The 42,652-nt window shown below is 68.1% G+C and carries 40 protein-coding genes, 2 tRNA genes and 3 pseudogenes (1 of these 45 only partly in view); 27 read left to right on the top strand and 18 right to left on the bottom strand.

What is annotated here, in order from left to right; translation table 11 throughout:
- The 5 genes and pseudogenes from E2L08_RS13210 to E2L08_RS13190 all read right to left on the bottom strand — a co-directional run.
- Positions 1 to 78 (bottom strand): annotated as a pseudogene (locus tag E2L08_RS13210) (IS5/IS1182 family transposase); the annotation flags it as partial.
- A 232-nt stretch (positions 79 to 310) separates the two neighbouring features.
- Complete coding sequence (locus tag E2L08_RS13205; protein ID WP_133397559.1) at positions 311 to 490, bottom strand: hypothetical protein; 180 nt, start codon at positions 488 to 490, stop codon at positions 311 to 313.
- Positions 491 to 645: 155 nt separating this feature from the next.
- The gene (locus E2L08_RS13200; protein ID WP_168771151.1) at positions 646 to 1,608 is read right to left on the bottom strand and encodes a site-specific integrase; all 963 of its coding nucleotides are present in this window, start codon (positions 1,606 to 1,608) and stop codon (positions 646 to 648) included.
- A 42-nt stretch (positions 1,609 to 1,650) separates the two neighbouring features.
- Positions 1,651 to 2,268, bottom strand: a complete 618-nt coding sequence (locus E2L08_RS13195; RefSeq protein ID WP_133397557.1) for a DUF6538 domain-containing protein — start codon at positions 2,266 to 2,268, stop codon at positions 1,651 to 1,653.
- Positions 2,269 to 2,347: 79 nt separating this feature from the next.
- Positions 2,348 to 2,422: transfer RNA gene (locus E2L08_RS13190), tRNA-Thr, on the bottom strand.
- A gap of 132 nt (positions 2,423 to 2,554) precedes the next feature.
- On the opposite strand from E2L08_RS13190, the gene E2L08_RS17290 reads away from it, so the two are divergent.
- From E2L08_RS17290 to curA, 11 genes are all read left to right on the top strand, one after another.
- Entirely contained in the window at positions 2,555 to 2,749 is a 195-nt protein-coding gene (locus tag E2L08_RS17290) for a hypothetical protein (RefSeq protein ID WP_133397556.1), read from the top strand.
- A 4-nt stretch (positions 2,750 to 2,753) separates the two neighbouring features.
- Positions 2,754 to 4,025, top strand: coding sequence for a UDP-N-acetylglucosamine 1-carboxyvinyltransferase (gene murA, locus E2L08_RS13180; RefSeq protein ID WP_133397555.1), 1,272 nt, complete (start codon positions 2,754 to 2,756; stop codon positions 4,023 to 4,025).
- Positions 4,022 to 4,504, top strand: a complete 483-nt coding sequence (locus E2L08_RS13175) for a DUF2948 family protein (RefSeq protein ID WP_133397554.1) — start codon at positions 4,022 to 4,024, stop codon at positions 4,502 to 4,504. The genes murA and E2L08_RS13175 overlap by 4 nt, the downstream gene beginning before the upstream one ends.
- The gene (gene hisD, locus E2L08_RS13170; RefSeq protein WP_133397553.1) at positions 4,497 to 5,795 is read left to right on the top strand and encodes a histidinol dehydrogenase; all 1,299 of its coding nucleotides are present in this window, start codon (positions 4,497 to 4,499) and stop codon (positions 5,793 to 5,795) included. The genes E2L08_RS13175 and hisD overlap by 8 nt, the downstream gene beginning before the upstream one ends.
- Complete coding sequence (locus E2L08_RS13165; RefSeq protein ID WP_168771150.1) at positions 5,792 to 6,253, top strand: UPF0262 family protein; 462 nt, start codon at positions 5,792 to 5,794, stop codon at positions 6,251 to 6,253. The genes hisD and E2L08_RS13165 overlap by 4 nt, the downstream gene beginning before the upstream one ends.
- A 90-nt stretch (positions 6,254 to 6,343) precedes the next feature.
- Positions 6,344 to 6,562: a translation initiation factor IF-1 gene (gene infA, locus E2L08_RS13160; RefSeq protein ID WP_099828246.1), complete on the top strand. Its 219-nt coding sequence runs from the start codon at positions 6,344 to 6,346 to the stop codon at positions 6,560 to 6,562.
- 16 nt (positions 6,563 to 6,578) lie between these two features.
- Positions 6,579 to 7,154 (top strand): Maf family protein, encoded by a 576-nt coding sequence (locus E2L08_RS13155; protein ID WP_133397551.1) that lies wholly within the window; start codon positions 6,579 to 6,581, stop codon positions 7,152 to 7,154.
- Entirely contained in the window at positions 7,151 to 8,191 is a 1,041-nt protein-coding gene (locus tag E2L08_RS13150; RefSeq protein ID WP_133397550.1) for a ribonuclease E/G, read from the top strand. Before E2L08_RS13155 ends, E2L08_RS13150 begins: the two co-directional genes overlap by 4 nt.
- The gene (locus E2L08_RS13145) at positions 8,188 to 8,355 is read left to right on the top strand and encodes a DNA gyrase inhibitor YacG (RefSeq protein WP_133397549.1); all 168 of its coding nucleotides are present in this window, start codon (positions 8,188 to 8,190) and stop codon (positions 8,353 to 8,355) included. The genes E2L08_RS13150 and E2L08_RS13145 overlap by 4 nt, the downstream gene beginning before the upstream one ends.
- Before the next feature lie 93 nt (positions 8,356 to 8,448).
- Positions 8,449 to 8,523 (top strand) — tRNA-Phe (locus E2L08_RS13140).
- A gap of 146 nt (positions 8,524 to 8,669) precedes the next feature.
- The gene (gene curA, locus E2L08_RS13135; RefSeq protein WP_133397548.1) at positions 8,670 to 9,701 is read left to right on the top strand and encodes an NADPH-dependent curcumin/dihydrocurcumin reductase; all 1,032 of its coding nucleotides are present in this window, start codon (positions 8,670 to 8,672) and stop codon (positions 9,699 to 9,701) included.
- A gap of 34 nt (positions 9,702 to 9,735) precedes the next feature.
- On the opposite strand, the gene E2L08_RS13130 is transcribed toward curA, so the two are convergent.
- The 7 genes and pseudogenes from E2L08_RS13130 to E2L08_RS13100 all read right to left on the bottom strand — a co-directional run bounded on the left by E2L08_RS13130 (position 9,736) and on the right by E2L08_RS13100 (position 16,680).
- On the bottom strand, positions 9,736 to 10,443 hold the full coding sequence (locus E2L08_RS13130; protein ID WP_133397547.1) for a ThuA domain-containing protein: 708 nt from the start codon (positions 10,441 to 10,443) through the stop codon (positions 9,736 to 9,738).
- Entirely contained in the window at positions 10,440 to 11,285 is an 846-nt protein-coding gene (locus tag E2L08_RS13125; RefSeq protein ID WP_133397546.1) for an NAD(P)-dependent oxidoreductase, read from the bottom strand. Before E2L08_RS13125 ends, E2L08_RS13130 begins: the two co-directional genes overlap by 4 nt.
- On the bottom strand, positions 11,282 to 12,802 hold the full coding sequence (locus E2L08_RS13120) for a sugar ABC transporter ATP-binding protein (RefSeq protein ID WP_133397545.1): 1,521 nt from the start codon (positions 12,800 to 12,802) through the stop codon (positions 11,282 to 11,284). The genes E2L08_RS13125 and E2L08_RS13120 overlap by 4 nt, the downstream gene beginning before the upstream one ends.
- Positions 12,799 to 13,779, bottom strand: coding sequence for an ABC transporter permease (locus tag E2L08_RS13115; RefSeq protein WP_133397544.1), 981 nt, complete (start codon positions 13,777 to 13,779; stop codon positions 12,799 to 12,801). Before E2L08_RS13115 ends, E2L08_RS13120 begins: the two co-directional genes overlap by 4 nt.
- Before the next feature lie 13 nt (positions 13,780 to 13,792).
- Complete coding sequence (locus E2L08_RS13110; protein ID WP_133397543.1) at positions 13,793 to 14,836, bottom strand: ABC transporter permease; 1,044 nt, start codon at positions 14,834 to 14,836, stop codon at positions 13,793 to 13,795.
- A pseudogene (locus E2L08_RS13105) lies at positions 14,833 to 15,644 on the bottom strand (SDR family NAD(P)-dependent oxidoreductase). Before E2L08_RS13105 ends, E2L08_RS13110 begins: the two are co-directional and overlap by 4 nt.
- Positions 15,645 to 15,711: 67 nt before the next feature.
- The gene (locus tag E2L08_RS13100; RefSeq protein ID WP_133397542.1) at positions 15,712 to 16,680 is read right to left on the bottom strand and encodes a sugar ABC transporter substrate-binding protein; all 969 of its coding nucleotides are present in this window, start codon (positions 16,678 to 16,680) and stop codon (positions 15,712 to 15,714) included.
- A gap of 237 nt (positions 16,681 to 16,917) precedes the next feature.
- Between E2L08_RS13100 and E2L08_RS13095 the strand changes: the two genes are divergently transcribed.
- The 9 genes and pseudogenes from E2L08_RS13095 to E2L08_RS13055 all read left to right on the top strand — a co-directional run bounded on the left by E2L08_RS13095 (position 16,918) and on the right by E2L08_RS13055 (position 27,367).
- On the top strand, positions 16,918 to 18,654 hold the full coding sequence (locus E2L08_RS13095) for an extracellular solute-binding protein (protein WP_240758233.1): 1,737 nt from the start codon (positions 16,918 to 16,920) through the stop codon (positions 18,652 to 18,654).
- A gap of 13 nt (positions 18,655 to 18,667) precedes the next feature.
- Positions 18,668 to 19,436, top strand: a pseudogene (locus E2L08_RS13090) (SDR family NAD(P)-dependent oxidoreductase).
- Between the two features lie 97 nt (positions 19,437 to 19,533).
- The gene (locus E2L08_RS13085; RefSeq protein WP_133397567.1) at positions 19,534 to 20,832 is read left to right on the top strand and encodes a M24 family metallopeptidase; all 1,299 of its coding nucleotides are present in this window, start codon (positions 19,534 to 19,536) and stop codon (positions 20,830 to 20,832) included.
- Between the two features lie 91 nt (positions 20,833 to 20,923).
- Positions 20,924 to 21,919: a thiamine pyrophosphate-dependent dehydrogenase E1 component subunit alpha gene (locus tag E2L08_RS13080; protein WP_133397540.1), complete on the top strand. Its 996-nt coding sequence runs from the start codon at positions 20,924 to 20,926 to the stop codon at positions 21,917 to 21,919.
- Positions 21,920 to 21,930: 11 nt separating this feature from the next.
- Complete coding sequence (locus E2L08_RS13075; protein WP_133397539.1) at positions 21,931 to 22,926, top strand: alpha-ketoacid dehydrogenase subunit beta; 996 nt, start codon at positions 21,931 to 21,933, stop codon at positions 22,924 to 22,926.
- Positions 22,916 to 24,193 carry a biotin/lipoyl-containing protein gene (locus E2L08_RS13070; protein WP_133397538.1) on the top strand — a complete coding sequence of 426 codons (1,278 nt, stop codon included), beginning with the start codon at positions 22,916 to 22,918 and terminating at the stop codon, positions 24,191 to 24,193. Before E2L08_RS13075 ends, E2L08_RS13070 begins: the two co-directional genes overlap by 11 nt.
- A gap of 11 nt (positions 24,194 to 24,204) precedes the next feature.
- The gene (locus tag E2L08_RS13065) at positions 24,205 to 25,662 is read left to right on the top strand and encodes an NAD-dependent succinate-semialdehyde dehydrogenase (RefSeq protein WP_133397537.1); all 1,458 of its coding nucleotides are present in this window, start codon (positions 24,205 to 24,207) and stop codon (positions 25,660 to 25,662) included.
- Between the two features lie 2 nt (positions 25,663 to 25,664).
- The gene (locus E2L08_RS13060; RefSeq protein ID WP_133397536.1) at positions 25,665 to 26,588 is read left to right on the top strand and encodes a 2-oxo acid dehydrogenase subunit E2; all 924 of its coding nucleotides are present in this window, start codon (positions 25,665 to 25,667) and stop codon (positions 26,586 to 26,588) included.
- An 83-nt stretch (positions 26,589 to 26,671) separates the two neighbouring features.
- Positions 26,672 to 27,367: a DUF2238 domain-containing protein gene (locus tag E2L08_RS13055; RefSeq protein ID WP_133397535.1), complete on the top strand. Its 696-nt coding sequence runs from the start codon at positions 26,672 to 26,674 to the stop codon at positions 27,365 to 27,367.
- Here the strand turns inward: E2L08_RS13055 and hpnE are convergent.
- Genes hpnE through E2L08_RS13040 form a run of 3 tightly spaced genes read right to left on the bottom strand, consistent with a single transcriptional unit; the run spans position 27,323 to position 30,311 of the window.
- Positions 27,323 to 28,585, bottom strand: coding sequence for a hydroxysqualene dehydroxylase HpnE (hpnE, locus tag E2L08_RS13050; protein ID WP_168771148.1), 1,263 nt, complete (start codon positions 28,583 to 28,585; stop codon positions 27,323 to 27,325). The genes E2L08_RS13055 and hpnE overlap by 45 nt on opposite strands.
- Positions 28,579 to 29,448: a squalene/phytoene synthase family protein gene (locus tag E2L08_RS13045; protein WP_133397534.1), complete on the bottom strand. Its 870-nt coding sequence runs from the start codon at positions 29,446 to 29,448 to the stop codon at positions 28,579 to 28,581. The genes hpnE and E2L08_RS13045 overlap by 7 nt, the downstream gene beginning before the upstream one ends.
- Entirely contained in the window at positions 29,445 to 30,311 is an 867-nt protein-coding gene (locus tag E2L08_RS13040) for a squalene/phytoene synthase family protein (RefSeq protein ID WP_133397533.1), read from the bottom strand. The genes E2L08_RS13045 and E2L08_RS13040 overlap by 4 nt, the downstream gene beginning before the upstream one ends.
- 84 nt (positions 30,312 to 30,395) lie before the next feature.
- On the opposite strand from E2L08_RS13040, the gene E2L08_RS13035 reads away from it, so the two are divergent.
- From E2L08_RS13035 to E2L08_RS13015, 6 genes are read left to right on the top strand one after another with little or no spacing between them, the layout of a single operon-like run.
- Positions 30,396 to 30,806 (top strand): DUF2141 domain-containing protein, encoded by a 411-nt coding sequence (locus tag E2L08_RS13035; RefSeq protein ID WP_133397532.1) that lies wholly within the window; start codon positions 30,396 to 30,398, stop codon positions 30,804 to 30,806.
- 18 nt (positions 30,807 to 30,824) lie between these two features.
- Complete coding sequence (locus E2L08_RS13030; protein ID WP_133397531.1) at positions 30,825 to 32,375, top strand: phytoene desaturase family protein; 1,551 nt, start codon at positions 30,825 to 30,827, stop codon at positions 32,373 to 32,375.
- Positions 32,372 to 33,880, top strand: a complete 1,509-nt coding sequence (locus E2L08_RS13025) for a phytoene desaturase family protein (RefSeq protein ID WP_133397530.1) — start codon at positions 32,372 to 32,374, stop codon at positions 33,878 to 33,880. The genes E2L08_RS13030 and E2L08_RS13025 overlap by 4 nt, the downstream gene beginning before the upstream one ends.
- Positions 33,881 to 34,753 (top strand): lysophospholipid acyltransferase family protein, encoded by an 873-nt coding sequence (locus tag E2L08_RS17040; protein ID WP_240758231.1) that lies wholly within the window; start codon positions 33,881 to 33,883, stop codon positions 34,751 to 34,753.
- 2 nt (positions 34,754 to 34,755) lie between these two features.
- Positions 34,756 to 35,871 carry a glycosyltransferase family 2 protein gene (locus tag E2L08_RS13020; protein ID WP_133397565.1) on the top strand — a complete coding sequence of 372 codons (1,116 nt, stop codon included), beginning with the start codon at positions 34,756 to 34,758 and terminating at the stop codon, positions 35,869 to 35,871.
- Positions 35,868 to 37,238, top strand: a complete 1,371-nt coding sequence (locus E2L08_RS13015) for an aldehyde dehydrogenase family protein (RefSeq protein WP_133397529.1) — start codon at positions 35,868 to 35,870, stop codon at positions 37,236 to 37,238. Before E2L08_RS13020 ends, E2L08_RS13015 begins: the two co-directional genes overlap by 4 nt.
- A 9-nt stretch (positions 37,239 to 37,247) precedes the next feature.
- Here the strand turns inward: E2L08_RS13015 and hemN are convergent, their stop codons facing one another.
- Entirely contained in the window at positions 37,248 to 38,603 is a 1,356-nt protein-coding gene (gene hemN / locus E2L08_RS13010) for an oxygen-independent coproporphyrinogen III oxidase (protein ID WP_133397528.1), read from the bottom strand.
- 73 nt (positions 38,604 to 38,676) lie between these two features.
- Positions 38,677 to 40,797: a PAS domain-containing protein gene (locus E2L08_RS13005; protein ID WP_168771147.1), complete on the bottom strand. Its 2,121-nt coding sequence runs from the start codon at positions 40,795 to 40,797 to the stop codon at positions 38,677 to 38,679.
- Between the two features lie 242 nt (positions 40,798 to 41,039).
- Between E2L08_RS13005 and E2L08_RS13000 the strand changes: the two genes are divergently transcribed.
- Positions 41,040 to 42,203 (top strand): DcaP family trimeric outer membrane transporter, encoded by a 1,164-nt coding sequence (locus E2L08_RS13000; RefSeq protein WP_168771146.1) that lies wholly within the window; start codon positions 41,040 to 41,042, stop codon positions 42,201 to 42,203.
- Here the strand turns inward: E2L08_RS13000 and E2L08_RS12995 are convergent.
- On the bottom strand, positions 42,191 to 42,652 hold the end of the coding sequence (locus tag E2L08_RS12995) for a TRAP transporter permease (RefSeq protein WP_240758230.1). It continues 1,500 nt past the right edge of the window; 462 of the gene's 1,962 nt are visible here — the last part of the coding sequence; its start codon lies off the right edge, out of view; its stop codon occupies positions 42,191 to 42,193. The genes E2L08_RS13000 and E2L08_RS12995 overlap by 13 nt on opposite strands.

The following is a 42,652-nucleotide window of genomic DNA, read 5'->3' as shown; positions in this document are numbered from 1 at the left end:
TGGCTTCCCGTGCGACTTCGGAAAGAAAGGGGAAAGCTTGGCCATCTGCTCGTCGCTCAGCCAGTAGAGGTCGTCCATGTCACCGCTCCGTTTTTCGGGCCGTGAATCACGCCGAACAGCACCAATCAATGCATCCTGACCCTAGTCCCTAGAGTGCGGGACCGCCCTGTCGTGATTTCTCTATAGGGTGGGGGCAACCCCAGAGGCCCCACAAGCCGCGCACAGTGCGCAAAGCCCATCATCGCTACACCTACAGCCAAAAAGGCGCAGGGCACCCCTACGGCCCCACTATCGCGTCTGACGGCATATCCTAGGCGACGCCCACCCCCAAGCCTTTCCCGCCACGAACATCCCGCCAGCGGTCGAAAGTCAGGCCGATGCCGCGTGTCCATGCCATCTCCCCGACGAAGGGTGTCCTGACGGCCAGCCCAAGGCGGCCGAGGGCGAAGGTGAAGCGCAGGCGACCTGCGCCGATTTGCAATGCGATCATGTCCGTAAGTGTCCCATAAAATGGCCTATGGGACGACTTAAGGTGCCAAAGGGAAATGCTCCAATCACTTGATATTACACCCACAAGTGGGTGCGCGGGAATAGGTAGTCAGGCCGTCTGGTCGCCACGACACCATCGCTTTGCAGTGCCATTGCCTATGCCGAACAATCGTCCTCCGGCCATTCATACCGGGGTAGTTTTTGGACTTCGCGAAAGAGCGTTTGCATCTCCGCTTCCCTGTATGATTTGCCGGAACCGCCGCCCGCAAGGCTGTGGCCCTCGATCATGTCAACGTAGTCCGGGGCGATATCGGCTATAGCGGCAATCCTCTTGAACCGGTGCCGCCAGCCGTGGGTCGGCCATACCCGCTTATCCGTCACACCAGTAGACCGCCTGACCCACTTGGCTACAGCCGCCCCGGCGTTCTCGCATCGCCTGTAGGTTTCCTGTGCCGAGTCGCCGGGTATGGCAAATAGGTGCCCCTCTGGGCGCCCCTTGACGACTGCCAAGAGGCCCATCTCCAATAGATGCGGGTGAAGCGGAACGCACCTAAACTCACCTGTCTTCACCCTGCCCGCTTCGGGCGTGATCTTGATACAGGCGATACCAGCCTCTGTGAAAAAGTCCTGCTTCCGTAGCTGCGCCAGTTCGGTGATCCGCGCCCCGGTATAGGCGCCGATCCACGGCAGCCACCTGACCGCCAGTTTATGCCGCTCTGCCATGCCGCCAAGCGCCGAGGGGTCGCATAGTGCCGTAGTAAGGATTGCCCTGGCCTCATCATCGGTGAAGCCGCGTGATCGTTCCTTGACCTTCCCCCGGCCCCGGACCCGAACGGTTGATGTTGGATCGACCGCAATCGCAAGCCTTTCCACATCGAGCCGGAACACGGTCCTTACAGCCGCCAGATACTTGGTCTTGACAGTTCGCGGGGACAGTTCGCGTTCGTCCCGAAGGTGATCGCACCAGTCGATGATCTGTCGGGCGGTGATCTTTTCCGCATCTTCATGCCCAAGCCACACCTGTAAACTTTCGATCTTTTGACGGTAGTCACCGACCGTCCTTTCCGGTTTATCGTCCCGCCGATGCTCACGCGCCCACAGGCCGAACAGGTCCGTCAAAGACACCCCAGCGCCATCTTTGAACCTCCTGCCTCCCATGGGCTAGGCGGGGAACTCGGGGAATCGTTCGGCCTGTCGGTCTGGTCGGTAGTCCCCAAGCCCCCTGCGTTCCTGCGCGGCAGCGAACATCATGTAAGCCCGGTGCATCGCTTCCAGCAGGAGCGCCCGACTGGTTGCGTCGATGGACAGGCCCCGAGTGTGGAGCAATCTGTTTGCCTCATCTCCGTGCAGGCGCTCCACACCCGCAGGGGTCTCGCCTGCCTCACCCAGAACCGATAGCGCCGCATCCCATCCCTCCGGGTCTCCGGGGCTATCCTGATGCTGCACTGTCTGGCTGCGGTAGTATTCCCCCGCAATAGCCTCGATCTGACGCTGTGTGAGGCTTACCGGGCCTGTGAGGGTCTCCCGTCGCATGAGGCCATAGTGATCCTGCAAAGACGCCGCCGCTTCCCTGTAGCGGCCCTTAGCGGTCCTGCCGTCCTTGGTCCGTAGGGACAACCTAACATGGGTTCCCAGCTTTACCTGATAGGATTGCTCCCCGAACTGGACCGTAACGATCCGCCCTTTGGCCACCCCGAGAACATCAGTCGGAACACGCTCATATACGTAGAAAATCCCGGTATCGGGATGCTTCCATGGTGTCGCCATTTTCAAGCCCATGTATCGCTGCCCTGTATCTAAGTTGGGCAGGCCACGACCCTGATAAGTCAGGATTTTCTATAAATTCAATGGGTAAGGCTGGTGCTGCCGGAGAGATTTGAACTCTCGACCTCTCCCTTACCAAGGGAGTGCTCTACCCCTGAGCTACGGCAGCGTCCGGGCGTGGCGGGTCATTAGACCCTCGGGGCGGGCCGCGCAAGGCCCCCTTCGGCGGTTTTCGTACCCCGCGCGGCGCGGCGCGCGGCTCTGCCTAGACCCCGTGTCGAGGGGCCGTTAAGCACGTCGCATGACACGCGATACCGACAGGGACAAACCGCGCGCCGGCACCGGCCAAAGCCGCGAGGACCGGTTGAAATCCGCGCTGAAGTCGAACATGGCCCGGCGCAAGGCCCAGGCGCGCGCGCGGTCGCGCGCAGGGGATGCGACCGGGGACGGCGCGGCGCCGGGTTCGCGCGATACCCCGCCCAGACAGCAAGGATAGCGGCATGGATTCGATAATCGTCAAGGGCGGGGCCGAGCTGAACGGCGAGATCCCCATCGCCGGGGCCAAGAACGCCTGTCTCACTCTGATGCCGGCCACGCTGCTGACCGATGCGCCGCTGACGCTGACCAACGCGCCGCGCCTGTCCGACATCGCGACGATGACCGAGCTTTTGCGGTCGCTCGGGACCGAGGTCAGCGCGTTGCAGGGCGGGCGCGTCCTGACCATGTCGAGCCACGCGCTGGGCAAGCCGCGGGCCGAATACGATATCGTGCGCAAGATGCGCGCCTCGATCCTCGTGCTGGGGCCGCTGCTGGCGCGCGAGGGCCGGGCCGAGGTGTCGCTGCCGGGGGGCTGCGCGATCGGGGCGCGGCCGGTCGACCTGCACCTTCAGGCATTGTCGGCGCTGGGGGCCGAGCTCGACCTGCGCGACGGCTATGTCCACGCGACCGCCCCGAACGGCGGTCTCAAGGCGGGGCGCATCGCCTTTCCGGTGGTGTCGGTGGGCGCGACCGAGAACGCGCTGATGGCCGCGACGCTCGCGCGCGGCACGACCGTCATCGAGAACGCCGCGCGCGAGCCCGAGATCGCGGATCTCGCGCGGTGCCTCAAGCGGATGGGCGCGCGGATCGAGGGCGAGGGCAGCTCCACCATCGAGATCGAGGGGGTCGATGCGCTCGACGGGGCGACGCACCCGGTCGTGGCCGACCGGATCGAGCTCGGCACCTACATGCTGGCCCCCGCCATCGCCGGCGGCAGCGTCGAATGCCTCGGCGGCAGCATCGCGCTGGTCGAGGCCTTTTGCGAGCGGCTGGACGCGGCCGGCATCTCGGTCGAGGAAACGCCCCGCGGGCTCAAGGTCGCGCGCCGCGGCGACCGGGTGGGGGCGGTCGACGTCGAAACGGCCCCCTTCCCCGGCTTTCCCACCGATCTTCAGGCGCAGATGATGGCGCTTTTGTGCACGGCCGACGGGGTCAGCACCCTGCACGAGACGATTTTCGAGAACCGGTTCATGCACGCGCCCGAACTGACCCGCATGGGCGCACGGATCGACGTTCAAGGCGGCACCGCGCGGGTGACGGGCGTGCCGCGCCTCAAGGGGGCGCAGGTCATGGCCACCGACCTGCGCGCCAGCGTCTCGCTGATCCTGGCCGGGCTCGCCGCCGAGGGCGAGACGCAGGTGAACCGCGTCTATCACCTCGATCGCGGCTACGAGCGGCTCGAGGACAAGCTGCGCGCCGTGGGCGCCAGCGTCGAGCGGGTGCGCGGATCATGAGCGACGCACGGTTCGAGGACGCGCGCGGCGGTCCGCTGCGGCTCAGGGCGCTGGATGCCGAGGACCTTACCCTGATCTCGGGGCTGGTGCAGGACAGCGTCTTTCCGATCACCGAGGCCCGGTACGACCGTGCCCGGCGGCGGTTCGGGCTGCTGCTGAACCGCATACGCCGCGAGGATCGCGCCGTCGCCGAAGGCCGCGCCGTCGAGCGGGTTCGCACGGTTCTGGTCTTTGACGACGTGATGGCGGTGCGCCGCTCCGGGCTCGACCCGGCCGAGCGCGACCTCGTGCTGTCCCTGCTGTCCGTGACCTTCGAGCCGGGCGAGGACGGCACCGGCCGCGTCGTGCTGACGCTCGCGGGCGACGGGGCCATCGCGCTTGAGGTCGAATCGCTCGACTGCACCTTGCGCGACGTGACGCAGCCCTATCGCGCGCCCTCGGGGCGCCTGCCCGACCATAAAGAGGCCGACGATGTTTAGGCTCGCCACCGACGATCCGGGTTTCGAGGAAGCGTTCGCCGCGCTGCTGACGATGAAGCGCGAGGACAGCGTCGATGTCGACGATACCGTGGCCGCGATCATCGCCGATGTGCGGAACCGCGGCGACGCGGCGCTGATCGAGTTGACCGCGCGGTTCGACCGGCTGGACCTCACGCCCGAGCGGCTGGCGTTCGACCGCGACGAGATCGAGGCCGAGATTGCCCGCGTGCCCGCGGACGAGGCCGCGGCGCTGGAACAGGCGGCCGCGCGCATCCGGGCCTATCACGACCGCCAGTTGCCCGAGGATGCCGAATGGACCGACGCGGCCGGGGCGCGGCTGGGCTGGCGCTGGACGGCGGTGGGTGCGGCCGGGCTCTATGTGCCGGGGGGGCTGGCCTCCTACCCGTCATCGGTGCTGATGAACGCGATCCCGGCGCAGGTCGCAGGCGTCGAGCGGCTGGTGATGGTGGTGCCGACCCCCGACGGGCGGGTGAACCCGCTGGTGCTGCTGGCCGCGCGGATCTCGGGGGTCGAGACGATCTATCGCATCGGCGGGGCACAGGCCATCGCGGCGCTGGCCTACGGCACCGAGACCATCGCCCCCGTCGACAAGATCACCGGCCCCGGCAACGCCTATGTCGCCGCCGCCAAGCGCCGCGTCTTTGGCCGGGTGGGCATCGACATGATCGCCGGGCCGTCCGAGATCCTCGTCATCGCGGATGCCGACAACGACCCCGACTGGATCGCGCTCGATCTGCTGAGCCAGGCCGAGCACGACGAAAGCGCGCAATCCATCCTCATCACCACCGATGCGGGTTTCGGAGATGCCGTCGCAAGGGCGGTCGAGGCGCGATTGCAGACGCTCGAGCGGCGCGAGATCGCCGGGCGGGCCTGGCGCGATCACGGCGCCATCGTCACCGTGCGCGACCTGGGCGAGGCCGCGGCGCTGGCCGACCGCATCGCGCCCGAACATCTGGAGCTTTGCGTGGCCGACCCCGATGCGCTGGCCGCCAATATCCGCAATGCGGGCGCGATTTTCCTGGGCCAATGGACCCCCGAGGCCATCGGGGACTATGTCGGCGGGCCGAACCACGTCCTGCCCACCGCGCGCTCGGCGCGGTTCTCCTCGGGGCTGTCGGTGCTCGATTTCATGAAACGCACCACGCTGGCGCGCATGACCCCCGAGGCGCTGCGCGCGGTCGGGCCGGCGGCGGCGACGCTGGCGCGGTCCGAAAGCCTCGAGGCGCACGGATTGTCGGTGCAGGCGCGGCTCGACAAGCTGAACCGTTGAGCGGGCCGCGGCTGATCTCGGTCGCGCTGGCCTCGGCGCCCGAGGTGCCGCCCGAGACCGAACAGGATCGGCGCGTCGCGATCTTCGACCTCGAAGAGCACAACAGCTTTGCCCTTGCCGCCGAGCCGTCGCTGACGCCGCTGCGCCTGACGCTGTCGGCCGACCGCGACGCGGTGACATTCGCGGTCGCGGACGAAAGCGGCACGCCGCGCGCCGCGTTCGCGATCCCCCGCGCGCGCATCGACGCCATGGCGCGCGACTACCGCGACCTTTGCCGCGCCTATGCCAGCGCGGTGAAGTCCCTGCCGCCCGCGCGGATCGCCGCGCTCGACGCCGCGCGGCGCGCCTTGCACGACCGCGCCGGGGCCGATCTGCAAAAACGGCTCGCCGCCCACGCGATCCTCGATCCGCAGACCGCGCGACGGCTCTTTACCCTGATCGCCACGCTCGATCCGTGAGCGCGGCGCCCGCCTATACGGCTTGAAAAGCCGGGCAAGCAGGCCCATATAGCGGCATCCCGCAGTGGGGATGCATAACCAGGATTACACATGGCCAAGGAAGAACTGCTCGAATTTCCCGGCGTCGTGAAGGAACTCCTGCCGAATGCGACGTTCAAGGTCGAGCTGGAAAACGGCCATGAAATCATCGCGCATACGGCGGGCAAGATGCGCAAGAACCGCATCCGCGTTCTGGCCGGCGACAAGGTACAGGTCGAAATGACCCCCTATGATCTGACCAAAGGGCGGATCAATTACCGCTTCAAGTAAGGCCGCGGCCCGGCCCGTGCGGCTGATCCTCGGCTCGGGCTCGCCGCGTCGGCGCGAGCTATTGGCGCAGATCGGGCTCGTCCCCGACGAGATCCGCGCGCCCGATATCGACGAGACGCCCCGCCCCGGCGAATTGCCCCGCCCCTATTGCGCGCGCATGGCGGCGGCCAAGGCCGACGCGCTGGCGCCCGGCGCGGACGAGATCGTGATCGCCGCCGATACCACGGTCGCGCTCGGGCGACGCATCCTCGGCAAGCCGCGGGACGCGGACGAGGCGCGCGCCTTTCTCGCAGCGCTGTCGGGGCGGCGCCATCGCGTTCACACCTCGGTCGCCCTTCGCAGCGCCGCGGGGCGCTGGCAGCGCGATGTCGAGACGGCGGTCAAGCTCAAGCGTCTCTCCAGCGTCGAGATCGAGGGCTATATCGCCACCGGCGACTGGCGCGGAAAGGCCGGGGGCTATGCCATTCAGGGGCCTGCCGCGGCCTTCGTGTCGTGGATCCAGGGCTCGCATTCGGCGGTGGTGGGCCTGCCGCTCCACGAGACGGCGCAGCTTTTGCACGCGGCGGGCTGGCCCTTGTGGGAGGTCGCATGAAAGGCCGCACGATCCATCTCGATCACCTCAACGGGCGTCCGGCCGCGGCGCTGATGGTCGACGGGCGGCTCGATGACCTGCTGGTGCCCGCCCCGGACGACCGCCCCGTTCCGGGCGCGATCTACCGCGCCGTCGTCGACCGCCAGATGAAGGGACAGGGCGGCGTCACCCTGCGCCTGCCCGAGGGCCGCGCCTTTCTGCGCAACGCCCGCGGCCTGTCGGAAGGCGCGCGGCTGCTGGTGCAGGTCACAGGCTATGCCGAGGACGGCAAGGCCGTGCCCGTCACCGCCGAGCCGCTGTTCAAGTCGCGCCACGTCATCGTCACCCCCGGCAAGCCCGGCTACAACGTCTCGCGCCGGGTGCGCGACGAGGATCGCGCCGAGGCGCTGCTGGCCATCGCGCATGACGTGGCCGGGGCGCCGGGCGATCTGGGGCTGATCCTGCGCTCGGCCGCCGAGACCGCGCCCGATGACGAGGTGGCCGAGGACATCGCTGCGATGCTCGATCTGGCCGCGCGCGTGGCCGACGATACCGGCGCCGCGCCCGAGCTGCTTTTCGACGGCCCCGACCCCCATATGCTGGCCTGGCGCGACTGGGACACGCCCGACGCGATCTTTACCGATACCGGCAATTTCGCGGTTCATGGCATCCTCGACGCCATCGACGCGCTGCACCGACCGCGCGTCGATCTGGCCGGCGGCGCGTGGATGGCGATCGAGCCGACCCGCGCCATGGTCGCGATCGACGTGAATACCGGCGCCGACACGTCGCTGGCGGCGGGGTTCAAGGCCAATATCGCCTGCGCCCGCGCCCTGCCGGCCCAACTTCGCGCCCGCGGTCTCGGCGGGCAGATCACGCTCGATCTCGCGCCCATGCCAAAGAAGGACCGCCGCCAGTACGAACAGATCCTGCGCGCGGCGTTTCGCGCCGATCCGGTGGCCACGACGCTGGCCGGCTGGACGCCGCTGGGCTGTTTCGAGCTGACGCGCAAGCGCGACCGTCTGCCCCTGTCCCTGAGCCTGGAGGCGCATCCGTGACCTGCCCGATCTGCGCCCGGCCGGCCGACCCGAATTACCGCCCGTTCTGCTCGCGTCGCTGCGCCGATATCGACCTCGGGCGGTGGCTGACGGGCGGCTATGCGGTGCCCGCCGAAGACGAGGACTGGTCCGAGGACAGCACCGAACCCCCGCCCCGCCAATAGCGTGATTTTTCCCCCGCGGCCCTCTGGACTTGGCCCTGTCCCGCGTCTAATACACGCCCACCCGGACGGGCAGCACACGCCCCGTCCTCCCGTGCCTGGGTAGCTCAGGGGTAGAGCAGTGGATTGAAAATCCTCGTGTCGGTGGTTCGATTCCGCCCCCGGGCACCATTTCCTCCAAGCCCGCAGCACCCCGCCCGATCATGTCTTTGCGTCTCTGCGGCCGCGGACGGACCCGAGCGCGTGCGCGGGCATTGCTGTCGTGACGGATGCAACATGCTCGGCCCGCGGATCTGACAGGGCTGGAAAGGCACGACATGACACAGACCTCTTCGAAAAACCGCCGTTTCGTCCTGGCCGAGCGGCCTCGGGGCGTGCCGGACGACAACACCCTGCGTCTCAAGACGGTTGATATCCCCGAGCCCGGCGCGGGGCAGATGCTGCTGCGCAACGTCTATCTCTCGCTTGATCCCTACATGCGAGGCCGGATGAGCGATGCGCCCTCCTATGCCGAGCCGGTGAACCTCGGCGAGGTCATGGTCGGGGGCACCGTAGCCAAGGTCGTCCGCTCGGACGTCGACGGGTTCGCGCCCGGCGATTGGGTCTCGGCCTTCGGCGGATGGCAGGATTACGCGCTGTCGGATGGCGCGGGCGTCATCAACATGGGCAAGTCGCCCGAGAACCCCTCCTGGGCGCTCGGCGTTCTGGGGATGCCGGGGCTCACCGCGTGGTCGGGGCTGACCCAGATCGGGCAGCCCGAGGCGGGCGAGACGGTCGTCGTCGCGGGGGCGAGCGGCCCGGTGGGCGCGACGGTGGGCCAGATCGGCAAGATCCTCGGATGCCATGTCGTGGGCATTGCCGGCGGTCCCGAGAAATGCGCCCATGTGACCGAGACGCTCGGGTTCGACGCCTGCATCGACTACAAGGCCGAGCGGTTTCCCGATGCGCTCAAGGCCGCCGTGCCCGATGGCATCGACATCTATTTCGAGAATGTGGGCGGGGCGGTCTTCGACGCGGTGATGCCCTGCCTAAATACCTTGGCGCGCATTCCGGTCTGCGGCCTGATCTCGCAATACAACGCCACCTCGCTGCCCAAAGGCCCGGACCGGCTGAGCCTGCTGATGGGCATGATCCTGCGCAAGCGCATGACGCTGAGGGGGTTCATCGTCTTTGACGATTTCGGCCATCTCTACCCCGATTTCGCCCGCCAGATGGGCGACTGGGTCAAGCAGGGGCGCATCCACTACCGCGAAGAGATGATCGACGGTCTGGAACGCGCCCCCGAAGCCTTCGTCGGGCTGCTCGAAGGCCGGGCCTTCGGCAAACGCGTGATCCGGCTCGACGCCTGACGGCGCGGGCGGCCGCGCCGCGCGGGGATGCGGGCTAGGGCTCTTTGCGCGCGGCCCAGATCAGCCCGCGGCGCACGATCTCGGTGATCTGGGGCACCTTGAGATCGTCGAGCGCATGGCCGACCGAACAGTAGAAGACCCGCCCCTTGTCCCAGCGCCGTGTCCAGACCACCGGGATGACCGAGCCCTCGATCCACGGAATGTGCTCGCCCGAAAAGGTGGTCGTCGCGAGAACCTCGTTGGAGGGATCGACGAGCATGTAATACTGTTCGGAGTGCAGGCTGAAACTGTCGATCCCCTTCATGATGGGGTGATCGGGCGCGGTGACGGTCACGTCGTGATCGATATAGTCGTCGGTAGGCACAGGGTTGTCGGGCCAACCGGGCGGATGGGCGACGAACTGTCCGCCGATGAGAAAATGGTAGGTCGGCCGGTCGCGGAAGGCATCCCCCATATGGCCGTGCCATCCCCCGATGCCGCAGCCACCGGCGATAAGGTCGAGCATTCCGTCCTCTTCGTCCTTCGTCATGTTTCCGAATTCGGGGCGGTGTGCAGAGCGCGCCGAGGACCAGATCGGCACGATCAGGTCGGTGTCCCGCATCCCGTCGGGATCGGCGAGCGGCGCAAGCGTGTCGTGGATCGTGACCTCGGCCCCTTCGGCCTCCAGCAGATCGCGGCACCAATGGGCGAATGCGCTGGGATCGTGACCCTCCCACCCTCCGGCAAACAATACGGCTTTCATCTTTCACCTCGTTCATGCGGGACGATTGCAGCCATGTCGCGATCTCCGAACCCGTGGGATTCAGCCTCGGCAAGACGATGGCGGTTCACTTGGGCCTGCGGCATGGCGACGCCCAGTCGGTCTGCCAGCGCGGTCGCGATATCGAGATCCTTGCGAGCGAGACTGAGCGCAAAGGTCACGTCATGTGCGGTTTCGTCAAGATAGAGCCCGCGCCGATAGCCCAGCATCGGTGCACCCGCCGCCGACCCGGCGATCACGTCAAAGGCACGTTCGCGGTCGAGCCCGGCGGCATCGGTCAGCGCCAGCGCCTCGGCCAGGGTCTGGTTCATGGCGTGGATCAGCATGTTGACGGCAAGCTTCATCACCGCCGCCTGGCCCTGCCCGCCCATCACGTCGATCTTGTCGCCCATCGCGTCGAGCACAGGGCGCAGCGGGGCGATCTCGTCCTCATTGGCACCCACCATGATCTTGAGCGTGCCCGTCTCGGCCTGCGGGGTCGAGCCCGATACCGGCGCGTCGATCACCTGCGCATCCGTCGCGCGGGCGAGCGCGGCGATATGGTCGGGCGATACGGTTCCCATCTCGAGAAAGACACTCGCGCCGCCGGCGAACAGGCCGTCGGGCCCGAAATGCACCGTTTCGGATGCCGCGTCGTCGGCCAGCATCGTCACGATCACATCGGCGCTGTCCGACAGGGCGCGGGGGCTGTCCGCGACCGCTACGCCGAGGCCCACGGCCTTGTCTGGCGACCGGTTCCAGAGCGTTACCTCGAACGCCGCGGCGATCAGATTGGCCGCCATAGGACGCCCCATGCGCCCCAGCCCTGCGAAACCCAGCTTCATGCCGCGTGCTCTCCTATCCCCGAGATTGCCTGGATCAGATCGTCCTCGGTTACGACGTCGCGCTCAAACACGGTTACGAGCCGACCCTCGTGCATCGCCGCGATCCGGTCCGAGACGCGCAGCACCTCGGGCATTTCAGACGAGATGACGATGACGGCGAGTCCCGAGGCCGCGAGTTCGCGTATCAGGTTGTGGATCTCGGATTTGGAGCCGACATCGATCCCGCGGGTCGGCTCGTCCACGATCAGAACCCGCGGGGCCATGGACAGCCATTTGCCGATGACGATCTTTTGCTGATTGCCGCCTGAGAGGTTCTTGACCATGGTGCGCCAGCTCGGCGCCTTGATCTCGAGCCGCGCCTGGTACTTGTCGTAGATCTCGACCTCGCGCGCGCCCGAGATGAAGGGGCCCGAGGTCATCCGGTCGATCTGCGGCAATGTGATGTTGTCGCGGCAATTCATGCCAAGCACGAGCCCTTGTTCCTTGCGGCTTTCGGGCACGAGGCTGAGCCCGCGGGCGATGGCCTCGGCGGGCGAGCCGATGCGAACGGCCTCGCCGTCGAGATGGACCGTCCCGGCCGAGGGACGGCGTAGCCCGAACAGGGTTTCGGCGATCTCGGTCCGGCCGGCGCCGATCAGCCCGTAGAAGCCCAGTACTTCGCCCGCGCGCAGCTCAAAGCTCACGTCCCGGAACAGCTTGCCGCAGGACAGGTCCCGCACGGCAAGGCGGACCTCGCCGGGCGCGACACGGGCATCGCTCGTTCGGCTGAGGTCGAGTGAACGGCCGATCATGGCGCGCGTGACCTCGTCCTCGTCGGTTTCGGCGGTGACGAGAGTGCCGCGATAAGATCCGTCGCGCAGGATCGAGATACGGTCGGAGATCCTGAAGATTTCCTCCATCCGGTGCGAGATATAGACGATTCCGACACCTCGCTCCTGCAGATCGCCGATGATGTCGAACAAAACCGTCTTTTCGGCATCGGTCAGTGACGCGGTCGGTTCGTCGAACACGACGACCTTGGCGTCATGGGTCAGGGCGCGGGCGATCTCGACCATCTGCTTTTTCGCGATGGACAGGCGATTGACCTTGGTGCGCGGTCCGAAATCGACGTTCAGCGTCTCGAGGATGTCGCCTACTCGCCGGTTGAGCACTTTCCAATCGACAAAGCCGAAGCGCGAACGCGGGAGTTCGCCCAGAAAGATGTTCTCGGCCACCGTCATCTCTTCGGCGAGGCTGAGTTCCTGGTGCACGAGGATGACGCCCTGTTCCTTGGCGGCGATAGGCGTGGGCAGGACGCAGCGCAGCCCATCGATATGGATGCGCCCGCCATCGGGCTGATACATGCCGGCGAGAACCTTCATCAGGGTGGATTTCCCGGCCCCGTTCTCGCCCATGAGGGCATGGACCTCTCCGCGGCGCAGTTCGAAATCCACCCCGTCAAGCGCCCGGACCCCAGGAAAAGTCTTCACGATCTTCTCGAGGCGCAGGATCGTGCCCGCCGCGGCCGTGTCGGTCATAGCCGGATCTCCTCGTCGCCCTGGCGGTTCAGTTGCTTGTCGAGGAACAGCACGAAGATCAGGATCGTGCCCAGCACGAGCAGCACGTAGAAGGCCGGCACGCCGATCAGGTTCATGCCGTTGCGCAGCATCCCGATAGCCAGCACCCCACCGAAAGTTCCGATGATGGACCCCGCCCCGCCGGTCAGCTTGGTTCCACCCAGAACGACGGCGGTAATCACCCAAAGCTCGAACTCGCGCCCGAGGTTGGGCGTCGCGGCCCCCATCTGCGTCGAGAGGGTGATGCCGGCCAGCGCCGCAAAGAACCCGACGATGACGAAATTGACGACCATATGCGGCCCGACGCGAATGCCGGCATTCACCGCCGCCTCGCGGTTGTCGCCCACGGCATAGGTATTCGAGCCGTGAACCGTACGGCTGAGCAGGATATGGGTGGCGACCGTGAACACTAGGAACACGATGGCCAGGGTCGGCACGCCCAGCACGCTGGAATAGTCGAAATCGGAATAGGTGAAGTTCGTCGCGAAGAACGACTGTTCCTGCGTGTAGACAAAGACGAGACCGCGAATGCCCAGCATCGCGCCCAGCGTGACGATGAAGGCGTCGACCCCGGTCTTCCACACGATGAACCCGTTGAGCGCACCGATGGCGACGCCGGTTAGCAGGCGCAGCAGGACCGCGGGCAGGATCTGCCAGTTGCCCCAGTCGGCAAAGACCGCCCAGCCCATCGCATCCACCGTCACCGAGGCCGCCAGCGCCAGCGTCGCCCCGACGCTGAGGTCGATGTTGCCGTTGATCATCACCAGCGTCATGCCCAGCGCGATCAGCCCGATGGTCGAGGTCTGGACGAGGATGTTGCGGAAATTGGCAATGTCGAAGAACCGGTCCGTCGACAGGGAGAAGAACACGAAGATGATGGCGACGAACACCCAGATCGGGTTGCGGATCAGCCAGCCGAGAGGGCCCGATTTGGTCATGTCAGCCTCGTTGTCATGCGATTGGTGAAAAGAGCCGGCCGCGCTTGCCCGCGATATCCAGCCAAACGGCGAGGATGATGACGAACCATGTGACGATCCACTGCGTGTAATAGGGATAGCTCAGCAACAGCAGGCCGTTCTGGATGAAGCCCAGGATCAGCACGCCGATCACCGTCTCGAAGATCGACCCCGATCCGCCCAGCAGCGAGGTGCCGCCGAGGATCACGCCAGCCAGCACGAGCAGCTCATAGCCCTGCCCCACGTTGTTCTGACTTCCCATGACGCGGCTGCCGAGGATGATCGCGGCGACCCCCACACAGAAGGACGAGATGACATAGGTCGAGAACACCACCCTGCCCCGCCGGATGCCCGAGAACACCGCCGCGGTCGGGTTGCCGCCCACCGCATAGACGCGCCGCCCGAAGGCGGTATAGGCGACGATGCAATGCAGGATCACGGCCAGAAGGCCGAATAGGATGATGGGCATGTCGAGCCCGGCGATATCGCCGCGGCCGAACACCTTGAACCACGTGGTGTCCTGGCTCGACGGGTCGATATCGACGTTCTTGCCGCCCGAATAGATGAGTGTCAGACCTTGGATCGCCGAAAGCATCCCCAGCGTGACGATCAGCGAGTTGAGCCGGAGGATGCCGACGAGGAACCCGTTGACGCATCCCAGCGCCAGAACCGCCGCCATCATGACGGCGATCCCCGGTGCCGCGCCGATCTTGTCGTGCAGATCGACCACCATCACGGTGCCGAAGCTCAGCATCGAGCCCACCGACAGGTCGAGATTGCCCGAGATCACCACCACCGTCACACCCAGCGCCATGACCCCGATGATGGCCGAGGACCGCAGGACGGACTCCATGTTCTCGAGGCTCAGGAACCGCTCGGAAAAAAGGCCGAAGCCCAGCATGAAGAGCCCGAAGGCGATCAGGATGCCCTGCGATGACAGGATCTGCACCAGCGTCCGGTTGGTATCGGGGCCCGGCGCGCTCTCATCGGCCTCCTTCGGCTTGCCGCTGGCCGCGGTTTCGGTTTCGACCCGGCTCATACCAAGGTCATCCCGCCGTCGATCATCACGATCTGCCCGGTCATGTAGTCGCTGTCGGCACTAGCAAGGAAGGTCGTGGTGCCGGTGATGTCGCGGGGATTCGCGACACGGCCCTTGAGGATACCGGCGGCGAACTCTTCCATCGCCTGGCCGGGCCGTTCGGCCGCGCCGATGGCCATGAGGTCGCGATCGACCTCCTCCCACATCTCGGTCGCGACGACACCGGGGGCAAAGCCCGTGACGGTTATGCCGTGCTTGGCAAGGTCGCGCGCCCCGATTGGGTAAGCGACACGACCGCGAATTTCGAGGCGCAATAGGGCGCCACGTTGTCGAAACCCTGGCGCGACGCGATGGAGGCGGTGTTGACGATCTTGCCCGCCGTTCCGTCCGGGCCGCGGCCCTGCGCGATCATCTGGCGCGCGGCCTCCTGCATCCCGATCAGGCAGCCCAGACCGTTCACCCCCATGATGAAGGACCAGTTCTCTTCGGTGACGTCGAGAAAGTTCATCGGCTTGTTCACGCCGGCATTGTTGAACATTACGTCGAGCCGGCCGAACCGTTCGACCGTGGCGGCGATGGCGGCGCGCGTCTGCACCCGGTCGCGCACGTCGAGCGCGGCGGCCATGGCGCGTCCGCCGTCGCCATTGAGGCGCGTATTCGCGGCCCCGGCGACCTGTGCGACCTTGTCGAAATCGAGATCGGCGAAACAGACCGCGGCGCCCTCGTCGAGAAGAGCCTCGCCTATGGCGCGGCCGATGCCCTGCGCGGCGCCCGTCACCAGGCAAACCCGTCCCGTCACGCGTCCCATGGACGACCCTCCAAGAAAGAATTGGGATGCGCGGCGACGGATCGCCGCGCATCGGGAGCGCGGACGATCAGAAGACCGGCTTGGTGAACTCGTCCATGTTCTCCTGGGTGATCTTGGGCGTCTCGAAGTAGTTGAGGAACGGAACTTCCTCGCCCTTGGCGACCGCGACCGCCGTATCGAGCGCATTCCGGGCGTCGTCCACGGGCGACTGGTAGATCGAACCGTAATACTCGCCGGCGGCCATCGCCTCGTAGCCCACCGCGAAATTGGTGGCCCCGATAAAGGCGATATCGCCGACGCGATCGGCCGCCTTGGCCGCGTTCAGCGCACCGACACCCATATTGTCGTCGCCCGAATAGACGCCGTCGATCCGGTCGTACTTGACCAGGAAATTCTCCATCACGCGCTGCGACTTTTCGCGGTTCCAGTCGCCGGGCTGGGTCTCCATGATCTCGACGCCGGGGCAGGCTTCGGCCAGCCTGTCCTCGAACCCGCCCTGCCGCTCGATCGCGGTGGTATATCCGGGCTGACCCGAGATCTGGACGATCTGGCCGGTCGCCTCGGAGGGGTCCTGACCGTCCTCGGCCAGCGCCTCGCACATCAGCTCGGCCGAATAGGCGCCCTGCTGGATGTTGTTCGGCCCCGAAAATGACGCGATGAAGTCGAAACCTTCTTCGGCGATGTTGGAATTGGTCACGACGACCGGAATGCCGGCCTGGTTGGCCGCTCGGACGGCGGGCACGACGGCCTGGCCGTTGGTCGGCCAGATGACGATGACATCGACCTGCTGCTGGATCAGATCCTGCATCTGCGCGATCTGCCGGGCCACGTCGCCGCCCGCATCGAGGATCACCGCCTCTACATTCTCCATGCCCTCGGCCGCCTCGATGAAGGCTTGCTCGTAAGTGGTCTGATAGCTGTCTACGCCCACGTTGTTCTGCGTGATGCCCACGGTGATCGTATCGGAATGGCTATCGGCGAAAGCGGCGCCGGTCAGCGCGGTGCTCGCCGCGAGCGCCGTCAGAATGGTTTTCATATCGGTTCCTCCCAAGAACGTTTCATGCGGCGATCCGTGGTCGAGTCCGGTTCCGGCCGCATCTCGGCGAACATGCGGGAAAACGCCGATCCCCGGCACGGGAAATATATCCATTCTGGATAGAGCATCATCCAAACTGGACATAACCGCGCTATTCCGGGGCGCTCGCAATATCCACTCTGAACGGAGCGCCGCATGGCCGATCGAAAAACATTCGAAATGGATAAGCCACCCAAGATGCCGAAGGACACGCATCATAGTTCAGCCGCGGCCGCCCCCGCCGGGGCGTTCGGTCACGAGAGGCTGCGCGACACGCTCGGCTTTGTCGAGGCGATGCTGTCCGAGATCGACGGCGTCATCGGGCGGAGCGCGCCGCACCCCCATTTCCGCATCCTCGCGCACGTGATGGCCGCCCATCTCGACGGGCGCAGCGCCACGCCGTCTTCCTGTGTCTCGGCCTCGAACGTGCCCTATGCTACCGGCACGCGGCGCCTCGCCGAGCTGATCGCGGACGGCACGATCGAACAACGTGCGCGCACCCGAACGGGCAAGAGCTACACGCTTCACCCTTCGGCGCGGCTGATCGACCTCTTCGGGCAGGTCTCGGCGCGATTGCCGCGGCTAGCCGCCGAGCATCTGGGTCAAGCCGACGAGACGTCCGATTACTATTTCGGAGGCTCCTACCGCGCCAGCCAGGTGATCGGCCCGGTCCTGCCCCTGCCCCAGCCGATAACGCTGGGCGGCGGGTTGCGGGTGCTCGTGCATGGCGATCCCACGTTCCTCGCCATGTCGAACCTCAAGCGGCAGTTCGAACAGGTGATCGGCTGCCCGATCCACCAGCGGGCCTTCTCGATCGACCGGCTGCGCGAGGAAGCGTTGCGCGACGCCCAGCGCAGGACGAGCCGTTATGACATCATCGCGGTGGACCTGCCCTGGATCGGCGAGTTCGCGACCAAGGGCGTGCTCTCGCCGCTCGATTCCATCATGGAGGTCGACCGGCTCGACCCGTCCGATTTCCACACCGCCGGTTGGCAGGCCGCGCATTGGGGCGGGCGGCCTTACGGCGTGCCGAACCAGACCACGCCCGAGCTCCTGTTCTGGCGCACGGACCTTTTTGCCGAGGCCGGGCTGGCCCAGCCCGACACCGCCGACGCGGTGCTGGCGGCTGCCGCCGCGCTGCACAGGCCGCAGGCGGGCCAATACGGCATCGCCTGGAACGCGGCGCGTGGCACCGCGCTCGGCCATCAGTTCATGATGACCTGCGCGGGGTTCGGCCAGCCGGTTCTCGACCTGCCCAAGGTCGCGGGCGGCTTTGGCGCGATGAGCCTCGCCGACCGCCACAGCCGCCCGATGTTCGACCAGCCCCGCGCGCTCGAGGCAGCCGAATACCTCATGGAGCTTCTGCGTTTCTCGCCGCCCGATATCCTGTCGATGAGCTGGTACGAACGCATCCGCCGCTATGCCGCGGGGACCGTCGGCATGGCCTATGGCTACACGCTGCTGGCGCCGTATTTCGACTGCGATCCCGGCTCGCCCGCGCATGGCCGCACCGGGTTCCTGCCCCATCCGTCGGGCGCCGGGGCGCCGAACGTGGCACCGGTGGGCGGCTACGTGCTGGGCATTCCCGCAAATATCGCGCCTGAACGACGCGAGGCGGCTGTCGAGGCGCTGATCGTCTTTACCTCGGCTGCCGCGCAGAAACAGGTGGTGATGGAAGGATCGCGCAGCCAGCCGCGCTATTCCGTCGGCGCCGATCCCGAAGTGCGCGCGCTCAGCCCCATCTTCGAGGTGGTCGACGCGCTGTCCTGGCGCGACGAGCTGCAGTTCTGGCCACGCCCCCCGGTGCCCGCGATCACGCCGATAATACAGGCGTGCGGCGAGGAACTCCACGACATGCTGCGCCGGGTCGTCACCCCGCGCGAGGCCCTGGCCCGGATCCAGATCCGCGCCGAGGCTGCGATGAACACCATCTGAGAGAGGAAGACCGATGGACCCCAATCGCCTGAAGGGCAAGAATATCCTCGTCACCGGCGCCGCGCGCGGCATGGGTGCGGCCAACGCCGCCCATTTCGCGGCCCAGGGGGCCAATGTCTGCCTCGGCGATCAACGACAAGGGCGCCGGACGGGCCATCGCGGTCAGGATGGACGTCACCAGGCGCGCCGACAACGCCGCCGCGGTGGCCGCGACGGTGGACGCCTTCGGCATGATCAATGTCGGGCTCTTCAACGCCGGCCTGAACAAGCCCCGGTTCTTCATGGATATCGACGAGGACAACTGGGACCTCATCATGAACGTGAACACCAAGGCGATGTGGCTGGGGATGCAGGAAACCGCGCGCCAGATGATTGCGCAGGGCAAGCAGGACTATCCCTACAAGCTCATCAACGTGGGCAGTATCGCCTCGCGCAAGCCGCTGGTCGACGTGACCGTCTACTGCACCTCGAAATACGGATGTCTCGCGCTGACCCATTGCGGCGCCGTCGCCCTGTCCGAACACAACATCACCGTCAACGGCTATGCGCCGGGCGTGGTCGTCACGCCGCTATGGGAACAGCTCGACAAGGATCTCGTCGAGATCGGATTCAAGCAACGCGAGGGGCAGGCCTATGACGACATCGTGCGCGATGCGCTTCAGATCAAGCGCGTGTCCTACCCCGACGACATCGTCGGCACGGCCTCGTTCCTGGCCAGCGGGGACAGCGACTACATGACCGGCCAGATGATCCATATCGACGGCGGCTGGTGCATCCAGTGACCCCGCCCGCGGACCCCTTGGCCCGCGGTGCCGCCCCCTGCCCGACCGTGCCGGCCCGACCCGGACCCGCCCTGAAAGAGACCCCAAGATGACCCATGTGAACCGCGCCCTGACCCCGAACGTGCTGCAGCCGCAGGATCTCGACCCGAACTGGCGCTGGGAAGGGCGTCTGCCCGCCTGGGGCCATACCAGCGTCGATTTCGAGCGTCGCGTCGATCACGACCGGCTGCGCCGCTACCGGCTGTCGCGCACCCGCGAAGCGCTGAAGGCCAGCGATTGCGGAACGCTTCTGCTGTTCGACGTGAACAATATCCGCTACGTCTCGGCCACCAAGATCGGCGAATGGGAGCGGGACAAGATGTGCCGTTTCTGCCTGCTGACGGGCGACGACGCGCCCTATGTCTGGGATTTCGGCTCGGCCGCCGTGCATCACCGTAAATATGCCGACTGGCTGGTGCCCGATCATTGCCGCGCCGGCGTGGTCGGAATGCGCGGCACGATCCCGCCCTCTTTCGGGCTGATGAAGAAATATGCCGAGGAGATCGCGGGCCTGATCGAGGATGCGGGAATGAAGGGCATGCCCGTCGGCGTCGATTATGCCGAGACGGCCATGTTCCACGCCCTGCAGGAGGTCGGAATCAATGTCGTGGACGGCCAGCAGATCATGCTGTCGGCGCGCGAGATAAAGAACTGGGACGAGATCCAGCTTTTGACGCAGGCGGCAAGCATGGTCGATGGCGTCTATCACATGATCTACGAAGAGCTGAAACCCGGCATCCGCGAGAACGATATCGTCGCGATGAGCACCAAGATGCTCTACGAGATGGGCAGTGACGACGTCGAGGCGATCAACGCGATCTCGGGCGAGCGGTGCAACCCTCATCCGCATAATTTCACCGACCGCTATTTCCGCCCCGGCGACCAGGCGTTCTTCGACATCCTGCAATCCTACCAGGGCTATCGCACCTGCTACTACCGGACCTTCAACATCGGCCGGTCGACCCCTGCGCAGGTCGATGCCTACGTCAAGGCGCGCGAATGGCTCGACGCCGCCATCGGGGCGATCAAGCCCGGCGTGACGACCGACCAGGTGGCAAAGCTCTGGCCCACCGCCGAAAGCCTCGGCTTCCCCAATGAACTGGCCGCGTTCGGGCTGCAATTCGGGCATGGGTTGGGGCTCGCCCTCCACGAGCGTCCGATCATCAGCCGGGCGGTCAGCCTGGAGAACCCGATGGAGATCCAGACCGGCATGGTCTTTGCGCTCGAGACCTATTGCCCCGCCGCCGACGGCTATTCGGCCGCCCGGATCGAGGAAGAGGTCGTCGTCACCGATACCGGCTGCGAGGTTATCTCGTTGTTCCCGGCCGAGGAACTGCCGATCGCCAACCGTTACTGAGCCGTTCCGACCGGCGCGCAGGCCGGCCGGGACATTGTCCGACGAAAGGAAGGAGGCCGGCCCGCGCGCCGCCCCTTCGGGAGTGAGCACGATGGCCAAGGCCAAGACGAATACGGACGACTACCTGCGGATGTATCGCCAGATGGTGCGGATCCGCGCCTTCGAGGATCAGGCCAACCAGCTTTACCTGTCCGCCAAGATGCCGGGCCTGACGCATATGTATTCCGGCCAGGAGGCCGTGGCGGTGGGCATCTGCGAGGCGCTGACGCCCCAGGACCATATCACCTCGACGCATCGCGGGCACGGCCATTGCGTCGCCAAGGGGGCCGAGTTCAAGCCCATGTTCTGCGAGCTTCTGGGCAAGGCCGAGGGCTATTGCCGCGGCAAGGGCGGCTCCATGCACATCGCGGACCAGTCGAACGGCAATCTCGGTGCCAACGCCATCGTCGGTGGGTCGATGGGCATCGCGACGGGCGCGGCGCTCAGCCACAAGATGCTCGGCGACGGGCAGGTGACGGTGTGTTTCTTCGGGGACGGCGCGACGGCGCAGGGCCTGTGGTACGAGGTGATGAACATGGCCGCCCTGTGGAAGCTGCCGGTCATCTATGCCTGCGAGAACAACGGCTATTCGGAATATACCCGCACCGAGGAAATCGCAGCCGGGTCGATCACCGCCCGCGCCGAGGCCTTCGGCATAGAAAGCTTCAGCATCGACGGGCAGGACGTTCTGGCCGTCAACCGGCTTGCGCAGGATCTCGTCGCGCGCTGTCGCAAGGGCGAGGGTCCGTTCTTCATCGAGCTCAAGACCTATCGCTATCACGGCCACCATGTCGGCGACATCAACCGCGACTATTACCGCTCGAAGGAGGAGGAGGCCGAATGGAAGAAGTCCCGTGACCCCATCACCGGTTTCGGCACCTGGCTGCAATCCGAGGGCATCGTGTCCTCCGACGATCTCGTGGCGATCAATGACGAGGTGCGCGCGGATGCCGAGGCGGCGGTGAAATATGCGCTGGACTCCGCCTATCCCGACGGCTCGGAGGTGGACATGCACGTCTATTCCGACACCGAACACGCCCTGGCCTGAGGAGAGAGACGATGCGAGAAATCACCCTGTCTCAGGCCGTGAACGAGGCGATCGCCGAAGAGATGCGCCGCGACGAAACGGTTTTCCTCATGGGCGAGGACGTGGCCGAGGCCGGAACGCCCTTCAAGATCACCTCGGGGCTGGTCGAGGAATTCGGAACGTCGCGGGTCATCGACACCCCGATTTCCGAACCGGGCTTCGTCGGGCTCGCGGTGGGAGCGGCCATGACCGGCACCCGACCGCTGGTCGACCTGATGTTCGGCGATTTCCTGTTCCTCGTGATGGACCAGCTTTGCAACCAGGCGGCCAAGACGCATTACATGTCGGGCGGCAAGCTCAAGGTGCCGATGGTATTGCGCACCAACCTGGGCGCCACGCGCCGCTCAGCGGCGCAGCATTCACAGTCGCTTCATGCGCTGGTGGCCCATATTCCGGGGCTCAGGGTGGCGCTGCCATCTTCGGCCTACGAGGCGAAGGGTCTGCTCAAGACCGCCATTCGGGATGACAACCCGGTGGTGATCTTCGAGGACAAGCTGATGTATCAGGACAAGGCCCCTGTGCCCGAAGAGGAGTATCTCCTCCCCTTCGGACAGGCCAACATCCTGCGCGAGGGCCGCGATGTCACGCTGATCGGCACCTCCTCCATGGTGCAGGTCTGCCTCAAGGCCGCGGGCCTTCTCGAGGCGCAGGGTATCTCGGCCGAAGTCATCGACCCGCGCACCATCGTGCCGCTGGACGAGGCGACGATCCTGGACAGCGTGCGCAAGACTTCGCGCGCAGTCGTGGTGGACGAGGGCCATCGCAGCTACGGCGTGACGGCCGAGATCGCCGCGCGGATCTCGGAAAAGGCATTCTACCATCTCGATGCCCCGGTCCTGCGGTTCGGCGCCATGGACGTGCCGGTGCCCTTCAGCCCGGCGCTGGAGGATCTGACCGTGGCCACCCCCGACCAGGTGGCCGAGGCCGCTGCCCGTCTCTGCCGGGGAGAGATGTTCCATGCCGCATGACGTCATCATGCCCGCGCTCGGCATGGCGCAGGACAAGGGCGTGCTGGTCGCCTGGCTCAAACAAGAGGGCGACGAGGTCCGCGAGGGCGATCCGCTGTTCGAGGTCGAGACCGACAAGGCCACGATGGAGGTCGAGGCCCAGGGCGCGGGATTCCTGATCGATCTGCGCGCGGCCGAGGGGGACAGCGTGCCCGTTGGTGAGATCATCGCGCGCATCGCCGAGACCGCCGGCACACCCGCCGCCAAAACCGCGCCGCCCGAGGACGATGCGGCGGACGACATGTCCGCCTCGGTGCCCGAGGGGCGCAAGGTCATCATGCCCGCGCTCGGCATGGCGCAGGATACCGGGCGTATCGTAGGATGGGCCGTGGCCGCGGGCGATTCCGTAAGCGAAGGCGACACGCTGTTCGAGGTGGAAACCGACAAGGCGACGATGGAGGTCGCGGCCGAATGCGACGGCTATGTCGCCGCCATCCTTGCCGAGGCAGGCGACGATGTGCCGGTGGGCGAGACCATCGCCGTCATATCCGGCACGCGGCCCGAGGCCCCCGTCTCGCGCGGCGCAGCTTCCGAACCCCAGGCCGCGGCCCCTGCCCAGGCTGCGGCGCCCAACCTTTCCTCGCAGCCCGCCCGGCCGCCCGCCCCGATCGAAGCCGGAGGTCGCATTCTCGCCTCGCCCAAGGCCAGGCGGCTCGCGCAGGAGCGGGGCATCGACCTGGCGCGGCTGGTCGCGGCGGGCCTTGCCCAACCCTTCCACGCCGCCGATCTCGACCGGCCCGAGGCGGCCGCGCCCGCCCCGCGACCGGCGATGCAGCTCGCGACGTTGCGATTGAGCGCCCGCGCCCCGGCGGCCGGGTTCGACGCCCTGATCGGCTGGGCCGAGGGCGAGGGTGCCGAGAGCGGGGCGATCCTGGCCGCGTTGGCCTCCGGCGCACTTCGGGAGACGACCGGGGCCGAGCGTATCGCCATCGAGCTTCGTCCCCAGGGGCGGTGCCTGCACGACGCCGATCTTGCGCGTCCCGACGGGCACGACCGGGACGATGCCGAGACGCCCCCCACGCTTATCCTGCGCGACCTCACCGCCACCCGGCTGACGGCAATCGAAGGCGGCACGGCCAACCTGCCCGCCCTGACCCTGTCACGCGACCGGGACGATTTGGTGCTGTCGCTGAGCGTCGACCCCGAGACCATGGACGAAGCGCTCGCAACCGGTCTGCTCGCGGGCTTTGCGGACCGGATCGCCGATCCGCTTCGGCAGCTATTTTAAAGGAATGACCGATGTATGACGCCATCTGGACCGAAAATCGCCTGAGAACTGATCTCTATATCGACGGCGCCTGGCGCGGCGGGGCCGGGGGCGACCGCTTCGACATCGTCAATCCGGCGGACGAGACCACCATCGCCTCGGTCGCCTCGGCCGAGATCGCCGATGCCGATGCCGCCCTCGACGCCGCGCAGGCCGCTTTTGCCGACTGGGCCGGGCGCAGCCCGCGCGACCGATCAGAGGTGTTGCGCCGCGCGTGGGAGCTGATGATCGCCCGGCAGGAAGATTTTGCCCGGCTGATCACGCTCGAGAACGGCAAGGCGCGGGCCGATGCCATGGGCGAGGCCGCTTACGCCGCCGAGTTCTTTCGCTGGTTCGCCGAAGAGGCCGTGCGCGCCAATGGCATGATCGCGCATGCGCATGCCTCCGGCGCGCGCATCGTGGTCCAGCACAAGCCCGCGGGTATCGCCGTGCTGGTCACGCCCTGGAACTATCCCGCCGCAATGGGCACCCGCAAGATCGCGCCGGCCCTCGCGGCGGGATGTCCGGTCATAATCAAACCCGCCTCGGAGACGCCGTTGACGATGCTGGCGCTGATGCCGCTCCTCGAAGAGGCGGGCGTCCCGAGGGGGCTGGTCAACGTGCTGCCGTCGCGGCGGACAGGTGCGCTGGTCGATCATCTGCTGCACGATCCCAGGGTTCGGGTCGTGTCCTTTACCGGCTCGACCGGGGTGGGGCGCAAGTTGCTCCATTCCGCGGCGGACCAAGTGTTGAAACCGGCGATGGAGCTTGGCGGGAACGCGCCGCTCATCGTCTTCGACGATGCCGATCTCGACCTCGCGGTGCAGGGTGCCATGCAGGCCAAGATGCGCAATCTCGGCGAGGCCTGCACCGCTGCCAACCGGTTCTACATCCACGACGCGGTACATGATGCATTCGTCGACAAGCTCGCCGCGGCGATGTCGGCGCTCAGGATGGGTGACGGACGCGAAGACGGGGTCGATGTCGGACCCCTCGTCAATGCGGATACGCGCGACAAGGTCGCGGCCTTCGTCGAGGATGCGGTGGCCAAGGGCGCGCGGGTCGTCTGCGGCGGCGACCGCCCTGCGGGGCGCGGGTTCTTCTATCCGCCCACGGTGCTCGCCGATGTGCCCGAAACCGCCGATTGCGTCGGTGACGAGATCTTCGGGCCGGTAGCCGCGATCCAGCGGTTCACCGAGACCGACGATGTGGTGCGCCGGGCCAACGATACCGAATACGGGCTCGTCGCCTACGTGTTCTCGGGCGATTTCAAACGCGCATTGCAGGTCTGCGAACGGCTCGATTACGGCATGGTCGGGCTCAATCGCGGCCTCGTCTCGGACCCCGCGGCCCCCTTCGGCGGCACCAAGCAATCGGGGCTCGGGCGCGAGGGCGGCCATGAGGGGATGCTCGAGTTCATGGAAACGCAATACATCTCGGCGGAGTGGTGAACATGGTCACGGCTTCTCCCTCGACCCGCAAGATGGCGCTTGCCGCCGGGATCGACCTCGACACGCTCGCCCAGAGCACGGGGCGGACGCATCTGGCCCGCGAGGACGTGGTCGCGCATCGCGACGGCACCGGCGCGACCATGGCCGGAGCACCGCCCGCGCAATCCCATCACGCCCGGTATTGGGAGGTCGATCACGCGGCCTACGGGCCGGTAGAGCACGAGGATCTGGACCGGATCGCGCAGGTCGCCGCCGCCAACCTCGGCGCGGCCAACGCGATGATCCCGCAGGTGACGCATCACGACCGGGCGAACGTGCAGGCGATCGAGGATCTGCGCGCCCGGATGAAACCCGAGGCCGCCGCGCGCGGCGTAAAGCTCACGGCGCTGGCGTTCCACGTCAAGGTTCTCGCGCGGTGCCTGGTGGAGTTTCCGCGTTTCAACGCATCGCTGACCGCGGATGGCGAACGGCTGGTCGTCAAGCAATACGTCCATGTCGGGATCGCGGTGGACACCCCCGGCGGGCTTCTGGTGCCGGTGATCCGCGACGCGGACCGCAAGGGCATCTGGCGGATCGCATCCGAGATCGGCGACCTTGCCGCCCGCGCCCAGTCCGGAAAACTGAAGTCGAAGGAGATGGGGGGCGCGTCGATGACGATCTCCAACCTCGGCGGCATCGGCGGCGAGGCTTTCACCCCCATCGTCAACCCGCCCGAACTGGCGATCCTCGGGCTCACCCGTACGGAACTGCGCCCGGTCTGGAACGGCGCGGAGTTCGCCCCCGTCCCGACGGTCCCGCTCGATCTCAGCTACGACCACCGCGTGCTGAACGGCGCCGATGCGGCGCGGTTCCTCGCCCGCTATGCCGAGATCCTCGGCGATCCGCGACACCTGCTCCTGCCCCGCATCGCGCCGCGCGGGGGTTGAGCGTCCGCGGCCTTTTTCCGAACGGGGCGAACCGCATGGGGGTGGGCGCGTTCCCCCCCGAATGCCCTGCCGCTGGATGCCCGATGCACCGTTCCCGCCGACCGATCTATCCCATTGCCCTCGCGCTCGGCGCGATGGGGCTTGCCGCCGCGCTTTTGGCCGTGCCGTTTCCCAAGTTGGGGCTAGCGCTCGTCTGCGCCGGGTTCGGCCTGTCGATGATACTGTTCGAGGCGGTGTCGGGGCTGCGCTTTCCGCGCCGGCTCATCGTCATCGTGACGGGATTTGCCGCCGCGACGCTCTTGCTGGGCGAGGCGCTTCAGACCTACGAGGAGTTGCCGTGGTGGGATATCGCGCTGCACGGATCGGCGGGCACGGTGCTGGCGGCGGTGGGCATGGCGCTGGCGCTCTTGCCGACGGCGGGGGCCACGCCGCGCACGGGGCTGTGGATCCTGTCGGTGCTGGCCTTCGGCTTTGCGATGATGGTCGGCGCGATGTGGGAGGTGCTCGAGTTCACGCTCGACACGCTGTTCGGCACCAACGCTCAGGCGGGCGGCAACAGCGACACGATGACCGACACGCTGGCCAATCTCGCCGGAGCGCTGTGGGGCACGCTGGCCGCGCATCTGGCGGTCGGGACGGGCCGCGTCTGGCCGCCCGCGGGGATGCTGCGCGATTTCATCGCGCGGAACCCGGTGATCTACGGCGCCTGGCGCGGGCCGCTCGATGCGCGGGCCTCAGACCCCGCGCGACAGGGCCATGTCGGCGGCCGCGAGGCCTGAGCGGACCGCCCCCTCGATCGTCGCGGGCAGGCCCGTCGCCGTGTGATCGCCCGCGAGAAAGAGGTTCGGCCAGGGCGTTGCCGGCCCCGAGCGGCCGCGCGCGCCCCGCGCCGTCTGATCAAAGGTCGCGGCCCGCTCGCGCAGCAGCCGCGCGGGCGGCATCGCCTCGGGCAAGGGGGGGCCAAAGGCTGCGGCGGCGCGCCGCACGTCCCCCCAGAGCCGGGCGAGCGCCGCGTCGCGCGGCAGTTCCGCCAGCGCGGATGCCTCGAAGGCCGAGACCGTCACCGACACCACGTCGCCGCGCCGGAACAGCCATTGCGCATCGGCATGAACCAGCGCCAGCAGCGGCGGAAGCTCGGTATCGCCCGTGCGGAAATGCGCGTTGAGGATCGACAGCCCCGCCCGAGGGACGGGCAGGTGCGGCACCAGCCCGCCGGCCTGACGTGCCGGCAGGGCAAGGATCGCCGCCTCGCCCTCGCCCATCGCGATCTCGCCCCCCGCGATGCGCAGGGTCCGCAGCCGGTCGTCGCCCTGCAATGCCTCGGCGGCGTGGCGCATCCGCATCTCGACCCCGCGCCGCGCGAGAAGGGCGAGTGCCGGGTCGACCAGCGCCGTGCCCAGCCCCTCGGGGGCAAAGACGGGAGCCGCGGCACCCGCCCCCCGCGCGAAACTGCGCAGAAGCGCCGCACGCAGCAGCGCGGCGCTGGCGGTGTCGGGCGGCTCGTTCAGCACGGCGCGCGTCATCGGGTCCCAAAAGGTCGGAAAGGCGGGCGAGCCGCCCACCGCGCCGGTCACGCTGCGCGCCGGACCGGCCGCGACCAGTCGCGCGAGATCGGCCAGCATCGCCCCCGCCCCGAGATCCGGCGGCCGCGCCCCGTTGGACAAGGCGCCCAGCGGTCCCCGCCCCGGCGCGACGGTCCAGCCCCGCCCCGTCGCGAGGTCGAGGAACGGATAGGCGGCCCGCCCGATGTCGAGCAGATGGCCGCCGCCGATCCGGTCGGCATAGTCCAGCACGGCGCGGTTGCCGCTGAGGATCAGGTGGTTGCCGTTGTCGATCACCCGCCCGAGCCGCTCGTCGCGAAAGCTGCGGCAGCGGCCGCCGGCCTTGGGCGTCGCCTCGAAGACGGTGACGGCGACACCGCGCGCCGAGAGGCGTTCGGCCGCGGCGAGCCCGGCAAGCCCCGCGCCGATCACGTAGGCCCGGCGCAGGGCTACCATGCGGGGCGCAGCGCCGCGCGCAGGGCATCGGCCATCTTTCCCGCGCCCGAGCGGCGGGGGGGAACGACGCTCCAGTCGCGCTCCCACCGGGCGAGGAGCCGTTCGTAGGGGCCCATCATCATCAGCGCCGGGGCAAGCGGCAGGCGGCGGTGGGCGCCGACCTCGGCTGAGGCGCGGGCAAAGGCCGCGCGCGCTTCGGCGCCCAGCGCGGCACGGGCCCGGCCCAGCGCGGGATGGGCCGCCGCACCCGCCGGATCGGCCGGCAGCCCGGTGCGCGACAGGATATGCGCGGGGATATAGAGCCGCCCCATGGCCGCATCCTGTTCCACGTCGCGCATGATGTTGACCAGTTGCAGCCCGCGCGCGAGGTTCAGCGCAAAGCGTTCCGACGGATCGCCCACCCATGCCCCGAAACAGCGCATCGACAAGAGCCCCGCGGCCCCCGCCACACGGCGGATATAGCGCTCGAGCAGTTCGGCATCGGGGGCGACGATGGCCTGCGAATCCATCCGCATCCCGCCGAGGATCAGCGCGAACTCGTCCCGCGGCAGGTCGAACCGCGCCGAGGCACGGGCGATCTCGGCCCCGATGGCGGTCCGGGGACGGTCGGCGCGCAACGCCTCGACCTCGCCCTCCCACCGATCGAGAAGCGCCGCGCGCGCCTCGACCCGGTCCGCGCCGGGGGCGTCGCCATCCGCGATGTCGTCGACAGCGCGGCAAAACGCATAGACGGCATGGATGGCGCGGCGGCGCGGCGCGGGCAGCACCCGCATCCCGGCGGCAAAGCTCGACCGCGCGCCCATGACGACGCGGCGCACCTCGGCGATATCGGCTGGCTCGTCGGTGGCAGGCGCAAAGCTCATGCCGCGACCCTCAACCCGGCCAGCGCGCCGCGCGCGAAATCGGCACGGCCGAGCGCGACACGCCCGGCCAGCGGATCGCCCCTGCGCAGCCGCAGGGCGAGCCGCCGCGCGAGCCACAGCGTCGCTGCCGCCTGCATCCGCAGACCCCGCGCGCCGATCCGGCCGGGCAGCGGCGCGGCCTCGGCCAGCAGCGCATCGCAGGCATCGAGCGTGCGGGCCCGAACCCGCGCGAGCGCCGGCGTCGAGGCGGCCGCTGCAAGATCGGCATCGCGCGCCCCCGCCTCGGCCATCCAGTCGCCCGGCAGGTAGCGCCGGCCGAGCGACGTCCAGTCGTCGCCCATGTCCTGCAGGTGATTGAGCACCTGCAATGCCGCGCATAGCGCGTCCGACGGGCCTTGGGCATCCGCGTGCGCGGCATCGTTCACAATCAGCAGGAACCGCCCGACCGGCGCGGCGGAATGGGCGCAATATCCCATGAGGTCGTCCCAATCCGCGCAGGCGATCCCGCGGGCGTCGCGCCGGAACGCGGGCAGCAGGTCCAGCGCGGCGGCACGCGCCGCGGGCATCCCGGCGAGGCTGCGGTGGAGTGCCGCACCCTCGGGCGCGCCCTCGCCCCGGACGAGCCCCCGTTCGAGCGCGTCGAGCCGGGCGAGACGCGCCTCGGGCGAGGCGGCGGCATCGTCCGCGGCATCGTCCGCGGCGCGGGCAAAGTTGTAGAAAGCGACCACCTTGCCGCGTATGGCCCTTGGCAACAGGCGCGAGGCCACCGGAAAGTTCTCGCCCCCCGCGCTGGCATTCAGGCGGGCGGCTGGAACTGGCGGTGCGGCGGCAGGGCCGATTGCGGTTTCGCGCGGGTTCGTCATAGCCATGGCTCTTAGCGCGAAACGAACGTGACGAAAATCGCGTAGGGACTATCTTGGTGTGAGGATGGACAAGGGGGTGAGGGAATGGGCAATCCGACGGCATGGCTGGCAATCGCGGCCTGCGCGGCGACCCCGTGTTTCGCGGGCGACGTCCGGGTGACGGTATCGAACCTGCGCAGCGATGCGGGGCTGTTGCGCGTCGCGCTCTGTTCCGAGGAAAACTTCACCCGCCCGACCTGCCAATTCACCGGCGCGCGCCCGGCCTCCGAGCGGATGGTGGTGCTGCGCGGGGTTCCCGACGGGGTCTATGCCGTGCAGGCCTTCCACGACGAGGATGGCGACGGCGATCTCGACCGGCGTGGCTTTCGCCCGTCCGAGGGGCTGGGGTTCTCGCGCGATGCGCCGATGCGCCGCGGCCCGCCGCGGTTCGGCGATGCGGCGATCCGGGTGAACGGCGACGGCACGGTGCCGATCACGATACGTTACTACCAATAAACAAGGCAGGCAGGATACATGAACGTCATCTCCTCTCAAACGCCCCGCCGCGCGGTCGTCGTCGGTGCGGGGCCCGGCGGGCTTGCCACCGCCATGCTGCTGCGCGCCGCCGGGGCCGAGGTCACGGTGCTCGAGAAATCGGACCGCGTGGGCGGTCGCACGGCCAGTTTCACCCAGGACGGGTTCACCTTCGATTACGGGCCGACCTTCTACCTCTATCCCGATGTCCTGCGCGAGATCTTTTCGGCCTGCGGGCGCTCGCTCGACGACGAGGTCGAGCTGCGGCGCCTCGACCCGATGTACCGGCTGCAATTCGATGACGGGAACACATTTGACGCGACGGCCGATGTCGAGCGGCTGACCGCCGAGGCCGCGCGCATCAGTCCCGAGGACGCGCCGAACGTCCGCCGCTACCTGACCGAGAACTCGGCCAAGTTCGACGTGTTCAAGCCGATCCTGCAACGGCCTTTCAACGGGCCGCTCGACCTGGTCAAGATGGATATGCTGCGCGCCTTCCCGCTGTTCCGACCGTGGCTCACGGTCGATCAGGATCTGCGGCGCTGGTTCAAGCATCCCGATCTGCGGCTCGCCTTCAGCTTCCAGTCGAAATACCTCGGCATGAGCCCGTTCAAGTGCCCGTCGCTTTTCACCATCGTGGCGCATGTCGAATACGGGTTCGGCGTGTTCCACCCCATCGGCGGCTGCAACGCGATCCCCAACGCGATGGCGCGCGTCTTTCGCGAGATGGGCGGCACGATCCGGCTGTCCGAGGGCGCCGAAGAGATCGAGTTCGACGGGCGGCAGGCGCGCGCGGTGCGCACCGCGACGGATACGATCCCGGCCGATGCGGTGGTGGTCAACGGCGATTTCGCCTCGACCATCCGCAAGCTGATCCCCGACCGGCGGCGCAAGCGCTGGACCGATCGCCGGATCGACGCCAAGAAATACTCGTGCTCGACCTTCATGCTCTATCTCGGGATCGAGGGCACCTATCGCGACATGTCGCATCACACGATCTACCTGTCCAAGGACTACCTCCAGAACATCCGCGAGATCGACGAGGGGCGCGCCCCGCAAGAGCCGACGATCTACGTCCAGAACGCGGGCGTCACCGACCCCACCCTCGCCCCCGAGGGGCATTCGACCCTCTACGTACTGGTGCCCACGGGCAACCTGTCCGGCCCCGAGGATTGGGAGACGCTGGGCCCGATCTACCGCGAAAAGATCCTCGACCGGCTGTCGCGCCTGACCGGGCACGACATCCGGCCCCGCATCCGCACCGAGCGGATGATCACCCCCGCCGACTGGGAGGCGCAGATGGGCATCTTCCGCGGCGCGACCTTCAACCTCGCGCATAACCTGGGCCAGATGCTGCATTGGCGCCCGCGCAACCGGTTCGAGGATGTCGACGGCGTCTACCTGACCGGCGGCGGCACGCATCCCGGCAGCGGCTTGCCCACCATCTTCGAGAGCGCCAAGATAGCCTCGAAACTCGCCGCGCAGGACATGGGCCTGCCATGGCCAGAGGGGTTCATCCCCGATATCGCAGTCAAGGAGGCCGCGGAATGACAAAGGTAGGCATCATCGGCGGGGGTCTCGGCGGCCTGGCCGCGGCGGCGACACTTGCGGCGCGCGGCCACGACGTGACCGTGCTGGAAAAGAACGCATGGCTGGGGGGCAAGGCCGCCCTGCTCGAAGAGGACGGGTTCCGGTTCGACATGGGACCGACCATCCTGACCATGCCGCGCGTGCTGGAACGGGTCTTTGCCGAGGCCGGGCGGAACATGGGCGATTATCTCGACCTGCGCCGGCTCGATCCGCAGTGGCGGTGTTTCTACGACGACGGCACGGTGCTCGACCTGCGCAACGATCCAAAGGACGCCGCCGCCGAGATCGGGCGGCTCTCGCCCCCCGACCGCGAGGGGTTCGAGCGGTTCATGAAGGTGGCCGACCGCCTGTCGGACGTGTCGGACCGGTTCTTCTTCTGGCGCTCGGTCGAGGATCTGCGCGACACGATGAACCTCAAGGAGAACATGAACCTTTCGACCCTGTCGGATGTCATGGCCCTGAGGATGCACCGCACCGTCGCCGGCCAGATCAAGAAGGATATCCGCGACCCGCGCGTGCAGCAGATGCTCGAGCATTTCATCCAGTATATCGGCTCGTCGCCGCTGGCCTCCCCGGCGGTGCTGTGCGGCATCGCGCAGATGCAGCAGGGCGAAGGCGTCTGGTATCCGATGGGCGGCACCCGTGCCGTGCCGAATGCGCTGGTCCGCCTCGGCGAAGAGCTGGGTGTGACCTACCGCACCGGCATCGACATCGACGCGATCGAGGTCGAGAACGGGCGCGCGACGGCGGTCCGTGCCGGGGCCGAGCGCATGGTCTTTGACCGGATCGTGTCGAACATGGATTCGGTGCGCACCTATCGCGAACTCATCGGCGGCGAGGCCTGGCGCACGTTCTCCCACGCCAAGCGCGGCCCGGCCTGCTCGGGCGTCGTGCTCTACCTGGGGCTCGACCGCGCCTACGATCATCTCGCGCATCACAACTTCGTCTTTTCGCGGGACCCCAAGGAAGAGTTCGGTGCGATCTACGACGAGGGGCGCCCGGCCCCCGATCCGACGGCCTATATCGCCGCCCCCGCCCGGACCGAGCCAGACGTCGCCCCTGAGGGCGGCGAGGCGCTTTACGTGCTGGTCCACACCCCGCATCTGCGCCCCGGCCATGACTGGTCGAAAATGCTGCCCGAGTATCGGCGCACGATCCTCGACAAGCTCGGCCGCGCCGCGGGGATGGGCGATCTCGAGGAACGCATCAAGGTCGAGCGCGTGCTGACGCCGCAGGATATCCACGACCGCTACAAGGTGCTCGACGGGGCGATCTACGGGCTGGTCAGCCATGGCCGCGTGAACGGCGCGTTCAAGCCGGGCAACCGCTCGCGGCAGGTCGCGGGGCTCTACCTCGCCGGGGGGTCCGCCCATCCGGGGCCGGGGATGCCCATGGCGCTCATGTCGGGATGGATCGCCGCCGACAGCCTTCATGCCGACGCGACCTCGAACCTGGCCGCGGAATAGGTGCGCCCGGCGCGCACAAGCGACGGGCCGCACCCCGGCCCTGCCCCGGCGCTGCGCGACGATCCCGTCGCGCTGCGCTCGCCCGCGATGTGCCGGTTCTTTGCCGGCGTGATGCGGCGGCAGGTCCGGCACGGGTTCCGAGCGCTGCGGGTTCTGGGCGACGGGCTGCCCGACACGGGCGACGCCCCGTTGGTGATCTATTCCAACCACCCCTCCTGGTGGGATCCGGCGCTCTTCATGGTGCTGCACGACGCGCTCATGGGCTCGCGACAGGGTTTCGGCCCGATGGAGGCCGCGGCGCTCGATCGCTACCGCTTCATGAAGCGGATCGGCATCTTCGGCGTCGATCCGGGCACGCGGGCGGGGGCGGCGCGTTTCCTGCGCGTTGGGGCGCATGTGCTGTCCGATCCGGGGCGGGTCATGTGGATGACCGCGCAGGGCCGGTTCGCCGACCCGCGCGAGCGGCCCGTCGATCTCAGGCCCGGCCTTGCCCATCTGATGGCACGCGTTCCGGGCGCGCGGGCGGTGCCGATGGCCGTCGAATACCCGTTCTGGTCCGAAAAGCGCCCCGAGGCGCTGGTGGCGTTCGGCGCGCCCGTCTCGGCCGGGGCCGAGGGCACCGCCGAGGCGTGGCAGGCGGCGCTGGCCGCCGCGCTGACCGACGCGCAGGACCGGCTGGCGGATGCCGCCATCGCCCGCGACCCGTCGGCCTTTACCCCCGTGCTGTCGGGGGGCCGCGGCGTCGGAGGCGTCTATGGCGCCTGGTCGCGCCTGCGCGCCTGGGCGCAGGGACGCCCGCACGATCCCGATCACATGTCCGACCGCGCGCCCCGCCTCATGGCCCCAGGCGCGCCGATGTCACGGAGCCGTTAACGATGCTTTATGCTCTCGCCATCCTCTCCGCCGCTCTGGCCGCGCTTTACGTCTCGATGACGCTCGCCAATCTGGCGATCTTCCGCGCGTCGCGGCGGATGGCGACGGGGCCGGTCTCGATCCTCATTCCCGCCCGCGACGAGGCGGCGAACATCGCCGCCGCGCTGGACCGTGCGGAGGCGCAGGTGGGCGAGGTCGAGATCGTGGTGCTCGACGACGGCTCGACCGACGGCACCGACCGCATCGTGACCGAACGCGCCGCCCGCGACCCCCGCATTCGCCTGGTCCGCGGCGCAGCCCTGCCCGCGGGCTGGAACGGCAAGCAACACGCCTGCCACCAGCTTTCGCAGGCCGCGCGCCATCCGGTCCTGCTTTTCGTCGATGCCGATGTGCGGCTCGCCCCCGAGGCGGTGGCGCGGATGCAGGGCTATCTCGATGCACGCAAGCTCGACCTCGTGTCGGGATTTCCGCACCAGATCACGCGCAGCCTCGCCGAGATCGTGGTGATCCCGCAGATCCTCGTCGTTTTGCTGGGCTACCTGCCCTTGCCCATGGCACGGCTGTTCCGCGGCGCGGGGTTCGCCGCCGGATGCGGGCAGTTGATGATGGTGCGCCGCGACGCCTATCGCGCGGCCGGCGGGCACGCGGCGTTTCGCGACCGGATGCATGACGGGCTGAACCTGCCGCGCAACGTGCGCCTGTCGGGCGGGCGCACCGACTTGCTGGACGCAACGCCCATCGCGGCCTGTCGCATGTATGACAACTGGGCCGATATCTGGCGCGGGTTCACCAAGAACGCAACCGAGGGGATGGCCAAACCCGTCGCCCTGCCGATCTGGACGGTGCTTCTGGCCGGCGGGCACCTGATGCCGCCGCTGGTCTGGCTGGCCGCGCTTGCCACCGGCGCCGACGAGGCCGCGCGCATCGCCGGGATCGCCACGCTCGCGCTCGTGGCGGCGCGGGTGCTGCTGGCAGTGAGGGTGCGGCAGCATTGGCTCGCGGTGGTCCTGCACCCGGTGGGCGTGGCGGTGACGCTGTGGATCCAGTGGGCGGCGCTGCGCGATGCGCGGGCGGGCCGACGGGCGGTGTGGCGCGGCCGCACCTATGACGTGAATTGACCGGCCCCGACGCGATACGCGCGGCCCACGCCCGGCTCGGCGCGGCGTTCTCGCTCGACGCCCTGCCCGATGTGGCGCAACGGCGCACGCGGCTGAAAGAACTGTCCGAGGCGATGGGCCGCGCGCGCGACGACCTGCTGGCCGCGGTGGATTCCGATTTCGGCCCCCGCGCCGAGGTCGAGACCCTGACCGCCGAGCTTGCCTTTACCCGCGCCGCCATCGCCGATCTGCGCCGCCACCTGCGCCGCTGGGCACGGCCGCGGCGCAGATGGCGCGTGACCCCCCTGCCCGGCCGCTCCGACCTGTGGCGCGAACCCAAGGGGGTCGTGGGCATCCTGTCGCCCTGGAACTACCCGGTGCAGCTTGCGCTGGTGCCGTTCGCGACGGCCATCGCGGCCGGCAACAAGGTGATCCTCAAGCCGTCCGAGCGTGCCCCCGCCACGGCGGAGGCGCTGACCCGGCTGATCGGCGCGGTTTTTCCCGAGGACGAGGCCGCCTGCATAACCGGCGATGCCGACACCGCGCAGGCGCTATCGTCGTTGCCGCTGGGGCACCTGTTCTTTACCGGCTCGACCGAAACGGGCCGCAAGGTCGCGCAGGCGGCGGCCGCGACGCTGACGCCGGTGACGCTCGAACTGGGCGGGCGCAGCCCGGCGGTCGCCTTGCCGGGCGCGGATCCCGCGCGGCACGCCCCGGTCATCGGCTGGGGCAAATGGCTGAGCGCGGGACAGACCTGCATCGCGCCCAACCATCTCTGGGTGCCCGCGGATCGGCGCGATGCCTGGGCCGAGGCGCTTTTGGCGCAGGCGGCGGCATTCCGGCCCGGCGACTATACCGCCATGATCGATGACCGCGCGGCCGAGCGGATGCGCGCGCTGCTGGACGAGGCCGAGACGGGCGGCGCGCGGCTGCTGCGCAACGGCGCGGCCAAGGGGCCGGGCATCGCGCCCGTCCTCGTGCTCGACCCGCCGAAGGATTGCGCGCTTTTGCGCGAAGAGATCTTTGGCCCGATCCTGCCGATCCTGACCTATCGCGACCCCCAAGAGGTGATCGCCGCCGAGGCGGGCGGCAGCCCGCTGGCCGCATATGCCTTCGACCGCGACGCGTCCCGCGCGCGCGCCTTCCTGCGGCGGCTCCGGTCGGGCGGGGGCGCGGTGAACGCGACGATCCTGCATGTCGCGATGCACGACCTGCCCTTCGGCGGGATCGGCGAAAGCGGGATCGGCGCCTATCACGGCGAGCGGGGGTTCCTTGCCTTCAGCCATGAACGCGCGGTCTTTACCGCGTTCCAGGGGCCGTGGCTGAGGCTGCTGTCGCCGCCCTATCCCGACATGGCCCGCCGCCTGTTCCGGCGGCAGGCCCGCTAGGGGCGGCGATCAGGACGCGCGCGAATAGCGCACGCCGTCGGGCACATGATCGTCAAAGACGCTGGCCACGATCCGGGTGAGGCTGCGGCCCTCGGGCAGGATGGCGATACACTCGCCCTCGAGCGTCACGAGATCGCCGAAACGCGCCGCAATCTGCGGCAGAAGCGGTGCAAGTGCCATAGCGGGCGCGCCGAACTCGGCCCTCAGATCGGCGAGGTCGAGCCGGAAATCGCACATCAGCAGCTCGATGGCGCGGGCGCGCAGCGCATCCTCGCCAGCCATCTCGTGACCGCGCGCACCGGCAAGCCCGCCCGCCTCGATCCGCTGGATATAGGCGGCCGTCGCGGGGGCGTTCTGGACATAACCACCCGGAAAGCGCGAGATCGACGAGGCGCCGATCCCGACAAGCGTCTGGCAACTGTCGGCGGTATAGCCCTGGAAGTTGCGGCGCAGCCGCCCCGTGCGGGCCGCCACCTCGAGTTCGTCGCCCGGACGGGCGAAATGGTCGATGCCGATGGGGACCAGCCCGCCCTCGGTGAACATCTCGGCGGCGAGCGTCGCCAGCCGGTAGCGGTCCAGATCGCCGGGAAGCGCCTCTTCGGGGATCAGCTTTTGCCGCTTGGACACCCATGGCACATGCGCATAGCCGAACAGCGCGACCCGGTCGGGCGCAAAGCTCTGCACCTTGGCGATGGTATCGGCGATCCGGGCCTGCGTCTGGTGGGGCAGCCCATAGACCAGATCGGTGTTGAGCGAGGTTATTCCCGCGGCGCGCAGATCCTCGACGCAGGCGCGCGTCACCTCGAAGGGTTGCTCGCGCCCGATGGCGGCCTGCACCTCGGGGTCGAAATCCTGGATCCCGATCGAGGCACGGGTCATGCCCTCGGCGGCCAGCGCGTCGATCTTGGCGCGGTCGACCATGGTCGGGTCGATCTCGACCGAGAACTCGAACGCGTCGTCGGGCGTGAACACGCCGCGCACCGCCTTGGCGAGCCGGTGGATCAGGTGCGGCGGCAGGATCGTGGGCGTGCCCCCGCCCCAATGCAGCCGGCCCATGCGGATGCCCGCGGGCAGGGTCCGGCGCAGCAGGGCCAGCTCGGTCTCGAGCGTGCCGATATAGGCATCGACCGGCCCCAGCGTGCGCGTGCCCTGCGTATGGCAGGCGCAGAACCAGCATAGCCGTTCGCAAAACGGGATATGGAGGTAGACCGACACCGGCACCGCCGGGTCGAGCGCGGCCAGCGCGCGCGCCTGGAACGCGGCGCCGGTCTGCGGCGAGAACACCGCGGCCGTCGGATACGAGGTATAACGCGGCACCCGCGCATCGAACAGGCCAAGGGCCTTGAGTTTGTCGGTATGTTCCATGCGCCCAAGATGGGACATCCCCGATGCCCGTTCCTTGCGCCAGATCAAGAAACGACGCGAAAGCGTGGCCGTCTCAGGGGGCCGAGACATCCCCAGGCGCGGCTTCGAACCGCCATTCCAGCCCCTCTTCGGGCCAGGCGGTTTCGGCCCGCGCGCCAAGGCTTTGCGAGATCAGCGCGCCCAGCACCATCGTCCCGAACCCGTTGCGCGCGGGGCGGGTGACGGGCGGGCCGCCGCGCTCGATCCAGGTCACGCGCAGCCGTCCGCCCTCGGTGTCCCAGTCCAGCGTCACGCGCCCGTCGGGGACCGACAGCGCGCCGTGCTTGATCGCGTTTGTGCCCAGTTCGTGCAGCGCCATGCCCAGCGCCTGCGCGGCATCGGGCGTCAGGCGCAGCGGCGGGCCCGAGATCTCGAGCCGCCCCCCCGCCATGTCGAAGGGCGCAAGCTGGCTGCGCGCGATCTCGGCGATATCGGCATCCTTGGGCCCGGCGACGGCATGGACGAGATCATGCGACGCCGCCAGCGCCGCCAGCCGCTCGGCAAAGCTGTCGAAGAAATTGTCGGGATCGCTGCGATGGATGCGCCGCGCGATGGCCTGCACCAGCGCATAGGCGTTCTTGGTGCGGTGGCTCATCTCGCGCAGCAGCAGGTGGACATGTTCCTCGGCGGTCTTGCGGTCGGTGATGTCCATGCCCGACAGGACGATCCGCTCGAGCTTGCCGGCCTTGGAGACCACCGGCGACATCATGTAGGCGACCTGGATCGTCGCGCCGTCGCGGCCGCGCAGCTCGGTATCGCCGCGATGCACCTTGCCGGGCACAAGGGTGCGCACGCCCCGGCGCAGATCGGCCTTTCGGCTGGCCGACATATGGGCGAGCCACGGGCTTTCCCACATCCGCAGGCCGATCACGTCCTCGCGCTCGACCCCCGCGAGGTCGAGCGCGGCGCGGTTCACCTCGAGAAAGCGGCCGTCGAGATCGAGCACCGCGATGAAGGCCACGGTATTGTCGAGCAGCATCCGCAGCCGCGTCTCGCTGTCGCGCAGCACGTCCTTTGCGCGGCGGGCTTCGGTCACGTCGAAATTGACGCCGATCATGCGCGTGGGCTGGCCGGCCTCCTCGCGCACGACACGGCCATACCCGGCGATGCAGCGGATTTCGCCGCTGGGGCGACGAATGTGGAACTCCTCCTCGAAGGGGGCGCGCGTCTCGATGGCGCGGACGAAAGCGTCGCGAATGCGGGGGCGGTCGGCCTCGGTCACGAAATCGAAGAACCGGTCGGCCGAGGCGCGATCGTCGCGCGGCAGGCCCATCAGGTCGTATATCTCCTCCGACCAGACCGACTTGCCCGAGACGAGGTCGCTGTCCCATGTGCCGATCCCGGCGACGGCGGCGGCCATGCGCAACCGCTCTTCGCCCTCGCGCAGCGCGGTCTCGCGGGCGTTCTGAACGGTCAGGTCATAGAAATGGCAGATCAGGCCGGGCTGCCCGTCGGGCATCACGATGCGCTCGACCTGCCAATCGTAGGATTCGACGGTGCCGCGGTCGAGCCGCGGCTCGGCCCGCCCCGAGGCATGAAAGGGCCGCCCGGTCTGCAAGGTGTCGCGCAGCCGGCCGATCACCTGTTCGGCGAACGCGCGCGGCCACGCGATATGCAGGATATCGCCGATATCGCGGCCGATGACCGGGCGGATCTCGCCGAACGCCTCGATTCCCCCGCGGCTGACATGGGTGATGCGCAGATCGGCATCGGTGGTGAACACGCCAAAGGGACAACGCTCGATCAGGTCGGCCATCGCCTGCGCGGCCTGCGCGCCGTCGCGGATGGCCATCTGCTCGGTGACGTCAAAGGTCATGCCATGCACGACCACCGCCCGCCCCTCGGCGTCACGCTCGATCACGCCGCGGTCCTGCACATGGCGCAGCGTGCCGTCCGGGCGCAGGATGCGGAACCCGTGGTCAAAGCTCGCCCCGCTTTCGAGGATATGGCTGATCCGCGCCTCGACCGCGACCCGGTCGTCGGGATGCACGAAGGCCAGGAACTCGGCCTCGTCGCGGGGGGCCGTTCGCACGCCGTAGATGGCCAGCGTGCCATCGCACCATTCCAGACGCTCCGGCGACACGGTCCAGCGATACCGGCCCACGCCCGGAATGCGCGGCGCAAGCTGGACGGATCGCGTGTCGGAGTCCCGCATGAATATCCTGACCTTTCGTACAGGGGCGTCCCGGCCCCGGAACCAGCGTAAGGGGGGGGAACCCGATACGGCAAGTCGAGCACAGGCGTGCAAGAAACAGCTTGGGCGAAAACATGCGTGGCCATGTTTTTTATGTGGCCGGGCGGCCACGTCCGCGGCGGAAATCCGCCGAAAAGCTCGAAACCACGGCCGTTCGCCCCACGACGAAAGGGGCGACCCCGCAACCAGCCAGAGGATGTCCCATGCCCCGCTGCCCGATTCCCGCCCGCCTCGCCTGCGCGTCGGCGTTGGCGCTTTGCGCCGCCATGCCGGCACTTGCCCAAACCTCGGACGCCGAGCGGATCGCCGCGCTCGAGGCGCGGGTGGCCGATCTCGAGGCGGGCGCCGCGACCGAGCGTCCGGCCCTGTCATTCGGGTCTGCCCGCACCGAGGTCGAGTTCTACGGCTACATCAAGGTCGATGCGATCTACGATTTCGGCGCCGAGCTGGGCAACACCACCTTCGGGCTGGTGGGGCTGACGGGCGACGATGGCGACGCGTTCTTCAACGCCACGGCGCAGCAGACCCGGCTGGGGTTCAAGACGACCACGCCGACGGGGCTCGGCGCGTTCGGCAGCCAGCTCGAGATCGACTTCTACGGCGGCGAGGGGGCCGTCGGCACCGAAGATCCCTACGAGCCGCGCGTGCGCATCGCCAAGGTCTCGCTGGGCGGGCTTCAGCTCGGCAAGGACTGGACGACCTTCATGCCGCTGGCGAGCTACCCCTCTAGCCTCGATTTCCAGGGAGTCGCGGGCATCCCCTTTGCCCGGCAGGAGCAGATCCGCTTCACCCACGGGTTCGGCGGCGATTACGTGGCCGAGATCGCGCTCGAGGAATCCAATGGCGACAGCGACGATCCGGTTTTCGTCGCGGCGCTGGCCTATGACACCGATCCGCTCCTGCTGCGCGTGTCGGGGCTGGCGGGGACGGTCGATGACGGGTTCGGCGGGTCCGAGGACATCTATGGCGTCAACCTTTCGACCACCGCCAGGCTATGGGAGGGGGGGACGCTCGACGCGAGCTATACCTTCGGCGAGGGCATCGCGTCCTACATGGTGTTTGTCGGCGACGACGTGGACGCGGCGGGCGAGCGGACCGAACAGCGCGCGGCCTATATCGGCCTGACGCAGGCGGTAGGCGAAAAGCTGACGCTGCGCGCGATGTATGGCCACCGCGAGAACGAGGGCAACGACCCGGCGGTGTTCTCGGGCTTCGACAAGCTGACCTCGGTGCATCTGAATGCCGAATACGAGGTGGTAGAGGACGTGCTGGTGGGGGTCGAGTATTTCCACGGCACGCTCGATACCTTTGCCGGGCGCAGTTTTGACGTGGATCGCGTGCAGGCGTCCTTTACCTACAACTTCTGAGGGGCGCCTGCCGCGCCACCGCGCGCCGCGCGGCGGTTCCAGGCGAGGACCGCCGCGATGATCGCGGCGCCCACGGCCTCGACGGCGATGCTGGGCCAGAAGGCGGCCACCACCGCCGCCACCAGCGCCACCCGCTGCCACAAGGGCACGGGCGCGAAAAGGAACCCTTCGAGCGCGACGGCAAAGGCGGTCAGGGCCAGCACGACCACGAGCCCGTTCCACAGCACCAGCGGCAATGGGCCGCCGGTCACGATCGGTTCGTTGAACACCATGAACAGCGGGATGAGATAAAGGCCCTTGGCGTATTTCCACGCCTGCACCGACGTCTCCATCGGGCCCGACCCGGCGATGGCCGCCCCCGCGAAACCCGCCAGCGCGACGGGTGGCGTGACGTTGGAATCCTGGCTCCACCAGAACACCACGAGATGCGCGACGATCAGCGGGATGCC

This window comes from Palleronia sediminis (assembly GCF_004358695.1).
GTDB classification, from domain to species: Bacteria; Pseudomonadota; Alphaproteobacteria; order Rhodobacterales; family Rhodobacteraceae; genus Palleronia; species Palleronia sediminis.
The sequence above is the reverse complement of the archived record's forward strand: the minus strand, read 5'-3'. Positions and strand labels throughout refer to the sequence as shown.

Bases quoted from the DNA above. Each gene is read 5' to 3' on its own strand.
- E2L08_RS13205 (WP_133397559.1), bottom strand. From the start codon at position 490: ATGATCGCATTGCAAATCGGCGCAGGTCGCCTGCGCTTCACCTTCGCC.
- E2L08_RS13195 (WP_133397557.1), bottom strand. From the start codon at position 2,268: ATGGGCTTGAAAATGGCGACACCATGGAAGCATCCCGATACCGGGATT.
- E2L08_RS17290 (WP_133397556.1), top strand. From the start codon at position 2,555: ATGACACGCGATACCGACAGGGACAAACCGCGCGCCGGCACCGGCCAA.
- murA (WP_133397555.1), top strand. From the start codon at position 2,754: ATGGATTCGATAATCGTCAAGGGCGGGGCCGAGCTGAACGGCGAGATC.
- E2L08_RS13175 (WP_133397554.1), top strand. From the start codon at position 4,022: ATGAGCGACGCACGGTTCGAGGACGCGCGCGGCGGTCCGCTGCGGCTC.
- hisD (WP_133397553.1), top strand. From the start codon at position 4,497: ATGTTTAGGCTCGCCACCGACGATCCGGGTTTCGAGGAAGCGTTCGCC.
- infA (WP_099828246.1), top strand. From the start codon at position 6,344: ATGGCCAAGGAAGAACTGCTCGAATTTCCCGGCGTCGTGAAGGAACTC.
- E2L08_RS13150 (WP_133397550.1), top strand. From the start codon at position 7,151: ATGAAAGGCCGCACGATCCATCTCGATCACCTCAACGGGCGTCCGGCC.
- curA (WP_133397548.1), top strand. From the start codon at position 8,670: ATGACACAGACCTCTTCGAAAAACCGCCGTTTCGTCCTGGCCGAGCGG.
- E2L08_RS13130 (WP_133397547.1), bottom strand. From the start codon at position 10,443: ATGAAAGCCGTATTGTTTGCCGGAGGGTGGGAGGGTCACGATCCCAGC.
- E2L08_RS13125 (WP_133397546.1), bottom strand. From the start codon at position 11,285: ATGAAGCTGGGTTTCGCAGGGCTGGGGCGCATGGGGCGTCCTATGGCG.
- E2L08_RS13120 (WP_133397545.1), bottom strand. From the start codon at position 12,802: ATGACCGACACGGCCGCGGCGGGCACGATCCTGCGCCTCGAGAAGATC.
- E2L08_RS13115 (WP_133397544.1), bottom strand. From the start codon at position 13,779: ATGACCAAATCGGGCCCTCTCGGCTGGCTGATCCGCAACCCGATCTGG.
- E2L08_RS13110 (WP_133397543.1), bottom strand. From the start codon at position 14,836: ATGAGCCGGGTCGAAACCGAAACCGCGGCCAGCGGCAAGCCGAAGGAG.
- E2L08_RS13100 (WP_133397542.1), bottom strand. From the start codon at position 16,680: ATGAAAACCATTCTGACGGCGCTCGCGGCGAGCACCGCGCTGACCGGC.
- E2L08_RS13095 (WP_240758233.1), top strand. From the start codon at position 16,918: ATGCCGAAGGACACGCATCATAGTTCAGCCGCGGCCGCCCCCGCCGGG.
- E2L08_RS13080 (WP_133397540.1), top strand. From the start codon at position 20,924: ATGGCCAAGGCCAAGACGAATACGGACGACTACCTGCGGATGTATCGC.
- E2L08_RS13075 (WP_133397539.1), top strand. From the start codon at position 21,931: ATGCGAGAAATCACCCTGTCTCAGGCCGTGAACGAGGCGATCGCCGAA.
- E2L08_RS13070 (WP_133397538.1), top strand. From the start codon at position 22,916: ATGCCGCATGACGTCATCATGCCCGCGCTCGGCATGGCGCAGGACAAG.
- E2L08_RS13065 (WP_133397537.1), top strand. From the start codon at position 24,205: ATGTATGACGCCATCTGGACCGAAAATCGCCTGAGAACTGATCTCTAT.
- E2L08_RS13060 (WP_133397536.1), top strand. From the start codon at position 25,665: ATGGTCACGGCTTCTCCCTCGACCCGCAAGATGGCGCTTGCCGCCGGG.
- E2L08_RS13055 (WP_133397535.1), top strand. From the start codon at position 26,672: ATGCACCGTTCCCGCCGACCGATCTATCCCATTGCCCTCGCGCTCGGC.
- hpnE (WP_168771148.1), bottom strand. From the start codon at position 28,585: ATGGTAGCCCTGCGCCGGGCCTACGTGATCGGCGCGGGGCTTGCCGGG.
- E2L08_RS13045 (WP_133397534.1), bottom strand. From the start codon at position 29,448: ATGAGCTTTGCGCCTGCCACCGACGAGCCAGCCGATATCGCCGAGGTG.
- E2L08_RS13040 (WP_133397533.1), bottom strand. From the start codon at position 30,311: ATGACGAACCCGCGCGAAACCGCAATCGGCCCTGCCGCCGCACCGCCA.
- E2L08_RS13035 (WP_133397532.1), top strand. From the start codon at position 30,396: ATGGGCAATCCGACGGCATGGCTGGCAATCGCGGCCTGCGCGGCGACC.
- E2L08_RS13030 (WP_133397531.1), top strand. From the start codon at position 30,825: ATGAACGTCATCTCCTCTCAAACGCCCCGCCGCGCGGTCGTCGTCGGT.
- E2L08_RS13025 (WP_133397530.1), top strand. From the start codon at position 32,372: ATGACAAAGGTAGGCATCATCGGCGGGGGTCTCGGCGGCCTGGCCGCG.
- E2L08_RS13020 (WP_133397565.1), top strand. From the start codon at position 34,756: ATGCTTTATGCTCTCGCCATCCTCTCCGCCGCTCTGGCCGCGCTTTAC.
- hemN (WP_133397528.1), bottom strand. From the start codon at position 38,603: ATGGAACATACCGACAAACTCAAGGCCCTTGGCCTGTTCGATGCGCGG.
- E2L08_RS13005 (WP_168771147.1), bottom strand. From the start codon at position 40,797: ATGCGGGACTCCGACACGCGATCCGTCCAGCTTGCGCCGCGCATTCCG.
- E2L08_RS13000 (WP_168771146.1), top strand. From the start codon at position 41,040: ATGCCCCGCTGCCCGATTCCCGCCCGCCTCGCCTGCGCGTCGGCGTTG.